The sequence below is a fragment of the Streptomyces tendae genome (assembly GCF_014650435.1).
Taxonomy (GTDB): Bacteria; Actinomycetota; Actinomycetes; order Streptomycetales; family Streptomycetaceae; genus Streptomyces; species Streptomyces tendae.
The window spans coordinates 1-57142 of sequence record NZ_BMUY01000013.1 but is presented as its reverse complement, the minus strand read 5'-3'; the positions used below and the strand labels follow the sequence as shown (position 1 = coordinate 57142).

Annotated in this window: 55 protein-coding genes (1 of these 55 cut by a window edge); 37 read left to right on the top strand and 18 right to left on the bottom strand. The window is 71.9% G+C overall.

Features of this window, described 5'->3' with window-relative positions; all coding sequences use genetic code 11:
- A protein-coding gene (locus IE258_RS30045) for a tetratricopeptide repeat protein (protein WP_159326599.1) crosses the window boundary here: on the top strand, window positions 1–372 show its 3' portion. 18 nt of this gene lie to the left of the window's left edge; only the last 372 of its 390 coding nucleotides appear in the window; its start codon lies beyond the left edge, outside the window; its stop codon occupies window positions 370–372.
- Between the two features lie 3 nt (window positions 373–375).
- Here the strand turns inward: IE258_RS30045 and IE258_RS30040 are convergent, their stop codons facing one another.
- Window positions 376–633: a DUF6343 family protein gene (locus tag IE258_RS30040; RefSeq protein WP_159326598.1), complete on the bottom strand. Its 258-nt coding sequence runs from the start codon at window positions 631–633 to the stop codon at window positions 376–378.
- 182 nt (window positions 634–815) lie between these two features.
- Here IE258_RS30040 and IE258_RS30035 point away from each other — a divergent pair, with 182 nt between their 5' ends.
- Window positions 816–1499 (top strand): class I SAM-dependent methyltransferase, encoded by a 684-nt coding sequence (locus IE258_RS30035; protein ID WP_189748783.1) that lies wholly within the window; start codon window positions 816–818, stop codon window positions 1497–1499.
- Window positions 1500–1564: 65 nt separating this feature from the next.
- On the top strand, window positions 1565–2011 hold the full coding sequence (locus tag IE258_RS30030) for a DoxX family protein (protein ID WP_189748781.1): 447 nt from the start codon (window positions 1565–1567) through the stop codon (window positions 2009–2011).
- A 16-nt stretch (window positions 2012–2027) separates the two neighbouring features.
- On the opposite strand, the gene IE258_RS30025 is transcribed toward IE258_RS30030, so the two are convergent.
- Window positions 2028–2567 carry an RNA-binding S4 domain-containing protein gene (locus tag IE258_RS30025; RefSeq protein ID WP_189748778.1) on the bottom strand — a complete coding sequence of 180 codons (540 nt, stop codon included), beginning with the start codon at window positions 2565–2567 and terminating at the stop codon, window positions 2028–2030.
- Window positions 2568–2702: 135 nt separating this feature from the next.
- Here IE258_RS30025 and IE258_RS30020 point away from each other — a divergent pair, with 135 nt between their 5' ends.
- Window positions 2703–3419, top strand: coding sequence for a uracil-DNA glycosylase (locus tag IE258_RS30020; protein WP_189748775.1), 717 nt, complete (start codon window positions 2703–2705; stop codon window positions 3417–3419).
- Window positions 3420–3460: 41 nt separating this feature from the next.
- Window positions 3461–4432: a prolyl aminopeptidase gene (gene pip, locus IE258_RS30015; protein ID WP_189748772.1), complete on the top strand. Its 972-nt coding sequence runs from the start codon at window positions 3461–3463 to the stop codon at window positions 4430–4432.
- A gap of 112 nt (window positions 4433–4544) precedes the next feature.
- Here pip and IE258_RS30010 read toward each other — a convergent pair whose 3' ends face one another.
- The gene (locus IE258_RS30010) at window positions 4545–4958 is read right to left on the bottom strand and encodes a RidA family protein (protein WP_159326592.1); all 414 of its coding nucleotides are present in this window, start codon (window positions 4956–4958) and stop codon (window positions 4545–4547) included.
- Window positions 4959–5105: 147 nt separating this feature from the next.
- On the opposite strand from IE258_RS30010, the gene IE258_RS30005 reads away from it, so the two are divergent.
- From IE258_RS30005 to IE258_RS29985, 5 genes are all read left to right on the top strand, one after another.
- A complete protein-coding gene (locus IE258_RS30005) occupies window positions 5106–5885 on the top strand; it encodes a nucleotidyltransferase domain-containing protein (protein WP_189748770.1) in 780 nt (259 codons plus the stop codon).
- A 184-nt stretch (window positions 5886–6069) separates the two neighbouring features.
- On the top strand, window positions 6070–7926 hold the full coding sequence (locus IE258_RS30000; protein ID WP_189748767.1) for an FUSC family protein: 1857 nt from the start codon (window positions 6070–6072) through the stop codon (window positions 7924–7926).
- The gene (locus tag IE258_RS29995) at window positions 7926–9332 is read left to right on the top strand and encodes an amidohydrolase (RefSeq protein ID WP_229892507.1); all 1407 of its coding nucleotides are present in this window, start codon (window positions 7926–7928) and stop codon (window positions 9330–9332) included. The genes IE258_RS30000 and IE258_RS29995 overlap by 1 nt, the downstream gene beginning before the upstream one ends.
- A 138-nt stretch (window positions 9333–9470) precedes the next feature.
- The gene (locus tag IE258_RS29990) at window positions 9471–10160 is read left to right on the top strand and encodes a DUF899 domain-containing protein (protein ID WP_159326588.1); all 690 of its coding nucleotides are present in this window, start codon (window positions 9471–9473) and stop codon (window positions 10158–10160) included.
- 155 nt (window positions 10161–10315) lie between these two features.
- Window positions 10316–10501: a DUF8839 family protein gene (locus IE258_RS29985; RefSeq protein WP_189748764.1), complete on the top strand. Its 186-nt coding sequence runs from the start codon at window positions 10316–10318 to the stop codon at window positions 10499–10501.
- A 17-nt stretch (window positions 10502–10518) separates the two neighbouring features.
- On the opposite strand, the gene IE258_RS29980 is transcribed toward IE258_RS29985, so the two are convergent.
- Together IE258_RS29980 and IE258_RS29975 are read right to left on the bottom strand one after the other, a co-directional pair.
- Window positions 10519–10953: a hypothetical protein gene (locus tag IE258_RS29980; RefSeq protein ID WP_189748762.1), complete on the bottom strand. Its 435-nt coding sequence runs from the start codon at window positions 10951–10953 to the stop codon at window positions 10519–10521.
- Entirely contained in the window at window positions 10950–11675 is a 726-nt protein-coding gene (locus IE258_RS29975) for an ATP-binding protein (protein WP_189748759.1), read from the bottom strand. Before IE258_RS29975 ends, IE258_RS29980 begins: the two co-directional genes overlap by 4 nt.
- Before the next feature lie 267 nt (window positions 11676–11942).
- On the opposite strand from IE258_RS29975, the gene IE258_RS29970 reads away from it, so the two are divergent.
- From IE258_RS29970 to IE258_RS29960, 3 genes are all read left to right on the top strand, one after another.
- Window positions 11943–12803, top strand: coding sequence for a Sco1979 family transcriptional regulator (locus IE258_RS29970; protein WP_127894135.1), 861 nt, complete (start codon window positions 11943–11945; stop codon window positions 12801–12803).
- Window positions 12804–13079, top strand: a complete 276-nt coding sequence (locus IE258_RS29965; RefSeq protein WP_087809940.1) for a DUF397 domain-containing protein — start codon at window positions 12804–12806, stop codon at window positions 13077–13079.
- A 93-nt stretch (window positions 13080–13172) separates the two neighbouring features.
- Window positions 13173–13979, top strand: a complete 807-nt coding sequence (locus IE258_RS29960; RefSeq protein WP_127894134.1) for an SAM-dependent methyltransferase — start codon at window positions 13173–13175, stop codon at window positions 13977–13979.
- Between the two features lie 136 nt (window positions 13980–14115).
- On the opposite strand, the gene IE258_RS29955 is transcribed toward IE258_RS29960, so the two are convergent.
- Both IE258_RS29955 and IE258_RS29950 read right to left on the bottom strand, forming a co-directional pair.
- Window positions 14116–15606, bottom strand: coding sequence for a glutamate synthase subunit beta (locus tag IE258_RS29955; protein ID WP_189748756.1), 1491 nt, complete (start codon window positions 15604–15606; stop codon window positions 14116–14118).
- 181 nt (window positions 15607–15787) lie between these two features.
- On the bottom strand, window positions 15788–16267 hold the full coding sequence (locus tag IE258_RS29950) for an anthrone oxygenase family protein (RefSeq protein WP_189748754.1): 480 nt from the start codon (window positions 16265–16267) through the stop codon (window positions 15788–15790).
- 228 nt (window positions 16268–16495) lie between these two features.
- On the opposite strand from IE258_RS29950, the gene IE258_RS29945 reads away from it, so the two are divergent.
- Window positions 16496–17128: a nucleoside/nucleotide kinase family protein gene (locus IE258_RS29945; protein WP_189748751.1), complete on the top strand. Its 633-nt coding sequence runs from the start codon at window positions 16496–16498 to the stop codon at window positions 17126–17128.
- A gap of 4 nt (window positions 17129–17132) precedes the next feature.
- Here the strand turns inward: IE258_RS29945 and IE258_RS29940 are convergent, their stop codons facing one another.
- Window positions 17133–18260, bottom strand: coding sequence for a magnesium and cobalt transport protein CorA (locus IE258_RS29940; RefSeq protein WP_189748748.1), 1128 nt, complete (start codon window positions 18258–18260; stop codon window positions 17133–17135).
- Between the two features lie 291 nt (window positions 18261–18551).
- On the opposite strand from IE258_RS29940, the gene IE258_RS29935 reads away from it, so the two are divergent.
- Window positions 18552–19346 (top strand): methyltransferase domain-containing protein, encoded by a 795-nt coding sequence (locus tag IE258_RS29935; RefSeq protein ID WP_189748745.1) that lies wholly within the window; start codon window positions 18552–18554, stop codon window positions 19344–19346.
- Window positions 19347–19358: 12 nt separating this feature from the next.
- Here the strand turns inward: IE258_RS29935 and IE258_RS29930 are convergent, their stop codons facing one another.
- Window positions 19359–20294, bottom strand: coding sequence for a carbohydrate kinase family protein (locus IE258_RS29930; RefSeq protein WP_189748742.1), 936 nt, complete (start codon window positions 20292–20294; stop codon window positions 19359–19361).
- Complete coding sequence (locus IE258_RS29925; RefSeq protein ID WP_189749007.1) at window positions 20291–21196, bottom strand: pseudouridine-5'-phosphate glycosidase; 906 nt, start codon at window positions 21194–21196, stop codon at window positions 20291–20293. The genes IE258_RS29930 and IE258_RS29925 overlap by 4 nt, the downstream gene beginning before the upstream one ends.
- 140 nt (window positions 21197–21336) lie before the next feature.
- On the opposite strand from IE258_RS29925, the gene IE258_RS29920 reads away from it, so the two are divergent.
- Window positions 21337–21765, top strand: a complete 429-nt coding sequence (locus IE258_RS29920) for a VOC family protein (RefSeq protein ID WP_159326577.1) — start codon at window positions 21337–21339, stop codon at window positions 21763–21765.
- Window positions 21766–21801: 36 nt separating this feature from the next.
- Here IE258_RS29920 and IE258_RS29915 read toward each other — a convergent pair whose 3' ends face one another.
- Together IE258_RS29915 and IE258_RS29910 are read right to left on the bottom strand one after the other, a co-directional pair.
- Window positions 21802–22356 carry a methylated-DNA--[protein]-cysteine S-methyltransferase gene (locus IE258_RS29915; protein WP_189748739.1) on the bottom strand — a complete coding sequence of 185 codons (555 nt, stop codon included), beginning with the start codon at window positions 22354–22356 and terminating at the stop codon, window positions 21802–21804.
- Between the two features lie 36 nt (window positions 22357–22392).
- A complete protein-coding gene (locus IE258_RS29910) occupies window positions 22393–23262 on the bottom strand; it encodes a glycerophosphodiester phosphodiesterase (RefSeq protein ID WP_189748736.1) in 870 nt (289 codons plus the stop codon).
- Between the two features lie 291 nt (window positions 23263–23553).
- Between IE258_RS29910 and IE258_RS29905 the strand changes: the two genes are divergently transcribed.
- The 7 genes from IE258_RS29905 (at window position 23554) to aroQ (ending at window position 32564) form a co-directional block, all read left to right on the top strand.
- Window positions 23554–24432, top strand: a complete 879-nt coding sequence (locus IE258_RS29905; RefSeq protein ID WP_189748733.1) for an MHYT domain-containing protein — start codon at window positions 23554–23556, stop codon at window positions 24430–24432.
- A gap of 40 nt (window positions 24433–24472) precedes the next feature.
- On the top strand, window positions 24473–26611 hold the full coding sequence (gene uvrB, locus IE258_RS29900; RefSeq protein WP_189748730.1) for an excinuclease ABC subunit UvrB: 2139 nt from the start codon (window positions 24473–24475) through the stop codon (window positions 26609–26611).
- A 141-nt stretch (window positions 26612–26752) separates the two neighbouring features.
- Window positions 26753–27331: a TerD family protein gene (locus IE258_RS29895; protein ID WP_003976854.1), complete on the top strand. Its 579-nt coding sequence runs from the start codon at window positions 26753–26755 to the stop codon at window positions 27329–27331.
- A 147-nt stretch (window positions 27332–27478) separates the two neighbouring features.
- Window positions 27479–29500: a TerD family protein gene (locus IE258_RS29890; protein ID WP_189748727.1), complete on the top strand. Its 2022-nt coding sequence runs from the start codon at window positions 27479–27481 to the stop codon at window positions 29498–29500.
- Between the two features lie 252 nt (window positions 29501–29752).
- Entirely contained in the window at window positions 29753–30754 is a 1002-nt protein-coding gene (locus IE258_RS29885) for a TerC family protein (RefSeq protein ID WP_159326571.1), read from the top strand.
- Between the two features lie 143 nt (window positions 30755–30897).
- Entirely contained in the window at window positions 30898–31998 is a 1101-nt protein-coding gene (locus tag IE258_RS29880; protein WP_189748725.1) for a calcium:cation antiporter, read from the top strand.
- 92 nt (window positions 31999–32090) lie between these two features.
- Window positions 32091–32564, top strand: coding sequence for a type II 3-dehydroquinate dehydratase (gene aroQ / locus IE258_RS29875; protein ID WP_087809957.1), 474 nt, complete (start codon window positions 32091–32093; stop codon window positions 32562–32564).
- A 210-nt stretch (window positions 32565–32774) separates the two neighbouring features.
- Here the strand turns inward: aroQ and IE258_RS29870 are convergent, their stop codons facing one another.
- Window positions 32775–33431 (bottom strand): MBL fold metallo-hydrolase, encoded by a 657-nt coding sequence (locus IE258_RS29870; protein ID WP_189748722.1) that lies wholly within the window; start codon window positions 33429–33431, stop codon window positions 32775–32777.
- 64 nt (window positions 33432–33495) lie between these two features.
- Window positions 33496–34182: a maleylpyruvate isomerase family mycothiol-dependent enzyme gene (locus IE258_RS29865; protein WP_189748719.1), complete on the bottom strand. Its 687-nt coding sequence runs from the start codon at window positions 34180–34182 to the stop codon at window positions 33496–33498.
- A 223-nt stretch (window positions 34183–34405) separates the two neighbouring features.
- On the opposite strand from IE258_RS29865, the gene uvrA reads away from it, so the two are divergent.
- Window positions 34406–37480: an excinuclease ABC subunit UvrA gene (gene uvrA / locus IE258_RS29860; protein WP_189748716.1), complete on the top strand. Its 3075-nt coding sequence runs from the start codon at window positions 34406–34408 to the stop codon at window positions 37478–37480.
- A 65-nt stretch (window positions 37481–37545) separates the two neighbouring features.
- Here the strand turns inward: uvrA and IE258_RS29855 are convergent, their stop codons facing one another.
- Window positions 37546–38106: a YceI family protein gene (locus IE258_RS29855; RefSeq protein WP_189748713.1), complete on the bottom strand. Its 561-nt coding sequence runs from the start codon at window positions 38104–38106 to the stop codon at window positions 37546–37548.
- Between the two features lie 103 nt (window positions 38107–38209).
- On the opposite strand from IE258_RS29855, the gene IE258_RS29850 reads away from it, so the two are divergent.
- Window positions 38210–39073: a helix-turn-helix domain-containing protein gene (locus IE258_RS29850; protein ID WP_189748710.1), complete on the top strand. Its 864-nt coding sequence runs from the start codon at window positions 38210–38212 to the stop codon at window positions 39071–39073.
- A 96-nt stretch (window positions 39074–39169) separates the two neighbouring features.
- Here the strand turns inward: IE258_RS29850 and IE258_RS29845 are convergent, their stop codons facing one another.
- Window positions 39170–40078, bottom strand: a complete 909-nt coding sequence (locus IE258_RS29845) for a carbohydrate kinase family protein (RefSeq protein WP_189748707.1) — start codon at window positions 40076–40078, stop codon at window positions 39170–39172.
- Window positions 40075–41160, bottom strand: coding sequence for a LacI family DNA-binding transcriptional regulator (locus tag IE258_RS29840; protein ID WP_189748704.1), 1086 nt, complete (start codon window positions 41158–41160; stop codon window positions 40075–40077). Before IE258_RS29840 ends, IE258_RS29845 begins: the two co-directional genes overlap by 4 nt.
- A 243-nt stretch (window positions 41161–41403) precedes the next feature.
- Here IE258_RS29840 and IE258_RS29835 point away from each other — a divergent pair, with 243 nt between their 5' ends.
- On the top strand, window positions 41404–41829 hold the full coding sequence (locus IE258_RS29835; RefSeq protein ID WP_189748700.1) for a Rieske (2Fe-2S) protein: 426 nt from the start codon (window positions 41404–41406) through the stop codon (window positions 41827–41829).
- 27 nt (window positions 41830–41856) lie between these two features.
- Here IE258_RS29835 and IE258_RS29830 read toward each other — a convergent pair whose 3' ends face one another.
- Window positions 41857–42807: a hypothetical protein gene (locus IE258_RS29830; protein WP_189748689.1), complete on the bottom strand. Its 951-nt coding sequence runs from the start codon at window positions 42805–42807 to the stop codon at window positions 41857–41859.
- A 351-nt stretch (window positions 42808–43158) separates the two neighbouring features.
- On the opposite strand from IE258_RS29830, the gene uvrC reads away from it, so the two are divergent.
- From uvrC to pgi, 11 genes are all read left to right on the top strand, one after another.
- On the top strand, window positions 43159–45330 hold the full coding sequence (gene uvrC, locus IE258_RS29825; protein WP_189748686.1) for an excinuclease ABC subunit UvrC: 2172 nt from the start codon (window positions 43159–43161) through the stop codon (window positions 45328–45330).
- Window positions 45327–46370 (top strand): RNase adapter RapZ, encoded by a 1044-nt coding sequence (rapZ, locus tag IE258_RS29820; RefSeq protein WP_189748683.1) that lies wholly within the window; start codon window positions 45327–45329, stop codon window positions 46368–46370. Before uvrC ends, rapZ begins: the two co-directional genes overlap by 4 nt.
- Before the next feature lie 7 nt (window positions 46371–46377).
- On the top strand, window positions 46378–47469 hold the full coding sequence (locus tag IE258_RS29815) for a gluconeogenesis factor YvcK family protein (protein ID WP_115741545.1): 1092 nt from the start codon (window positions 46378–46380) through the stop codon (window positions 47467–47469).
- Window positions 47460–48452, top strand: a complete 993-nt coding sequence (gene whiA / locus IE258_RS29810) for a DNA-binding protein WhiA (protein WP_003976869.1) — start codon at window positions 47460–47462, stop codon at window positions 48450–48452. The genes IE258_RS29815 and whiA overlap by 10 nt, the downstream gene beginning before the upstream one ends.
- Before the next feature lie 207 nt (window positions 48453–48659).
- Window positions 48660–51632 (top strand): M14 family metallopeptidase, encoded by a 2973-nt coding sequence (locus tag IE258_RS29805; protein WP_189748680.1) that lies wholly within the window; start codon window positions 48660–48662, stop codon window positions 51630–51632.
- A 227-nt stretch (window positions 51633–51859) separates the two neighbouring features.
- Window positions 51860–52870: a type I glyceraldehyde-3-phosphate dehydrogenase gene (gene gap, locus IE258_RS29800; RefSeq protein WP_102932174.1), complete on the top strand. Its 1011-nt coding sequence runs from the start codon at window positions 51860–51862 to the stop codon at window positions 52868–52870.
- 134 nt (window positions 52871–53004) lie between these two features.
- Window positions 53005–54216 carry a phosphoglycerate kinase gene (locus IE258_RS29795; protein ID WP_189748668.1) on the top strand — a complete coding sequence of 404 codons (1212 nt, stop codon included), beginning with the start codon at window positions 53005–53007 and terminating at the stop codon, window positions 54214–54216.
- A 5-nt stretch (window positions 54217–54221) separates the two neighbouring features.
- A complete protein-coding gene (tpiA, locus tag IE258_RS29790; protein ID WP_003976873.1) occupies window positions 54222–54998 on the top strand; it encodes a triose-phosphate isomerase in 777 nt (258 codons plus the stop codon).
- A 145-nt stretch (window positions 54999–55143) separates the two neighbouring features.
- Complete coding sequence (gene secG / locus IE258_RS29785; protein ID WP_016325957.1) at window positions 55144–55380, top strand: preprotein translocase subunit SecG; 237 nt, start codon at window positions 55144–55146, stop codon at window positions 55378–55380.
- 213 nt (window positions 55381–55593) lie between these two features.
- Window positions 55594–55929 carry an RNA polymerase-binding protein RbpA gene (locus IE258_RS29780; protein WP_003976875.1) on the top strand — a complete coding sequence of 112 codons (336 nt, stop codon included), beginning with the start codon at window positions 55594–55596 and terminating at the stop codon, window positions 55927–55929.
- Window positions 55930–56046: 117 nt separating this feature from the next.
- Window positions 56047–57142 (top strand): glucose-6-phosphate isomerase (pgi, locus tag IE258_RS29775; RefSeq protein WP_189748664.1); only part of this gene is annotated, 1096 nt, incomplete at its 3' end.

Genomic DNA, 57142 nt, shown 5'->3' with positions numbered 1-57142 from the left:
TCGACCGGACCGACCGGACGTACTCCGGAGACGGACGTCATCGACTTCCGTGCCGCCGAGCAACTGCTCGCGGCGCGGGACCCGCGCGGCGCGGTGAAGCTGCTCGACGGTGTCATCGGCACCCATCCCGAGAACACCGCCGCCCGGCTGCTGCGCGCGCGTGCCTTCTTCGCCGCGGCGCAACTGCGACCGGCCGAGCTGGAATTCACCATCGTCCTGGAGCGCGAGCCGGACAACGCCTTCGCGCACTTCGCCCTCGCCCGCACCTATGAACGGCGGGGCTGCCCGGACCAGGCCAGGCGCCACTTCCGGCTGGCGGCGGCGCTGGACCCGAACCCGGAGTACCTGCAGCAGGCTCGGTTCGACTCCTGACGGTCAGCGTCTCGGCGGCGGGTAGGGCGGGATGTCGCGGCCCGGCTGGTAGTGCGGGCCCTGGCGGATGTGCCGGAGGATCATCGTCAGGTCGGCCGTGACGACGAGCCACAGCACTCCGCAGGCGAGCGCCCAGCCGAACCGTCCCGTGAGCGCGAAGGCGGCCGTGCCGAAGATCGCCCAGACCAGCCCCCACAGGCTCAGCCAGAACCGCGCCCGCAGGGCACTGCGTGCGGTCGCCGGTTCACTGCCCGTACGCATCCGTTCACCACTCCTGTACTCCTGATATCGAACGTACTGCGGCAGGGCGGGAGGGCGAAAGCGGGCCGTACCGCCGGACCGGCCGCCTCCCGGAACCAGCCGCATTCACTCGGTCGGGTGAACCGACGTCGAAGGGGAACGGCTGTGCGAGCACGGGCCGTTGGACGGGCATGGAGCTGAGAATGCGAGAGGGACACCAGGGGACAGGACCCGGAGCCATCACCCCGGACGGCTGCGCGGTCGAGCTCTATGCGCGGCTGCCCGCCGGAGCCGAGCCGGACATCGTCGCCTCCGCCGTGCCCGAGGGCGCGCGGATTCTGGAGTTGGGCAGCGGGGTGGGGCGGATGACCCACCCGCTGCTGGAGCGGGGGTACAGGGTCACCGCGGTGGACGAGTCCGCCGAGATGCTGGAGCACGTGCGCGGGGCACGCACCCTGTGCAGCCCGATCGAGGACCTCGACCTCGACGAGCGCTTCGACGCGGTGATGCTGGCCTCGTTCCTCATACACACCGGGGACGTCGGGGTGCGGCGGGGGCTGCTGCGCACCTGCGTCCGGCACGTGGCGGAGGACGGCTGTGTACTGATCCAGCGAGAGGGGGCGGATTACCACACGAATCTGCCGCGTGAGCGGGTGGACCCCAGCGGCTTCACCGTCCGGATCCTGTCGGCGGACCCGGTGGGTGACGGCGTCAACTCGGTCCGCGCGGAGTACGAGTTCCCGGACGCCGTCTGGACCCAGACCTTCCGGGCCCGCCCACTGACCAGGGCGCAGTTCGAGGAGGCGCTGGGGGAGGCGGGACTGGCGGTGGACCGGTATCTCACCGACGACGGGACGTGGGTGAGGGCGGTGCCGGTCCGGCGATGAGTTCCGGGGCGGCGAGCGGTCTGTAACGCGACAGCAGCACGAACCGCCCAGCCCAGGAGACCGCCATGTCCGACACCACCGCTTCGACCGCCCCCACCCTGCCGGCCCGCGGGCGCGGCCTCCGCGTCGCCCTGCGCGTGGTGCAGGTGCTCCTCGCACTGTTCTTCGCCCTCGCGAGCGCCCTGCCCAAGCTGATCGGGCACTCCTCGGCGGCCGACACCTTCGCCGAGATGGGCTGGGGCGACGTGGGCATGTACGCGATCGGTGTGCTGGAGCTGGCGGGAGCGGTCGCCCTGGTCGTCCCGGTGCTTCAGTCGGTGGCGGCGACGGCGCTGAGCGCGCTGATGGTGGGCGCGTTCGTCGTCCAACTCACCTACTTCGACGGTGCGAACGCGGCGACGCCGCTGGTGCTGATGGTGCCGCTCCTGGTCGTCGCCCGACTCCGGCGCGGGCACAACCAGGAGCTGCGCCGGCTGGTGCGCGACCGGATCGGCGCGGCTGATCGGGCGTGAGCCGGCCGCGGGCTGCTCAGGGCCTGGTCCCGGCGTCCCTCCGGGAGCTGCTCAGGCCCTCCAGCCCGCGCAGCCGGTCCATCTCGCGGCGGTCGCGCTTGGTCGGGCGTCCGGCGCCGCGGTCGCGGATCCCGGCCGGGGCGACGGCCTCGCGGGGCGGGGGCGGCGGGGAGTTGTCCACGTAGCACTGGACGGCGACCGGGGCACCGACGCGCTTGCGGATCAGCCGCTTCACGACGACGACCCGCTCCCGGCCCTCCTGCCGCAGGCGGACCTCGTCGCCGACGCGCAGCGAGTGGGCGGGCTTGACCCGTTCTCCGTTCACCCGGACATGGCCGCCGCGGCAGGCGGTCGCGCCCAGGGAGCGGGTCTTGATCAGGCGGACGGCCCAGATCCAGCTGTCCACGCGGACGCTCTCGCCGCTCTGCGGTCCGGCCGCCTCGGCGGCGGCGATCGCCGCCGCCGTCTTCGGGTCCGGTGCCCCGGCCGCGGCTGCGGCGTCGTCCTGCGGGGCGGCCGCCCGGCCGCTCCCGCCCTCGTCATGCTCGGAAGCCATGGTTCGACCCTAACCTCCCGGCCCGGTACGGAGGACCGCAATTCCGGTGACCGGCCGACGGACCCCATGGACCTCGCAGAGCACCAGGGGGAGCGGGCGGCCCCGACCTGCCGGCCGGGGTCTTACGGTGGACGTATGGACACCGGCGGCCTTTCCGTACTCGACGAGCGCATCGCAGGGTGCCGGGCCTGCCCGAGGCTGGTCGAGTGGCGGGAGGAGGTCGCCCGCACCAAGCGGGCCGCCTTCGCCGACTGGACGTACTGGGGCAGGCCGGTGCCCGGCTTCGGTCCGCCGGACGCCCGGCTGCTGATCGTCGGCTTGGCCCCCGCGGCCCACGGCGGCAACCGCACCGGCAGGATGTTCACCGGCGACCGCTCCGGAGACGTCCTGTACCGGGCGCTGTACGACGTGGGCCTCGCCTCGCAGCCCACCGCGGTCCGCGTGGACGACGGCCTGGAGCTGTACGGCGTGCGCGTCACCTCGCCGGTGCACTGCGCCCCGCCCGAGAACAAGCCCGCCCCCGCCGAACGGGACACCTGCCGTTCCTGGCTCGTCCAGGAGCTGGGGCTGCTGCGGCCGACGCTGCGTGCGGTGGTCGTCCTCGGTGCCTTCGGCTGGCAGGCGGCGCTGCCCGCGTTCGCGGCGGCGGGCTGGACCGTGCCCAGGCCCCGGCCGGCCTTCGCACACGGCGGGCACGTGACGCTGGACGCCCCGGACGACGGGCCGGGTCTGCACCTCTTCGGCTGCTTCCACGTCAGCCAGCGCAACACCTTCACCGGCCGGCTCACCCCCGAGATGCTGCGCGAGGTGCTGCGCACGGCGGCGGACACGGCCGGGCTGCCCGGCCGGTAAAGGGGATGAGCGTGCCGGGCCGACGCGGCTACGGTGCTCCGATGGGCCTGTATCCGGAGATCGAACCGTACGACCACGGCATGCTCGACGTCGGCGACGGCAACCACGTGTACTGGGAGACCTGCGGGAACCCGCACGGCAAGCCCGCGCTGGTGCTGCACGGCGGACCCGGCAGCCGGGCGAGTCCGGGGCACCGGCGCTACTTCGACCCCGCCGCCTACCGGATCGTCCTCCTCGACCAGCGGGGCGCCGGACGTTCGCGGCCCCGGGCGAGCGCCCACGACACCGACATGAGCGTCAACACGACCGCCCACCTCATGGCGGACCTGGAGCGGCTGCGGGCCCACCTGGGCATCGAGCGCTGGCTGGTGTGGGGCGTGTCGTGGGGCTCCGCCCTGGGTCTGCGATACGCGCAGACGCACCCGGGCGTGGTGACCGAGCTGGTGCTGACCGGGGTCGCCACCGGCTCCAACGCCGAAGTGGCCCTCCTGACGCGCGGGCTGGGAAACGTCTTCCCGGAGGCGCACGAGCGGTTCCTCGCCGAGCTCCCCCCGGACGAACGCGACGGAAACCTGGCCGCCGCGTACAACCGCCTGCTGGAGTCCCCGGACGCGGCGGTGCGCGAGCGGGCCGCGCGGGCCTGGACCGACTGGGAGACGGCCATGATCCCGGCGCCGCCCGGCTCGGTCGCCCGGTTCCAGGACCCGGATTTCCGCATGGGCTTCGCCCGCACCGTCACGCACTACTGGGGCAACGACCACTTCCTCGGCGACGGCAACGACGAGGGCGTGGTCCTCAGGGACGCCCACCTGCTGAAGGGCATCCCCGGCACCCTGGTCCAGGGCAGCCTCGACTTCGGCAACCTCCTCGGCATCGTCTGGCGGCTCCACCACACCTGGCCGGAGAGCGAGCTGGTGATCGTGGACGAGGGCGGGCACGACGCCGGGGCGAGAGGCGACGAGGCCCTGCTGGCGGCGACCGACAAGTACGCGCGCGACGACACCGGCCGATGAGAACCAGGACGGGGAACCAGGACCGCCGGGGCCGCCACACGTAACGCACGTCCCCCGGCGCTGCTTGGCCGGGGCGACGAACCGGTCCCCGCCCCGGTGCCCGGCTCCCCGCTCACGGGCGGCCCGTCTCCGGCACGGCCGCGGTCGCGGTGATCTCCACCAGCTGTCCCGGGTAGCCGAGGCAGCTCACGCCGAGCAGGGTCGAGGAGTGCGGACCGGTGCTGAGTCCGGACGCCTCGACGACGTCCCAGACGGCGGACAGCGCGGCGGTGTCGGTACTCACGACGTACACGTCGGTCGACAGCACGTGCTCCAGCCCGCTCCCGACGGCGCGCAGCTGCTCGGTGAGGTTCGCGATCACCTGCTCGGCCTGCCGGACCGGATCGCCTTCGCCGACCAGCTTCCCCTCGGCGTCGAGCGGGACGGAACCGGCGAGGAACGCGAGCCTGGTCCCGGCCTCGACGACGGAGGCGTGGGAGTAGACGGGCGGCGGGAAGAGGCCGGGTACGGTGACGCGCTGGATCATGCGAACTCCTGGAAGACGGGGGCAGGGCTCCTGATCGTCCGTTCTCGGCCCGCGTCACGCACCCGAATTTCGCTCGCGGCCCGCCCTCCGGGCGCCTAGGCTCCGGAGTCGGCCGCGCCCCGCCCGCATCGTCAGGAGCCCGCACCAGTGCCCACGCCCACCCTCACGGACCAGGCATTCCTCGACACCACGGCGGACCGGCTCGCCGCCCTGCCCGCGGTCCGTGCGGTCACCCTCGGCGGGTCCCGGGCGCGGGGCACGCACGGACCGGACAGCGACTGGGACCTGGCGGTCTACTACCGGGGCGCCTTCGACCCGGCGGACCTGCGGGACGTCGGCTGGGCGGGCGAGGTCTCGGAGCTCGGCGCCTGGGGCGGCGGCGTCTTCAACGGGGGCGCCTGGCTGACGATCGACGGGCGCCGGGTCGACGTGCACTACCGCGATCTCGACACGGTCGAGCACGAGGTGAAGGAGGCGGCGGCGGGCCGCTTCGGTGTCGAGCCGCTGATGTTCCACCTGGCGGGCATCCCGACCTACCTCGTGGTGGCAGAGCTGGCGATCAACCAGGTGCTGCGCGGCGACCTGCCGCGCCCCGCCTACCCCGAGGCCCTGCGCGCCACCGCACCCGAACGCTGGTACGGCGCGGCCACCGCCACCCTCGCCTACGCCGAGGCCGGCCACGCCCCCAGAGGCGCCCTCACCCAGGTCGCCGGCGCGATCGCCCTCGCCACGACCCAGACGGCACACGCGGTACTGGCGGCTCGCGGGGAGTGGGTGACCAACGAGAAGGGAATGGTCGAGCAGGCCGGGCTGGGCGGGATCGACGCGCTGCTGGCCGGCCTGACGCCGGAGCCACGGGCCCTCGCGCAGTCGGTGACGCGGGCCGGGACACTGCTGCGCGACGCCGTGGAGGCCGCCCGCCCCTGAGCGCACCGCCGTGCGCCGTGGTGCTCGACGGCCTTCATCTTCCCGAAACAGGTCCGTTTCCGCGCCTTCGAAAACCCGTCGTACGCTTGACAGCGCGTCGCACCACGTCGCACCACCCAGCCCGGCCACCGTCGCCCGAAGGCTCACCACCGCCCTCGACCGGACGACAGGAGCCCCGCACCCCGTGTTCCGCACCGCAGCCCACGCGCTCCCGCCCTGGCTCGGCCATGCCCTCAACGCCCAGCGCGGCCCCGTGCCCTGGAACGCGGTGGCCCGGGGCGCGCTGGCCGGCGGGCCGCTGCTGATCGCGGCCCTGGCCGCCGGGCGGGCCTCCCTCGGAGTCGTCGCCGCGATCGCCGCCATGCTGGCCGGCATCAACGACCGGCCGGGCAGCCGCCGCGCCTCCGTGCGCCGGATCGGCGTACCCGCGCTCGCCGGGGCCGTCGGGCTGCTCCTCGGGACGTACGCCGGGCAGCACCTCGGAGCCGTGGCGCTGACCTTGGTGCTGACCGGTCTCGGCCTGGTCGCCGGAAGCGTCAGCGCCGTGGGGCCCGTGGCGTCGGGAACGGGGACACAGTTGTTGGTCACCGCGGCCGTGGGCGCCGGGATGCCGCTGCCCGACCCCGGGTGGCAGAGCGTGCTCGCCTTCCTCGCCGGCGCCGGCTGGCTGCTCCTGCTGCGGCTGGTCCTGCCCACGCCCACCGCTCTCGCCGGCGACCTCCGTCTCGACTTCCGCTTCGACGGGGAACGAGCCGCCGTCGCCGACGTCTACGAGGCCGTCGCCGCGCTGCTCGACGCCGTCGGCACGGAGCACGCCACGGCCCGCCGGGCCGCGCTCACCGCCGCCCTCGACCACGCGCAGGACGCGCTCGCCGGACCCCGGCTGCGGCGCCGTGCCTCCACCGCGGCCGAACGCCGGCTGCACGCCCAGTACGCCGCCGCGCTGCCCCTCGGCGAGGCCGCGACGGCGCTCGCCTGGGCGGGGCGGGCGGTGCCCGCGCGGGCCGTCGAAGGGCCCCGCAGGCTCGCGGCGGCCGTCCGCGGCAACACCCACGCCGGGCCGCTGCCCGCGCCCAGCCGGACCGAGCCCGCCCTGCGCGCCCTGGACGACGCCCTGCTGCACGCGGCGGACGCCTTCGACCGGGGCAGGGGTCCCGACCTGCACGTCCGGAGGCGGTCGCCCCGCTCCGCGGTGCGCGCCGTGCTCGGTCCGGGCGGCCGGGAGTACGGGCTGCGGGTCGGCCTGTGCTTCGGCGCCAGTGCCGCCGTCGCCCAGGCGCTGCACCACGGTCACTGGTACGGCTCCCACCAGCACTGGTACTGGCTGCCCGCCACGGCCGTCTTCCTCGTCAAGCCCGACCTCGGCCCGCTCGTGTCCCGGGTGCTGTGCCGGGCGGCCGGGACGGTGCTCGGGGCGCTGCTGTTCGCCGGGTTCGCGGCCGTGCTGCCCCGGCCGGAGGGGCTGGTCGCACTCGTCGCCGTCTGCGGTGCCCTGGTGCCGGTCGCCGCGCGGCACTTCGCCGCCCAGACCACCGTCGTCACCGTCCTCGTCCTCGCCCTGGTCATGGTCGGCGGCGAACCGCAGGCATCCGCGGGCCGCATCGGGGAGACGCTGCTGGCCTGCGCGATCGTCCTGGTGGCCGGGCACCTGCCGATGCCGGGACAGCGGGGCGCCGGCATCCGGGCCGGAATCGACGCCGCCGACGCCGCCGCGCACGCCTACCTCACCCACGTACTGGGCGAGTCGGACGACCGCGCCACCCGGTGGACGCTGCGCCGGGAGGCCTACCGCACCCTCGCCGAGGCCCGCGCCGCCGGCGCCCGGGCCGCCGCCGAACTGCCCGCCCTCGCCCGGCACTCCCGGGGCACCGACGAGGTCGCCGCGGTCCTCGAACGGCTCGTCGACACCACCACCGCGTGCGCCGTGCACCTCGACGACACCGGGCGGCTCACACCCCATCACACCGAGCGGATCGCCGCCCTGCGGGACGAACTCGCCGAGCGGCGCGGGCGCGTGGGCCGGCCCCGTACGTTGGCGTGATGACGCCTTCCTCCGCCTCGCCCCCTTCTTCCGCCGGGCCCGCCGGTCCTGCCGGGTCCGCCGAGCTCGCCGATCTCGTCATCACCGGCTGCACCGTCCTCGTACACGACGACCGCGAACGGATCGGCTTCGAGCAGGACGCGGCCGTCGTCGTACGCGACGGGGTCGTCGAGTCCGTGACGACCGCCGCCGCCGGGGCCGCGGTGCCCGCCGCCGACCGCATCGACGCACGCGGCCAGGTCGCCCTCCCCGGTCTGATCAACTGCCACACCCACGCGCCCATGGCCGCCCTGCGCGGACTCGCCGAGGATCTGCCCACCGAGGAGTGGTTCAACGACGTCGTCTGGCCCGTCGAGTCCAACCTGACGGTGCGGGACGTGACCCTGGGCGCCCGGCTGGCCTGCGCCGAGATGATCCGCGCGGGGGTCACGACCTTCGCGGACAGCTACTTCCACATGGACGCCGTGGCCGCGGTCGTGGCACAGAGCGGGATGCGGGCGCAGCTGGGACAGGCGTACTTCTCCTCGCAGGGACCCGAAGGCCGTGCGGCGTCAGTGGAGTTCGCACTGCGTCTCCGGGACGGCGCCGACGGCCGGATCACCACCGCACTGGCCCCGCACGCCCCCTACACGGTGACCGACGCCGACCTCGCCGCCACCGCGGAACTCGCCAGGGAGCACGGCCTGCCCGTGCACCTGCACGCGGCCGAGAACCGCGACCAGACCGACACGAGCCTCGCCCGGCACGGGGTCACCCCCATCGAGGTCCTGGAACGCACCGGCGTCCTCGACACCGACGTGCTCATCGCCCACGGCACCGGCATCACCGAGGGCGACCTGCCGCTCCTCGCGCGCGCGGGCGGCCGTACGGCGGTGGCGACGGCGCCCCGCGGCTACCTCAAGTTCGCCTGGCCCGGCACCACGCCTGTGCGCGCGCTGCGTGACATCGGCGTCGCCGTGGGACTCGCCACGGACGGTGCCGCGTCCAACAACTCCCTCGACGTGTGGGAGTCGATGGCGCTCACGTCCCTGATCCAGAAGTCCACCGAGGGCGACCCGCGCTGGCTGACCTCCCGCCAGGCCCTCCACCACGCCACCGTGCAGAGCGCCCACGCGGTCGGGCTCGGGGACGTCGTCGGCCGTATCGCGCCGGGGCGGCGGGCCGACCTGATCCTCGTCGACCTCACCGGACCGCACACCCAGCCCGTGCACGACCTCGCCGCCACCCTGGTGCACAGCGCGCGCTCCGCCGACGTGCGCACGACGATCGTGGACGGACGCGTCCTCATGCGGGACCGCGAACTGCTCACCGTGGACGTGCCCTCGGTGGTGCGGGAGCTGGGGGAGCGGCTGCCCGCCCTGACCGACCGCGGGCACGGTCGGCGCATCCAGGAGTACGACACCTGATACGGCCGCTGAAAGGCCAGCTCAGAGTGTCTTCATCGCCCTGCTGAAAAGAATCTTGCCGCGCAGCGATGAGTTCCGCTCCGCCCTTCGGTCACCACCCTGACGGCCCGACCGCGTCGTCGTACAGGAGGCTGGAGTATGTCGCTGCCCGAGATCGTCACCCGCGCGGACTGGCGCGCGGCGCGCGAGGCGTTACTGGCCAAGGAGAAGGCGGCCACCCGCGCGCGTGACGCCCTCAACGCCGAGCGGCGCGCACTGCCGATGGTCGAGGTCGACAAGGAGTACGTGTTCGAGGGCGGCGACGGCAAGGCCACCCTGCTCGACCTCTTCGAGGGCCGCGAACAGCTCGTCGTCTACCACTTCATGTTCGCGCCCGAGTGGGACGCCGGCTGCCGCAGCTGCTCGGCGTTCCTGGACCAGATCGGGCACCTCGCGCACCTCAGGGCCCGCGGCACGTCGTTCGCGGCCGTCTCCCGGGCGCCGTATCCGAGGATCCTGCCGTTCAAGGCGCGGATGGGCTGGACACTGCCCTGGTACTCGTCGTACGTCAGCGACTTCAACACCGACTTCGAGGTGACCCTGGAGCACGAGGGCGAGCTGGTCGAGCGGCCGGGGCTCAGCTGCTTCCTGCGGGACCGCGAACGGGTCTTCCACACCTACTCGACGTACGAGCGCGGCCTGGACGGCCTCGGCTCGACCACCAGCCTGCTCGACCTGACCGCGCTCGGCCGGCGGGAGCCGTGGGAGAAACCCGAGGGGCGCGCGTCGTCCCTCGGTGCTCCCGCGGGCAGTGGGAGGGTGCGCTATCACGACGAGTACGAGGACTGAGACGCTCGGTAGCGGAAACGGCCGAACGGCTGAGGTGCCGCTCACACTTTGCGGTGAACGGGTGTCAACTATGTCTCAGTACCATCACCACGCGAGGCGTTCGCTCCATGGTTGGCGTTTAACTCTACGAGTACAGCGCTACATGGAGGTGCGGAGTGAACGGGCGAACGGTGCTCGAACGCTTTCCCGCCGGTGGACCACGGGGATCCTGGCCGGCGGAGGAGTTCGCACAGGCGCGGCGTCTTGAGGGTCTGCCGGCCGAGGTCGTGATGGACCTCGCCACGGACATGTTCCTGGTCGTCGTGGGCGGCGGCGACGCCGCGGGTGACGCGGCGGCCTGACCCGCCGCCTCCCGGAGCTACGCGCTGACCGCCCGCGACCAGGTGGGCGTCGTGTTCGTCAGCCGGCACAGGGCCAGATACAGCGGGATGGGTGGCGTGTAGGGAACCGTGCCGTCCGAGCGGTGGAGGAGGGCGGGCAGCTCCGCGGCGCCGGGTACGACCGCACCGGTGGCGTAGCGCGCGGGCGCGGGCCATTCCAGGGCGTAGTCGGAGTCGGACGGAACGATCCACCACCAGTGCGTCTCATCGGCGTAGACGCACCCCACGCGCGGCAGCCGCGGCAGCACCTGCTGGCCGAGGCGCGCGGGTACCGCCACCGCGTCGCAGCCCAGGGGTGCCGTCATGCCGTCCGGCACGGGCAGTCTCAGAGGTGTCCCGGTGGTGTGCCGTCCACGCTGGAGGCGGACCATCGTGTCCAGACCGAGTGGTCGGACGCCGGACGCAGCCCTCATAGCCATTCGGTCCCCGTTCCGCGCAGTGTTTCCCGGTGCTCCCGGTGCTCCCGGTGCTCCCGGCTCTCTCTGGTCTCGCGTGCCCCGCGTGTCTCCGGGCCCTCCCCGTGGCGGGACTCGACCTCGCCCTCGACCTCACCCTCGTCCCCGGTGCCGTCCGTGGGGCCGGGCTTCGGGCGGGCGCCCCAGCCCAGGTCGTTGTGGGGCTCCGCGGGGTCGCGCGGTTCGTCGGCCTTGCGTGGCAGCTCGGCCCAGACCAGCAGTCCGGGGCCGTGCTCGTGGGCGCCCCAGGCGTCGCACAGGGCGTCGACGAGAAGCAGGCCCCTGCCGTGCTCGTCCTCGGGCTGCTGATCGGCCGAGGGGTGGGGCTGGCCGGGGGCGCAGCCCTCGTCGCGCACGGCTATCCGGACCAGGTCGTCGACGTCGTGCAGCTCGCACACTATGTGTCTGCTCGCCGTGTGCACGATCGCGTTGGTCACCAGTTCGGAGACCACCAGGGCCGCGGTGTCGCAAGTGTCCTCGCACACCGCCCAGCCGCTCAGCCGGGCCCGGGTCAGGCGTCTGGCCTGTGAGGGAGAGCCCGGATGGGCGGCCAGCTCGAAACGGAACCGGCGCTCGGCGGCGGAGGCTCCCGAGGAGCCGGCTCCCATGGCGGCACCGAGGCCCAGGGAGCCCGCGGTGGCGTCTGTTCCTAAGGGCGCGGACGGAATCACGCTTGCCACTATCGCCCCGCCGTGAACACTTGGCAAGTGTCACTCTGAAAAATGCAGAGTGCTGTGTGCCGTTCTGGAAGGCCGTGGCACACTGCTCGCAACAGCACGTCGAGCGGCGCCACTTCAGGTCGTCGAAGACCTCAGCGGGTTTTCGAACGGACTTTCGAATGGCGCCGCCGGGCTGTCCGCACCAGGACATACCGGGGCTCGCCGAGGCTGTCCTTACACGGGAACAGGGACGCAAGGACTCTTTCGGGACTCTTCAGGAGGTGGGCGGTGAGCGAGCCGCGGTCCGCGCCGACGGTCGGCCAGGTCGTACTCGGCCGGCGCCTGCTGGACCTGCGGGAACGTGCCGGACTCAAGCGCGAGGAAGCCGCCCGCATCCTGCGCGTCGCACCCGCCACGGTCCGCCGCATGGAGATGGCCGAGGTCGCCCTCAAGATCCCGTACCTCCAGCTCCTGCTGAAGGCATACGGCGTCAGCGACGAGGAGGCCGACGCTTTCGTCCGGCTGGCCGAGGACGCCAACAAGCCGGGGTGGTGGCAGCGCTTCCACGACATCCTCCCCGGCTGGTTCTCGCTGTACGTCAGCCTGGAGGGCGCGGCGTCCCTGATCCGCGCCTACGAGCCCCACTTCGTCCCCGGAGTGCTGCAGACCGAGGACTACGCGCGCGGCGTGCTGCGCTCGGGCGCCATCGGCCAGACCCGGCCCGACGACATCGAGCGCCATGTCGACCTGCGCATGCAACGCCAGGAACTGCTCACCCGTAAGGACGCACCCCGGCTGTGGGTCGTGATGGACGAAACCGCGCTGCGCCGCCCCGTCGGGGGGCCGGAGGTGATGCGTGCCCAGATCGACCGGCTGCTCGAGGCCACGAAGCTGCCCAACGTGACGCTGCAGGTCGCCCCGTTCTCCAGCGGGCCGCACCCCGGCACCTACGGGCCCTTCGTGCTGTTCCGATTCGCCATGCCGGAACTGCCGGACATGGTCTACAGCGAGTACCTGACCGGCGCCGTCTACCTCGACGCGCGTGCCGAGGTGGCGACCCACCTCGAGGTCATGGACCGCATGGCGGCGCAGGCCGCCACGGCACATCGCACGAAGGAGATCCTCCGGGATCTCCGCAAGGAGCTGTGAATGAACCGCATCAAACCCCAGCGTCCGCCACTGACCCGCGGCGCGCGGATCTACAACGGCATGCCCGCCCGTGAACTGGGCAGCGAGGGGTGGCACAAGCCGTGGAGCGGCGGCAACGGAGGCAACTGCCTGGAGGCGATGAAGCTCGCCGACGGGCGGATCGCGGTACGCCAGTCCACCGACCCGGACGGGCCGGCGCTCATCTACACCACGGCCGAGATGACGGCGTTCATCGAGGGAGCGAAGGCGGGGGAGGCTGACTTCCTTCTGTCCTGAAACACGCGTTGCTTGCGCATCGTTGTTTTTAAGCTTGTTTGGCACTGAGTTGATCACCCATCGCGACGAGTACTCAACACCTGGGAGTGCGTCATGACCGGGCAGCACAGCACCGCCGGGATCGACACGAGCAAGCCGCACCCCGCGCGGATGTACGACTGGTATCTCGGCGGAAAGGACAACTACCCGGTCGACGAGGCGATGGGCCGGCAGATGCTCACCCTCGACCCGAGGGTGCCGGTGATGGCGCGGGTCAACCGCGCCTTCATGCACCGTGCCACCCGATGGCTGGCGGGCCACGGCATCCGGCAGTTCCTGGACGTCGGCACCGGCATACCGACCGAGCCCAACCTGCATCAGGTCGCCCAGGAGATCGCGCCCGACGCCCGCGTCGTCTACTGCGACAACGACCCCATCGTGCTGGCCCACGCGGCAGCCCTGCTGCGTGGCACGCCCGAGGGGGAGACCGAGTACCTCCAGGCCGACGTCCGGGACCCGGACGCCGTCCTGGAGGGGGCCCGGAAGATCCTCGACTTCGACCGGCCCGTCGCGCTGTCCCTGGTCGCGCTGCTGCACTTCGTCCCGGACGAGGACGGCGCGCACGACCTGGTCCGGCGACTCCTGGACGCGCTGCCCTCCGGCAGCCATCTGGTGATGACCCACGCGACGGCCGACTTCACGCCCGAGGAGTCGCGGGCGGCCACCGAGAAGCTCCGCGCGGCCGGGGTCACCCTGGCCCTGCGCTCGCGCGAGGAGTTCACCCGGTTCTTCACCGGCCTCGACCTGGTGGAGCCCGGAATCGACGTGCCGCACCTGTGGCACCCAGAACTGGGCGATCCGGTCGCCGGTCAGGACGACGGGGTCATCCCCGGGTACGGGGCGGTGGCCCGCAAGCCGTGAAGCCATGAAGCCGTGAAGGGTCCGGTGACCTGCGCGCGTGTGGCGGGGAAGGTCTGGCCGCCGGACGGACAGGCCCCGAGACGGACAGGCCGCCGGACGGAACAGGCCCTCGGACGGAACAGGCCGTCGGACGGGATCAGACCGTCATAGGCCGGTCGTAGGGGTCGACCGGCGCCGGCAGCCGGGTGGTGCCGCCGGACAGGTGGCGGTCGACGGCCGCCGCCACCGCCCGGCCCTCCGCGATCGCCCAGACGACGAGTGACTGCCCGCGTGCCGCGTCCCCGGCGGCGAACACCCCCGGGACGCTGGTCGCGAACCCCCGGTCCCGGGCGATCGTGCCACGGCGCTCCATCTCCAGGCCAAGACCGTCGACGAGCCCGTCCCTCCGGTCGGGACCCGAGAAGCCGAGGGCGAGGAGGACCAGGTCAGCCGGGAGCGAGCGCTCGGTGCCGGGCAGTGGCCGGCGGCCGGCGTCCACCCCGACCAGGTGCAGCGCACGCACGTGCCCCCGCGCGTCACCGGTGAAGCGGAGCGTGGACGCCGCGAACAGCCGGGCGTCCGCGTCCGCCGCCGGAGCGGACCCCAGCTCACGTGCCTCCTCGTGCGCCGCCGACAGCCGGTACAGGCGCGGATACGTAGGCCATGGCTCGGCCTCCTCGTCGCGTTCCGCACCCGGCTGCGCGTAGATGTCCAGCTGCTTCACGGACGCCGCCCGTTCCCGCACCGCCGTACCGAGACAGTCCGCTCCGGTGTCGCCGCCGCCGACGATGACGACATGCCGCCCGGCGGCGCACAGCGGGGAGCACTCGAGGTCGCCCTCGCACACCCGGTTGGCCAGCGGCAGATACTCCATCGCCTGATGGATCCCGGCCAGCTCCCGGCCGGGCACGGGCAACTCGCGCCACGCGGTCGCCCCGGTGGCGATCACCACCGCGTCGTAGCGGGCACGCAGACCGGCGGCGTCCACGTCCTGCCCGACCGCGGTCGACGTGCGGAACCTCGTGCCCTCCGCCCGCATCTGTCCGATGCGCCGCTCCAGGTGCCGCTTCTCCATCTTGAACTCGGGGATCCCGTACCGCAGCAGCCCGCCGACCCGGTCGTCCCGCTCGTACACGGCGACCGTGTGCCCGGCCCGGGTCAGCTGCTGCGCCGCCGCGAGGCCGGTGGGCCCCGAGCCGATCACCGCCACCGTCCTCCCGGACAGCCGCTCCGGCGGGCGCGGCGGGACGAGGCCCTCCTCCCAGGCCACGTCGGCGATCGCGCACTCGACGTTCTTGATGGTGACGGCGGGCTGGTTGATGGCGAGCACACAGCCCGCCTCGCAGGGTGCCGGGCACAACCGGCCGGTGAACTCCGGGAAGTTGTTCGTGGCGTGCAGCCGCTCGTTCGCCGCCCGCCAGTCCGACCGGGAGACCAGGTCGTTCCACTCCGGGATCAGGTTGCCCAGGGGGCAGGCCTCGTGGCAGAAGGGGACGCCGCAGTCCATGCACCGGTCGGCCTGCCGGCCGACGATCGGCAGCAAGGCTCCCGGGACGTACACCTCGTCCCAGTCCCGGACCCGCTCCCCGGCCGCCCTGCGGGGCCACTCCTCGCGGGGTGTCGTCAGGAAACCCTTGGGATCGGCCATGACCGTCTTCCTAGCCTGCGCGGTGGTCGGCCGTGCGCCGTGGGACGGCGCTCTCGCGCTCCACGATACGACCGGCCCGCCCCGCGCGCAGAACGCCGGACGGCTGCTCGCCCACGGTGCCCCGCGCGGTGGCGGCGTGCGTCCCGGGGCTCGGGACCCGTGCCTCACCCGCTTCACGGCTTCACACGAGGGCCAGTACGTACGCCACCGCCGCGGCGGCCGAGGCGACCGCACGGACGTGGTTCCAGGCCGTCCACTCGCGCACGTACGCGGGCCAGTGGCCTGCGGCCTCCGCGGAGTCCGGGTCCAGCCGGAGCAGCGCGGCGTTGCGCGGCACGTTGGCCGCCGCGGTGACTCCGAAGGAGCCGACCAGGTACAGCCCGCTGCCCAGCAGCAGCTCCACCGCCGCCTCCTTCGGCCACAGCACCAACGTGACCACGGCCGTCACCGCGGCCAGCACCGCCGTTCCGAGGAACACGGACATGAAGGCCGGTCTCACCGCGGTCCTGTTGATCGAGTTCATCGCGGCGACTCCCTGTGCGGGCGGCAGCGCGGCGAGCCCCCGCATGACGAAGGTGGAGAACGCACAGAAGACACCGGCCGTCAGACCGGTCCCGAGCACTCCCAGCACCACCAGCACGACGTACGGTCCGTCACTCATGTCCGTCAACTCCCACCCGTCTCGGCTTCCACCCGTCGATCCCCCCAAGTCAACCTCCGCACCGACTCGGTGACCATGGCCGAGCACCGCGGATCCATGCGCGAGCGTCCACGCGCGGGCCGACGGCTACGGGGTCGACCGACGGGGCGACCGACCGGGCGACCGACGGGGCGACGGAGAGGGCGACCGTCGTGTGGACCGACGCGGGAACTGACGCATCATGGGCGGGTGCGACTGCAAGCGATCACCTGGGACCGGCTCGGCGATCGGCTCGCCGAGCGACTGCTCGATCTGGAGCCCACCGACGGCAGTGCCTGGACGCGCGTCGCCCTCGACGGCGCCCCGGCCGCCCGTCCCGGCGACCTCGCCGAACGGGTCGGTGAGGCCTTGCGCGTACGCGGCCGCCCCTCCCTCGTCGTCGGAGCGGAGGGCTTTCTGCGACCCGCCTCGCTCCGCCTGGAGTACGGACACCAGGACGCCGAGTCCTACTACAACGGCTGGTATGACACCGGCGCCCTGTGGCGCGAGGTGTTCGACCCGCTCGGCCCCGGCGGCGACGGGCGGGTCCTGCCCGACCTGTGGGACCCGGTCACCGACCGAGCCACCCGCAGCCCCTACGTCCCCCTCCCTCCCGGCGGTGTGCTGTTGCTCCACGGGCCCTTTCTGCTCCGCCACTGGTTCCCCCTCGATCTCAGCGTCCATCTCGTCCTCACCCCGGGCGCCCTGCGCCGCCGCACCCCCGAGACCGAGCAGTGGACCCTGCCCGCGTTCGAGCGCTACGACGAGGAGGCCGACCCGTCGGGCACCGCCGACGTCCTGGTGCGTGCCGACGACCCGCGGCATCCCGCTTGGAACGGCTGACTTCTCACAGCCAGCCGTTGCGCCTGAAGCCCCGGTGCAGCGCCAGGCAGCCGACGGCTATCAGGCCCAGGACCAGGCCGTAGCCGTACCGCCAGCCGAGCTCCGGCATGTGGTCGAAGTTCATGCCGTAGACCCCGCAGATCATCGTGGGCACGGCGATGATCGCGGCCCAGGCCGTGATCTTCCGCATGTCCTCGTTCTGCGCGACGGTCACCCGGGCGAGGTGCGCCTGGAGGATGGAGTTGAGGAGTTCGTCGAACGCCGCGATCTGCTCGGTGGCCCGCAGCAGGTGGTCGGCGACGTCGCGGAAGTATGCCTGTATCTCCGGGTCGACCACCCGGAACGGCCGCGTTGCCAGCTCCTCCAGCGGCCGGCCGAGTGGGACCACGGCCCGCCGCAGCTCCAGGAGTTCGCGCTTGAGCTGGTAGATGCGGCCGGGGTCGACCCGCGCGCCGTTCTCCGCGAACACCTCCGTCTCGACGTGGTCGACGTCCTCCTGGACCGACTCGATGACGCTCAGGAAGTCGTCCACCACATGGTCGGCGATCGCGTGCAGCACCGCCGACGGTCCCTTGGCGAGCTGCGCCGGATCGGACTCCAGCCCTTCCCGCAGGGGTCCCAGCGAGCCGTGCCGCCCGTGCCGCACGGTGATCACGAAGTCCTGCCCGGCGAACACCATGATCTCGCCGGTGCTCACCACCTCGCTCGTGGCCGTGAGCTCCTCGTGCTCGACGTAGCAGACCGTCTTGAACACGGCGAAGAGCGTCTCCCCGTACCGCTCCACCTTGGGTCGCTGGTGCGCCTCGATCGCATCCTCGACCGCCAGAGGGTGCAGCTCGAAGAGCTCCGCGACGCCCGCGAACTCCTGGTCCGTCGGCTCGTGCAGGCCGAGCCAGACGAACCCCGCCCCGCGCCTGCGCATCCGCGCCACGGCCTCGACCGGATCGCCACCCTCGGGCGTGCGGACACCGTCCCGGTAGGTCACGCAGTTCACCACCGAGGAGCCCAGCGGGGAACGGGCGTGGTGGCTCAGGTCCACCCGCGGACGTCGACGGGTCAGCCGTGCCACCTTCCGGAGGCCGCCGACCGTGCCCAGCCCCGTGACCTTCCGCAGATTCCCCGCCATGGTCATCCGAATCTCCTCGCGTGGGTCCCCTCGCGCCGTGCTTCCCGCGCCTTGGCACGCCAGTTTGCCAGGTCGGCGAGCCGGGCGAACGGGCCTGTGGGAACAGGAGGTTCCGCTTTGTTCCCGCCTGTGGACGGACCGTCCGGGGCCCGCACACACTCCCGTCCCGGCCCCGTCGGCCGCCCCGAGTCCGACCCCGTCGGCAGCCCCGAGCAGGCTCCGAGGAGGCCCCGAGGCTGCCCTCCTGTCGGAGCGTCGCCCCCTTCGCACAAGCCGGACAACTGGGATGATCGCAGCATGACGCGAACCGACGGATACCTCCTCGACAACGGCCGGTCCGAGGCGGCGGAGCGCTTCGACGCCTTCGCCACGCTCTTCGATCCCACGACGTTCCGGCACCTCGAGACACTCGGCGTCGGCCCCGGCTGGCGCTGCTGGGAGGTCGGGGCCGGAGGCACTTCCGTGGTGTCGTGGCTGGCCAAGCGGGTGGGACCGACCGGCAAGGTCCTCGCGACGGACATCGACACCTCACGGATCGTCCCGGCCGGCCGGCCACCGGTCGAGGTGCGCGTGCACGACGTGGGCGCGGAGGAACCGCCGGGGGAGGGCTTCGACCTGGTGCACGCGCGGCTCGTCCTCGTCCATGTCCCCGACCGGGACAGGGCGTTGCGGTCGATGATCAAGGCATTGCGCCCCGGCGGCCGCCTCCTCGTCGAGGACGCCGACCCGGCGCTCCAGCCGCTGCTCTGCCCGGACGAGCACGGACCCGAGCAGCAGCTGGCGAACAGGCTCCGGCACGGCTTCCGCCAACTGCTGTCCCAGCGTGGTGCCGACCTCTCCTACGGCCGGCGGCTGCCCCGGCTGCTCCGGGAGGCGGGGCTGCGCCGAGTGGAGGCCGACGCCTACTTCCCGGTCACCTCGGCCGCGTGCGCCGCCCTGGAATCCGCGACGGTGCGACAGATCCGCGACCAGCTGGTCGCCGCCGGGGTCGCCACCCACGACGACATCGACCGCCACCTCGCGAACGTCGCCTCCGGCGGCATGGACCTCGCGACCGCGCCGATGATCTCGGCATGGGGACGCAAGGGGTGACCCCCGGCTCCGCTACCCGTCGGCCGGTCCCCGGCGGGCCGCTCGTGGCGGTCTCCCGCCCACCCGCTCGACCGCCCGCGCACCCGCCCGGCATCCGGCGGCCGCCGCCTCCCTCGGCTCCGCGCCGGCGAGCAGCGCGGCGAGAAAGGCGCCGGTGAAGGCGTCACCCGCCCCCGTACTGTCCCGCGGCGACGCCGTGACCGCGGCGACCCGTGTGCTCACCGCGCCGGACCGGGCCACCAGAGCCCCTTGCGCCCCCTGTTTGACGATCACCAGCGGAACGTGACGGCTGAGCTTCGCGGCCGCGTCCGCCGCGTCGGGCAGGCCGGTGAGCAGACACGCCTCGTCCCGACTGGGCAGCAACACGTCCACTCCCTCGACGAGACCGAGGAAACGATCGACGCCCAGCGCGGTGAGGAACCCGGTCGACGCCGGATCCAGACTGACCGGCACCCCGCGCGCACGGGCCGCCGACAGAGCGACCGACACCAGGGTGCGGCTCGGCTCCGAGAAGAGGAGATATCCCGAGAGGTGCAGCCGGCCCACGCCGTCCAGCAGCGCGTCCGACCAGTCGCCCGGGCCGATCCGCAGCGACGCCCCGCTGTCCGTGAGGAACGTCCGCTCGGCCGAGTCGGCGGTGTCGACCAGGCAGATCACCGTCCCCGTCGGCGCCGCCGCGTCGACGACGAGGAGCGGCCGCACCCCGCACGCCGCCAGCTCCCGCTCGTGCCACGCGGACGCGTCGGTGCCCACCCGGCCCAGCAGCCGCACGTCGCCGCACCCTTCGTGCGCCGCCCAGCAGGCCACGTTGGCGCCCGCCCCGCCGGGCAGCCGCCGGACCGAGGCGACGGTGTCGGTACCGACGGCCAGCGGTCCCCGGTGCCGGGCGACGACGTCCGTGACCACGTCCCCGACGACCAGCAGCGCACCGCCCGACCCCCCGGTCACGCCCCGGTCCAGGCCGCTGCGATCCGGGCCGCCAGCCGTACGTTCCCCCGCACGGCCGCCAGGTTGGCGTTCAGGGAGGCGCCGTCGGTGAGCCGTACCAGTCGTTCGAGGAGGAACGGCGTGACCGCCTGGCCCGTGACCCCCTCCGTCTCACAGGCACGCAGCGCTTCGGCGAGCACGCGCGCGTGGAGCACGGGATCGAGCTGTTCCTCCTCGGGCACCGGGTTGGCGACCACGAGCGCGGACCGTGGCCCGTCCAGCGCGTCCTGCGCCCGCATGACCGCCGCCACCTGCTCAGGAGCATCCAGCCTCCAGTCCACCGGATGTCCCGAGTCGGACAGGTAGAAGCCGGGGAAGCGGTCCGTCCCGTACCCGGCCACCGCGACCCCCAGCGTCTCCAGGCGCTGCAGGGTCGCCGGTACGTCCAGGATGGACTTCACTCCCGCGCAGACCACCGTGATGCGGGTGCGCGCCAGCAGGCCCAGGTCGGCCGACTCGTCCTGCGTCACCGTCCACTCCCGGTGGACGCCGCCCAGCCCTCCGGTCGCGAACACCCGGACGCCCGCGAGGGCCGCCAGCAGGGCGGTCGCCGACACGGTGGTCGCCCCGCTCGCGCCGGAGGCCACCGCGAGCGGCAGGTCCCGGTGCCCCAGCTTGCGGATGCCGTCCTCGTTGGCGACTCGCTCCAGCTGCTCCTTGTCCAGGCCGACGTGCGGTCGTCCGTCGAGCACGGCGATCGTCGCCGGTATGGCGCCCTCCCGCCGCACGGCCTCCTCCAGCTCCCGCGCCACCAGCAGATTGCGCGGGCGCGGCAAGCCGTGCGCGATGATCGTGGACTCCAGCGCCACCACGGGGTGACGGGCGTCCATCGCCTCCCGTACCTCTTCCGACACCACCAGCATCACGCGCCTGCCTCCTGTCGACGGTCTCCCTCAGCTCCGGTCTCCCTCATCCCTGGCGGGCGGAGGACCGGGCCAAACCCCGCCTCGCCGCCGGAACGGATCCCTTGCGGTCCTCGGGACCGGCCAGGAGCCTGGAAGCCATGACGGACAACACGACACGTCTCGACCACGTCGTCCTCTGGGTGCGCGATCCGCTGGCCGCGGCCGCCTTCTACGAGAAGAACCTGGGCCTCGAACCGCTGCGCGTCACCGAGTACGCCGCGGGGACCGTGAGCTTCCCCTCCGTACGTCTCAACGACGAGACCATCCTCGACCTCGCACCGCACGCCATGGCGGACCGCATGCGCGTGGTGCCCGGCGCCGATGCCAGTGCCGGGCATCCCGTCAACCACATCTGCGTCTCCCTGCCCCCGCACGACTTCGACGCCCTGCGCGCCCGCCTGGAGGAGCAGTCCGTCCCGGTCTCCGACCTCTCCCACGACTCCTACGGCGCGCGCGGCATGGCCAGGCGGAGCTTCTACTTCGGCGACCCGGACGGCAACATCATCGAGGCCCGGCACTACGAATAACCACCGCGCGCGACACCGCCCGGCCGGTGCCGCCGGTCAGAACAACGGCTCGGGCAGCACGCCCTCCAGCGCGAGCAGCCGCCGCTTGGTGCCCACGCCGCCGCCGAACCCGCCGATGCCGCCGTCGCTCTCCACGACCCGGTGGCACGGCACGACGACCGGCAGCGGATTGGCCCCCATGGCCATGCCCACCGCCTGGGCGGCGCCCGGCTGTCCCACCCGGCGGGCCAGGTCGCCGTAGCCGACGACCTGGCCGAAGGGGACGCCGGACGCCAGCTCGCGCAGCACCTGCCGGTTGAAGCCCGAGATCAGCGACCAGTCCAAGGGCACGTCGAAGTCGCGCCGCTGGCCCGTGAAGTACGCCTCCACCTGGCGTATCGCCTCCGCCAGCAGCGGAGAGCCGGGCGCCTCGACGGGCTCCGTGCCCAGCCGGGCCGCGAGCCTCTCGAGCGCCCGGTCACGCGTGGCGTCGGTGGCGTGGAACACGACGTTGACCAGGCCCTCGCGGGTGGCCGCCAGCAGCAGGGGACCGATGTCGGTCCCGACGACGGTCCACACGACCTGCTGTTCGTACTGCCCGTGGCTGTCCATGCGCCCAGGGTACGGCCCGCCACTGACAACGCCGGGTCAGTCCACGGCGTTCCGCACCACGTCGGGCTTGTTGGTGATGATGCCGTCGACGTCGTACCCGGCGACCCGGCGGGCGGTGTCCGCGTCGTTCACCGTCCAGGTGAGGACCTCCAGCGGCCTGCCGTGCGGCCCGGTGAACGCGTGGACCGCGGACACGTAGCTCATGGAGAGCGAGCCGTACGACGGGTTGATCTGGTCGGCGAACTCCGCGTACGCCGGCAGCTCCGAGACGGCCGGGGTGCCGAGGAAACCGGTCTTGACGGCCGGCTTGAGGTCGTGGACCGTCCGGATGCTGTCGGCGTCGAAGCTCTGCACGACCAGCCGTCCCGCCACGTGCCGCCGGTCGAGCCAGCCCTCGTTGGCGAGGACCTTGAGGGTCTGCCGCTCGATGCCCGGGTACAGCCCGGGGCTCTTCAGCTCCAGCAGCAGCTTCTGGTGGTTTCGTTCCACACGGTCCACGTACTGCTCCAGCGTCGGCACGCGCGCGCCCGCGTACTCGGACCCGAACCAGCTGCCAGCGTCCAGCCGCGCGATCTCGGCGGACGTGAAGTCCTTCACCTTCCAGGGCGACCGGTCAGGGAAGACCTCCTCCACGTCGGTCGTGCGGGCCAGGCTCTCGTCGTGGAGGACGACGAGCTCGCCGTCCCGGGTGCGCTGGACGTCGTTCTCCACCCAGCGGATGCCCAGCTCGGCCGCCCGGTCGACGGCGGCCAGCGTGTTCTCCGGCGCGTACCCCGAAGCGCCCCGGTGGGCGACGACCGTGGGCCCGTCGTCGCCCGCCGCGTCGGTCCGGGCGTGCGAGAGGGGAGCCGTGAGGGCGACTCCAAGAAGGGCGGTGGTCGTGACGGCTACTGCGCGCACGTGCATGCGTACTCCTCGCGTCGAACGATCACGGACAGCACCACTGTGACATCAGAGAGTCAACGGGAGAGGGGTACGGAGTGGCCACAGGCTGAATGGAGTTGCTCAACTACGCTCACCGGGGCGGCACAACTGGGGCGGGACCGTGATTCTTTGCCGGAGAATCGTTCGACCATTCCGGTGGAAGTCATACTCTCTGCCTCGACCCTGATCGTTCGCGCGGTCCTGGGATGGGGGCGCACATCAGGAGAATCCGGGACATCGCCGGGGCGTAAGAAGGCGGAAGGGCAGCCGCACATGCAAAGCACGGTCCACGGATTCGGCTACGGACTCGTCACACCGCTGGCGGCCTACCTCATGGCCTGCCTCGGTGGTGCCCTCGGTCTGCGCTGCACCGCCAGAGCCATGCTGGTCACCCGTTCCTGGCGCCCCGGATGGCTCGTCCTCGGCTCGGCGGCGATCGGCTCCGGCATCTGGACCATGCACTTCGTCGCGATGATGGGCTTCACGATCGAACACACGCCGATCCGCTACGACTGGCCGATGACCTTCGCCAGCCTGGCCGTCGCCATCGTCATGGTGGGGGTCGGGATCTTCATCGTCGGCTACCGGGGCGCGCACGGGACGGCACTGTTCACCGGCGGCACCGTCACCGGCCTGGGCATCGCCTCGATGCACTACCTGGGAATGGCCGGGATGCACGTGGACGGGCAGCTCACGTACAACACGTTCACCGTCGCCGCGTCCGTCGTCATAGCCATGGCCGCCGCCACCGCCGCCCTGTGGGCGGCCGGACAGGTCCGGGGCTTCCTGTGGAGCGTGGGCGCGGCGCTGATCATGGGGCTGGCCGTCACCGGCATGCACTACACGGGGATGGCCGCCGTCGAGGTCCACGTCAGCGCCACGGCCGAACCCTCCGCCGACGGATCGCCCGCCGCACTGCTCGCCCCCATGCTGATCGGTCCCCTCGTCTTCCTCCTCCTCGCCGGTGTCGTCGTCATGCTCGACCCGCTGATGGTGACGGGGAAGCCCGCTGCCGTACCCGTCGAGCGGAAGCCGGGCGTCCCCGCCCACACGGACGGCGCGCGCACGATCCGCCGCTCGACCCACCACCCCGCGCGCCGGCCCGGTCGTCGCCTCGTGCACCGGCGCCCCCGCACCCCGCAGAACCGCTGACCGGGACCCGTTGTCAGTGCGGGGTCGTACGGTGGAACCCATGCGGCCCGTTTCCCAGATCGAACGCACGGTGGCGCCCTTCGAGGTCGTCAGCCCCTACCAGCCCAACGGCGACCAGCCGACGGCCATCGCCGACCTGGCCCGGCGCGTCCAGGCAGGCGAGAAGGACGTCGTCCTGCTCGGCGCGACCGGCACCGGCAAGTCCGCCACCACCGCGTGGATGATCGAGAAGCTCCAGCGCCCCACCCTGGTGATGGCGCCGAACAAGACTCTGGCCGCCCAGCTGGCGAACGAGTTCCGCGAGCTGCTGCCCAACAACGCCGTCGAGTACTTCGTCTCGTACTACGACTACTACCAGCCCGAGGCATACGTCCCCCAGTCGGACACCTACATCGAGAAGGACTCCTCGATCAACGAGGAGGTGGAGCGACTGCGCCACTCCGCCACCAACTCGCTGCTCACCCGCCGCGACGTCGTCGTGGTGGCCTCCGTGTCCTGCATCTACGGCCTCGGCACTCCGCAGGAGTACGTCGACCGCATGGTCCCGCTGCGGGTCGGCGAGGAGCACGACCGGGACGAGCTGCTGCGCCGCTTCGTCGACATCCAGTACACGCGCAACGACATGGCCTTCGCCCGCGGCACCTTCCGGGTGCGCGGCGACACCATCGAGATCTTCCCGGTCTACGAGGAGCTGGCCGTCCGCATCGAGATGTTCGGCGACGAGATCGAGGCCCTGTCCACGCTCCACCCGGTCACCGGCGAGATCATCAGCGACGACCAGCAGCTGTACGTGTTCCCGGCCTCTCACTACGTCGCCGGCCCCGAGCGCCTGGAGCGGGCGGTCAACGACATCGAGAAGGAGCTGGCCGAGCGCCTGACCGAGCTGGAGAAGCAGGGCAAGCTCCTGGAGGCCCAGCGGCTGCGCATGCGCACCACGTACGACATCGAGATGCTCCGCCAGATCGGCTCCTGCTCCGGCGTGGAGAACTACTCGATGCACTTCGACGGCCGCTCGCCCGGCTCCCCGCCGAACACGCTGCTGGACTACTTCCCGGACGACTTCCTGCTCGTCATCGACGAGTCGCACGTCACCGTCCCGCAGATCGGCGCCATGTACGAGGGCGACGCGTCCCGCAAGCGGACCCTGGTGGACCACGGCTTCCGGCTGCCCTCCGCGCTCGACAACCGCCCGCTGAAGTGGGAGGAGTTCCAGGAGCGCATCGGTCAGACCGTGTACCTGTCGGCCACCCCGGGCGCCTACGAGCTCTCCCGTTCGGACGGCGCCGTCGAGCAGATCATCCGCCCCACCGGCCTGGTCGACCCGGAGGTCGTCGTCAAGCCCACCGAGGGCCAGATCGACGACCTGGTGCACGAGATCCGCAAGCGGACCGAGAAGGACGAGCGCGTCCTGGTCACCACCCTCACCAAGAAGATGGCCGAGGACCTCACCGACTACTTCCTTGAGCTCGGTATCCAGGTCCGCTACCTGCACAGCGACGTCGACACGCTGCGCCGCGTCGAGCTGCTGCGCGAGCTGCGCGCCGGTGAGTACGACGTCCTGGTCGGCATCAACCTGCTGCGCGAGGGCCTCGACCTGCCCGAGGTGTCCCTGGTGGCGATCCTCGACGCCGACAAGGAGGGCTTCCTGCGCTCCGGCACCTCCCTGATCCAGACCATCGGGCGCGCGGCGCGCAACGTCTCCGGCCAGGTCCACATGTACGCGGACAAGATCACGCCGGCGATGGAGAAGGCCATCGACGAGACCAACCGCCGGCGCGAGAAGCAGGTCGCCTTCAACAAGGCGAACGGCATCGACCCGCAGCCGCTCCGCAAGAAGATCAACGACATCGTCGCGCAGATCGCCCGCGAGGACGTCGACACCGAACAGCTCCTCGGCTCGGGCTACCGCCAGTCGAAGGAGGGCAAGGGCGCCAAGGCCCCGGTGCCCGCGCTGGGCGGCCAGGCGACGAGCGGCGCCAAGGTGGCCAAGGGCAGGGCCAAGGAGACGGCGGTGACCGACCGTCCGGCGGCGGAGCTGGCCGAGCAGATCGAGGACCTCACCACCCGCATGCGGGCGGCCGCCGCCGACCTCCAGTTCGAGATCGCGGCCCGGCTGCGCGACGAAGTCTCCGAGATGAAGAAGGAACTGCGTCAGATGAGGGAGGCGGGCCTGGCCTGACGGCCCCGTCCGGCCACGCGCTGTGTTGCAAGACCGACACAAAGCGCGGACCGGGGTGGGGCACTGTCAGTGCCCCTGCGTAGGGTTCTGTCAACCGCGGGGACCGCGGCAACAGGGGACAGTTCGAGAGGGGATCAGCGCGTGACCGTCAACATGACCAAGGGTCAGGCCATCAGTCTGCAGAAGAGCGACGGCGGCAGCCTGACGTCCGTGCGCATGGGTCTCGGCTGGCAGGCGGCTCCCCGGCGCGGCCTGTTCGGTTCGCGCACCCGGGAGATCGACCTGGACGCCTCCGCGGTCCTCTTCGCGGACAAGCAGCCGGTCGATGTCGTCTTCTTCCGCCACCTGGTGAGCGACGACGGCTCGGTGCGCCACACCGGTGACAACCTGGTCGGCGGTGTCGGCCAGGGCGGCGACGACGAGGCGATCCTCGTCGACCTGCAGCGCGTCCCGGTGCACATCGACCAGATCGTCTTCACGGTGAACTCCTTCACCGGACAGACCTTCCAGGAGGTGCAGAACGCCTTCTGCCGCCTGGTCGACGAGACCAACGGCCAGGAACTGGCCCGCTACACGCTGGCCGGCGGCGGAGCCTTCACGGCCCAGATCATGGCCAAGGTGCACCGCGCGGGCCAGGGCTGGTCGATGACCGCCATCGGCACCCCGGCCAACGGCCGCACCTTCCAGGACCTGATGCCGGCGATCCTGCCGGTCCTGTAGCAGCCGGTCCGCGGCAGTCCGGCCGCAGCCGTCCGACACGAACCGGCCGCAGCCGTCCGACACGAACCGGCCGGTCCCGTTCGCGGGACCGGCCAGGCCCGCACGTCGTCTCGCGGGTCACACACGAACGACACAGGGGGAAAGGCGATGACGGCCGAGCTGACGCGGGGACAGAACCACCCGCTTCCCCGGGCTCGTCTCGAGATCCGGGTCTCGGCCGGTACGCCGGTCGTGGCCGGGGCCACGCTCGGTGACGAGAACGGCACCATCCACGGCGACGAACGGGTGGCCCACCCGGGCGCGCCCACCCTGCCGGGCCTGGAGGTCTCCCGGCAGGCCGCTGCCGACCACCGCCTCGCGGTGGACCTGGACGCCGTGTCCGACGAGGTGCACCGGGTCAGCGTGCTGCTCGCCCTGCCCGTCGGCGGGAGGGGCCCGGCCCGGTTCGGGGCCGTCGCCGCCCCCTTCGTCGCCGTCACCGGACTCGACGGCGACGAGGTCGCCAGCTACACCATCACCGGCCTGGAGGCCGAGTCCGCCGTCGTCGCCCTGGAGCTCTACCGGCGCCAGGGTGCCTGGAAGGTCCGCGCCGTCGGTCAGGGGTACGCGGGCGGCCTCGCCGAGCTCCTCGCCGACCAGAAGCTGCCCCAGGCCCACCAACTCGCGGCGAGCATCCACGAGGCGGTGGCGAGTGGGCTGGCCCGTTCGATACCGGCCCCGCCGGCTGCCGCCCCGGCGCACCGCCCGGACCACGGCACCGCACCCCAGGCCGGGCCCGGCGCTCCCGTACCGCCGGCCTCGCCGTACGACCCCCAGGGGGCGTCCGCTCCCGGCCCGCAGACGCCCGGGGCGCCGGGACGACACGGGGCGCCGCAGCCGTACCCGGGCGGGCCGGGTGAGCCCGCCGCCACCGGCCAGCCGTCCGCGTCCGCCTCCGCCGGAGGCGGCCCGATCGACTACAGCCATCCCCGCCGGCAGACCACGGCACCGCCCTCGCCCCCGCCGGCCGCGCCCCCGGCCGAACCGGGGCAGCCCGCCCGGCCCGTCGCCGGCGATGCCACCGGCTGGTCCATGGAGGAGCGCCTCTACAACCAGGTGTGGGGCATGTTCGAGGACCTGGCCCGCACCACGGCCGCCTACCGCAGCGCCGTCGACTTCGCCGACTCCCGCATGGAGAAGGAACTCGACCAGGCCCTGTCCGATCCCCGCAGCCGGATCGGCGGGCAGGGTGACGCCGCTCGCGAAGCGGCCCGCGAGCGGCACGGCCGGCTGGTGTCCCAGGCCCGGGAGGTCCTGGACCGGGACGTCGCCCAGCTCGTCGCCGAGGCAGAGGTCGTCGACCCCGCGCTGCCGACGGCCTTCGCCCGCTGGGACAACCCCGTCTGGCACGCCTACCGGGTCCCCATGGAGATCCCGATGGCCCTGCGGCTGGGCGATCTCCATCTGCCGGAGGCCGACCGCATCCGCATCCCGATGCTGATCCGGCTGCCGCTCGAGCGTGGCCTGTGGATCGACAGCGGGCGTTCCGCCTCGCTCGACGGTTCGTTCGCCGACTCCCACGAGATGCGGCGCCTGGGTTTGGAGACGGCCGTCGCGCACGCGGCCCGGCTGCTCGCCATCTACCCGGCGGGCGAGTTCACGGTGCACGTCATCGACCCGGCCGGATCCGGGGCGCAGGCACTGGCGCCGCTGGTGCAGAGCGGGGTGCTCGCCGCGCCGCCCGCCCAGGGGGCCGCGGGGACGGCCGACGTACTGGCCCGTCTCACCCAGCGCGTCGACCTGGTCCAGATGGCCTTGCGCGGAGGTGCTCCGGACGCGCTCCCGCCCGGCCTCGACACCTCGCAGCAGCTGCTGATCGTCAACGACTTCCCGCACGGCTTCGACGACCGGGCCGTCAACCAGCTGCGCTACCTCGCCGACGAGGGGCCGGCCGTCGGCGTCCACCTGATGATGGTCGCCGACCGCGAGGAGTCCGCCGGGTTCGGACCGCTGCTGGATCCGCTGTGGCGCTCGCTGCTCCGGCTGACGCCGGTGGCCGACGACCACCTCGCCGACCCGTGGGTCGGGCATGCCTGGACGTACGAGCCGTCGCTCGTGCCGCCCGGCAGCCAGGTGCTCCAGCAGGTGCTCTCCCAGGTAGCCGCCGCCCGCCGGTCATGGGGGCGATGACCACTCCCGAGCTGGGCTTTTGAGCTTTATTTGCAAATCTCTTTACCTTTCCTTGGTGATTGGGGTACTGTCGTCCGTACGGAGGGGAGTACTCCCTGTCTGTGCGGCGTACCCGTCAATACGGATCAGGCCAGATCCCGGGGCGTCGGCCCGTGGTTCAGAACGCATCGCGCGTCCCGGACCCGCGGGTGGAAGAGACCTCCGGCAGCGACGACGCTGACATCTGCCGTGTGACGTACTGCCGGAGGCGTAGTGGAAGTTTCGGTGACCCTGTGGGTCCTGACCATCGTGGGCCTTGCCGCCCTCATCGCGGTCGATTTCTTCATCGGCCGCAAGCCGCACGACGTATCGATCAAGGAAGCCGGTATCTGGACCGGCGTCTGGATCGCCCTGGCGGGCCTCTTCGGGCTCGGCCTGCTCTTCTTCGGCGGCGGTGAACCCGCCGGCGAGTTCTTCGCGGGCTTCATCACCGAGAAGTCGCTGAGCGTGGACAACCTCTTCGTCTTCGTCCTGATCATGGCGAAGTTCGCGGTGCCCTCGCAGTACCAGCAGCGGGTTCTGCTCATCGGTGTCCTCATAGCCCTGGTCCTCAGGGCCGTCTTCATCGCCGCGGGTGCCGCGATCCTCGCCAGCTTCGCCTGGGTCTTCTACATCTTCGGTGCCTTCCTCATCTACACCGCCTGGAAGCTCATCCAGGAGGCCCGGGCCGACGAGGACGACGAGGAGTTCGAGGAGAACAAGCTCCTCAAGGCCGCCGAGCGACGCTTCGGCGTCGCCGACCGGTACCACGGCACCAAGCTGTGGATCGAGGAGAACGGCAAGCGGATCATGACCCCGATGCTGGTCGTGATGCTCGCCATCGGCACCACCGACGTGCTCTTCGCCCTCGACTCCATCCCGGCGATCTTCGGTCTGACGCAGGACCCGTACATCGTGTTCACGGCCAACGCGTTCGCCCTGATGGGTCTGCGTCAGCTGTACTTCCTCATCGGCGGTCTGCTGAAGAAGCTGGTCCACCTCTCGTACGGCCTGTCCGTCATCCTGGGCTTCATCGGCGTCAAGCTGGTGCTGCACGCCCTGCACGAATCCGGCGTCCACGTCCCCGAGATCAGCATTCCGGTCTCGCTCGGCGTGATCTGCTCCGTCCTGATCGTCACCACGATCACCAGCCTCCGCGCCTCGAAGAAGCAGGCGCAGGCGGAGGCGGCGGCCGCCGGGAGCGGCGAGACGTCGAAGGACAGCGTCGAGGCCTGATCCACCCGGGCCAGGAGCGGCGATCGGCGAAAGCCGGTCGCCGCTCCCCGCGTGCTCGGGGGGCGTGTTGGGCCCGCGTGCTCGGTGGGCGGTGCCGGGAGATCCGGAATGCGACGCCCCTCGCCCTCTGCGACGATCACCGCATGGTCACCGGTCCCAGGGCGTTCCTCGCACAGTGGACGACCGTCACGCCCGTGATCGCTGTCGTACTGCTGGCCCTCACCTGGGGCCGCTCGCTGCCCGGCGCGGTCGTCGCGCTGCTCACGATCGTCCTGGCGGCCTCCGTCCTGGCCGCGGTGCACCATGCGGAGGTGGTCGCCCACCGGGTCGGCGAGCCCTTCGGCTCCCTGGTCCTGGCCATCGCGGTGACCGTCATCGAGGTCGCGCTCATCGTGACCCTGATGGCGGACGGCGGCGACAAGAGCGCGACCCTGGCCCGGGACACCGTCTTCGCGGCCGTCATGATCACCTGCAACGGCGTCGTCGGCCTCAGCCTCCTGGTCGCCTCCCTGCGCCACGGGATCGCGGTGTTCAACCCGGAGGGCACCGGCGCCGCCCTGGCGACGGTGGCGACCCTGGCCACCCTCAGCCTGGTGCTGCCCACCTTCACCACCAGCGCACCCGGCCCGGAGTTCTCCACCGTGCAGCTGACCTTCGCCGCGCTGTCCTCGCTCGTCCTCTACGGCCTGTTCATCGCGACCCTGACCGTGCGGCACCGCGACTACTTCCTGCCCATCACCCGGCAGGGCGAAGTGATCACGAGCGAGGAACACGCCCACGCACCGTCCTTGCGCACGGCTCTGATCAGCCTGGGGATGCTGGGCCTGGCACTGGTCGGAGTCGTCGGCCTCGCCAAGGGCGTATCGCCGACCATCGAGGACGGGGTGGCGGCCGCCGGACTCCACCACGCCGTCGTCGGCGTCATCATCGCGCTGCTGGTCCTGCTCCCCGAGACCATCGCCGCGGTGCGTTCCGCGCGCCGCGACCGGGTGCAGACCAGCCTGAACCTGGCGCTCGGCTCGGCCATGGCCAGCATCGGCCTGACCATTCCCGCGGTCGCCCTGGCCTCCGTGTGGCTCAGCGGACCGCTGGTGCTCGGCCTCAGCGCCATCCACATGGTGCTGCTCGCCCTGACCGTGGTGGTGGCGTCCCTGACGGTCGTGCCGGGGCGGGCCACGCCCTTGCAAGGGGGCGTCCACCTGGTGCTGTTCGCCGCGTACCTGGAACTGGCCGTCAACCCGTAGGCCCGGGGCCGTGGCGTCGGCGCACCGTGATAGACCGGGGGCCGAGCAGCGGTCGCGCAGGGACCGCCGCACCCTCACGGACCGGAGGAACCGTGCCCCGCAGCCTGGCCAACGCCCCGATCATGATCCTCAACGGCCCCAACCTGAACCTGCTCGGCCAGCGCCAGCCGGAGATCTACGGCTCCGACACCCTCGCCGACGTCGAGGCGCTGTGCGTGAAGGCGGCGGCCGCGCACGGCGGAACGGTGGACTTCAGGCAGTCCAACCATGAGGGCGAACTGGTCGACTGGATCCACGAGGCCCGGCTGAACCACTGCGGCATCGTGATCAACCCCGCCGCCTACTCGCACACGTCCGTCGCCATCCTGGACGCGCTCAACACGTGCGACGGGCTGCCGGTGGTGGAGGTCCACATCTCCAACATCCACCAGCGTGAGCCGTTCCGGCACCACTCCTACGTCTCGCAGCGCGCAGACGGAGTCGTCGCGGGGTGCGGCGTACAGGGCTACGTCTTCGGTGTGGAGCGAATCGCGGCCCTGGCCGGGGCGGGTTCGGCCAGGACCTGAGGCGCCGGGGCCGCCGGCCGGGGGCGGGGATCGGGGGGCCGGCGGCCCGTGCCGCGCAGGAGCCGTCGTTCCTGTGCGGGGCTGCCACCAGTCGACCGCGCCGTGCCGTCGCCCGGGGAGCGCGCGCGGACCGCGGGTGTGTGCGAACGCTTCACACGGGGCGCGTTCGGAGACGCGAGAGCGCGGGCCCGTACCCGGCGCGCCCGCCCGTCACCAGCCGCGCGCCCGCCATTCCGGCAGGTGCGGCCGCTCCGCGCCGAGCGTCGTGTCGTTGCCGTGGCCGGGGTAGACCCACGTCTCGTCCGGGAGGGTGTCGAAGACCTTGGTCTCCACGTCGTCGATGAGGCTCGCGAAGGCGTCCGGGTCCTTGAAGGTGTTCCCCACACCGCCCGGGAACAGGCAGTCCCCGGTGAACACGTGCGGATGCCCGTGCGGGTCGTCGTAGACCAGGACGACGGAGCCCGGTGTGTGGCCGACGATGTGGCGTGCGGTGAGCTCCACCTGGCCCACCCGGATCGTGTCGCCGTCGTCGACCAGGACGTCGGTCGGCACCGGAATGCCCTCGGCGTCGTGCCGGCCGGCGTGGGTGCGGGCGCCGGTGGCCGCGACTACCTCGGCGAGCGCCTGCCAGTGGTCGCCGTGCCGGTGCGTGGTGACGACGGACGCGATGCCGTCGTCACCGATCGTGCCGAGCAGGGTGTGTGCGTCGTTGGCGGCGTCGATCAGCAGTTGCTCGTCGGTGGCCCGGCAGCGCAGCAGATAGGCGTTGTTGTCCATCGGGCCGACCGCGACCTTGGTGATCATCAGGTCCTTGAGCTCGTGCACGTCGGCGGGTCCGCCGACCGTCACCTCTCCGCTGTACGTCATGACCGCCAGCCTAGCGCCGGGAGGTGGCCGGCAGGCTGCCTCCCGGCTGCCCACCGGGGCGGACCTACAGTGGAGGCAGCGTCGGCAGCCCGCCGCCCTCCACCGTGAGCGCGGAGCCCGCACGGCGACCGGCGAGCCAGCCGAGGAGATCGGCCGGGGGACCGGTGACGGTCACCTCGACGGCGTCCGCCTCCCGCCCCGTGCGCCACGCGCGCGTGCCGTCCGTGAGCCGGGTCGGCGACACCTCGGGGTGACCAGCGAACCGGGCCGCGAGGAAGTCGGTCTCCCGCTCGGTGAACTCCGCCGGAAGGTCCTCCAGCTCGTAGCCGATGCCCAGGTCCACGTGGTGCAGCTCGACCTCGGCCCACCGCCGGAACGGCACCCTGGAGGCCGAGTCCGTGACCCCGTTGCGCAGCTCCACCGTGCGCGACCAGTCCGCGGGTGCGGCACCGGCGTCCTGGAACCGGGCGGCGCTCTCGCGCACGTCCGCGAGCTGGGCGTCGAGCGGGCGCGGGGCGTCCCGCTCGATGTCGGCGTCCCGGACCTCGCCCGAGACGTACATGGGACGTCCTTCGAGGACGTTCACGAGGGCGTCGGCGTTGCGGGCGAGGTGGGCGAGGACGTGACCGCGACTCCAGCCGGGAAGCCGTGACGACTCCGTCACGGACGCGTTGTCCAGTTTCCCGACCGCGGTGAGCAGCCGATCGGTCGCGTCACGTACAGACGCCAGGTCATGAGCGTGATCCATCATGCTGCTGACCCTAGACCGCGCCACACCTTCGGGTGAAGGTTGTGGACGACCTCCGCAATTCGAATGCACGTGCTATAAGGTCGACTGCGGCGTCGGGCATGCTGGGAAGTCGGGGTTTGTTGACAACCGGTGAATCCGACCGGCGTTGTCAGTGGCTCCCCCTAGTCTGAGAAAGACGGGGGCCCCGCCCCTGTCACTTCTCTCAAGAAAGGTGCGGACCGGCGTGGCCGACCGTCTCATCGTCCGTGGCGCGCGCGAGCACAACCTGAAGAACGTCTCGCTCGACCTGCCTCGTGACTCGCTCATCGTCTTCACGGGCCTGTCCGGGTCGGGCAAGTCCTCCCTGGCCTTCGACACCATCTTCGCCGAGGGCCAGCGGCGCTACGTGGAGTCCCTCTCCTCCTACGCCCGGCAGTTCCTCGGCCAGATGGACAAGCCGGACGTCGACTTCATCGAGGGCCTCTCCCCGGCGGTCTCCATCGACCAGAAGTCGACCTCGCGCAACCCGCGCTCCACGGTCGGCACCATCACCGAGGTCTACGACTACCTGCGCCTGCTCTTCGCCCGCATCGGCAAGCCGCACTGTCCCGAGTGCGGCCGGCCGATCTCGCGCCAGTCGCCGCAGGCCATCGTGGACAAGGTCCTGGAGCTTCCGGAGGGCAGCCGCTTCCAGGTGCTGTCGCCGCTGGTGCGCGAGCGCAAGGGCGAGTTCGTCGACCTCTTCGCCGACCTCCAGACCAAGGGCTACTCCCGCGCGCGGGTGGACGGCGAGACCGTCCAGCTGTCCAACCCGCCCACGCTGAAGAAGCAGGAGAAGCACACCATCGAGGTGGTCGTCGACCGCCTCACCGTGAAGGACTCCGCCAAGCGGCGCCTGACCGACTCCGTGGAGACCGCGCTCGGCCTGTCCGGCGGCATGGTCGTGCTCGACTTCGTCGATCTCCCCGAGGACGACCCCGAGCGCGAGCGGATGTACTCGGAGCACCTGTACTGCCCCTACGACGACCTGTCCTTCGAGGAGCTGGAGCCCCGCTCCTTCTCCTTCAACTCGCCCTTCGGCGCCTGCCCCGACTGCTCCGGCATCGGCACGCGCATGGAGGTCGACCCGGAGCTGATCGTCCCCGACGAGGACAAGTCCCTCGACGAGGGAGCCATCCACCCCTGGTCGCACGGGCACACCAAGGACTACTTCGGCCGCCTGATCGGCGCCCTCGCCGACGCCCTCGGCTTCCGTACGGACATCCCCTTCGCGGGCCTGCCGCTGCGCGCCCGCAAGGCCCTGCTGTACGGCCACAAGACCCAGGTCGAGGTCCGCTACCGCAACCGGTACGGCCGCGAGCGCCGGTACACCACGGCCTTCGAGGGCGCGATCCCCTTCGTCAAGCGCCGGCACAGCGAGGCGGAGAGCGACGCCAGCCGCGAGCGCTTCGAGGGCTACATGCGCGAGGTGCCCTGCCCCACCTGTGAGGGCACGCGCCTGAAGCCCCTCGTCCTCGCGGTCACCGTCATGGGCAAGTCGATCGCCGAGGTCTCGGCGATGTCCATCAGCGACTGCGCGGACTTCCTGGGCGAGCTGACGCTCAACGCCCGCGACAAGAAGATCGCCGAGCGCGTGCTGAAGGAGGTCAACGAGCGACTGCGCTTCCTGGTCGACGTCGGCCTGGACTACCTCTCGCTGAACCGCGCGGCGGGCACCCTCTCCGGCGGCGAGGCCCAGCGAATCCGGCTGGCCACCCAGATCGGCTCCGGACTCGTCGGCGTGCTGTACGTCCTCGACGAGCCGTCCATCGGCCTGCACCAGCGCGACAACCACCGGCTGATCGAGACCCTCGTCCGGCTCCGGGACATGGGCAACACGCTCATCGTCGTCGAGCACGACGAGGACACCATCAAGGTCGCCGACTGGATCGTCGACATCGGCCCCGGCGCGGGCGAGCACGGCGGCAAGGTGGTGCACAGCGGCTCCGTCAAGGAGCTGCTCGACAACGCCGAGTCGCAGACCGGCCTGTACCTGTCCGGGCGCAAGGCCATCCCGCTGCCCGACATCAGGCGCCCGCAGGACCCCTCCCGGCGGCTGACCGTGCACGGCGCGCGGGAGAACAACCTCCAGGACATCGACGTGTCCTTCCCGCTGGGTGTGTTCACGGCCGTCACCGGCGTCTCGGGCTCCGGCAAGTCGACGCTGGTCAACGACATCCTGTACACCCACCTGGCCCGCGAACTGAACGGCGCGCGCAACGTCCCGGGCAGGCACACGCGCGTGGACGGCGACGACCTCGTCGACAAGGTCGTCCACGTCGACCAGTCGCCCATCGGCCGCACCCCGCGGTCGAACCCGGCGACGTACACCGGCGTCTTCGACCACATCCGCAAGCTGTTCGCGGAGACGACGGAGGCGAAGGTCCGGGGCTACCTGCCCGGCCGCTTCTCCTTCAACGTCAAGGGCGGCCGCTGCGAGAACTGCGCGGGCGACGGCACGATCAAGATCGAGATGAACTTCCTCCCGGACGTCTACGTCCCGTGCGAGGTCTGCCACGGCGCCCGGTACAACCGGGAGACCCTGGAGGTCCACTACAAGGGCAAGTCCATCGCCGACGTCCTGAACATGCCGATCGAGGAGGCGACCGACTTCTTCGAGGCGGTGCCCGCCATCTCCCGGCACATGAAGACCCTGAAGGACGTCGGCCTCGGCTACGTCCGGCTCGGTCAGTCCGCGACCACCCTGTCGGGCGGTGAGGCCCAGCGCGTCAAGCTCGCCAGCGAGCTGCAGCGCCGCTCCACCGGGCGCACGGTCTACGTCCTGGACGAGCCGACCACCGGTCTGCACTTCGAGGACATCAGCAAGCTGCTGACCGTCCTGGGCGGCCTGGTCGACAAGGGCAACACGGTCATCGTCATCGAGCACAACCTCGACGTGATCAAGACCGCCGACTGGGTCGTCGACATGGGCCCCGAGGGTGGCGCCGGAGGTGGCCTGGTGGTCGCCGAGGGCACCCCCGAGCAGGTCGCGGGCGTTCCGGCCAGCCACACCGGCAAGTTCCTGCGGGACGTGCTGGGCGCCGACCGGGTCAGCGACGCGCCCTCGGTGACCAGGCCGCGCAAGGCGGCGAAGACGGTGGCGGCCAAGGCCACCGCCAAGAAGACCGCCACGAAGACGGTCACCGGTACGGCCGCCAAGAAGGCAACGGCCAAGAAGGCGACCGCCACCAAGGCGACCGCCACCAAGACGGCCAAGACGGCGGCCAAGAAGGCCGCCAAGCCCGCCGCGAAGAAGACCACGCGGACGAGCAAGGCCTGAGTCCGGACGGCGCCGGGCCCCACGGATCATCCATGGGGCCCGGCGCCGTGCGTACGGTCCGGCACTCAGGCGCCGGCCGGCTCCACGAACTGCATGTCGAGCTGGATCTTCACGACCTCACCCAGCAGCCCCGGAGCGAAGTCCAGGCCGTACTCGCTGCGCCGGATCTCGCCCGTCGCCTCGAACCCGGCGTGCCGGCCGCCGCCCTCCATCGGGACGTCCACCAGCCCGCCGAACTCCACGGCCAGCGTCACCGGACGGGTCACGTCGCCGATCGTCAGCTCACCCTCCATGGTCCAGTCCTCGCCCGCCCCCGAGACCCGGGTCGAGCGGAAGGACATCGTCGGCCGCTTCGCCACGTCGAGCAGGTCGGAGGCCCGGACATGCGCGTCCCGGTCGGCGTTCCCGGTGTCGATGGAGGCCAGGTCGATCGTCGAGGTCACCCGGACCTCCTCGGCCGTGCGGCCGACGTGCAGCTCGGTGTCGAACCCGGTGAAACGGCCCCGGACCTTCGCGATCCCGAGGTGGCGGATGGTGAAGTTCACCGAGGAGTGGAACGGGTCGAGGGCCCACGCACCGGGAGCGATGGGCAGGGGAGCGGCGGGAGTGCGGGTGTCGTTCGTCATGCCGTCCACCGTGCGGGCCGAGCACCCCGCCGAGGGAGACCGGCCCGAGCGTGGTAGTCGCAGGGCCACCCTTTCGCGCGTGCGCGTTGGTACGTTCGAAGACGTGAGCGACAACGAGTTGGGCACGTTCCTGCGCCGGATGCGGGAGTCCGTCACCCCGGCCGAGGTGGGGCTCCCGGCCGGCACCCGCCGCCGTACCCCGGGCCTGCGCCGCGCCGAACTGGCCACCCTCGCCGGCGTCAGCGTCGAGTACCTCACCCGGCTGGAACAGGGGCGCGACCGCAACCCGTCCGTCCAGGTGCTCGGCGCCCTCGCGGACGCGCTGGGGCTGTCCCTCCGGGAGCGGATGATGCTGCGCCGCCTGACCAAGGAGGCCGACGGCGGCGACCCGCTGCTGTGCGCCGCGGCCCCGGCGCGCGGCAGCGGCGTGCGCCCCACCGTGCGGGCCGTCCTGGACCGGATGGAACCCGCCCCCGCCGTGGTGCTCGACTGGGTCGGTGACGTCCTCGCCCACACCGGCGGCTACGCCCGGCTGACCGGGCCCATCGGACTGCTGGACGGCGAGCGGCCCAACCTGCTGCGGTACCTGTTCACCGACGCGCGTGCCCGGGTCGCCTACCCCGACTGGGACCGGGTGGCCGACGACCTGGTGGCCCAGCTCCGGCAAGAGGCTCCGCTGCGGGACCCGTACGTGAACGACCTGGCCGACGAGCTGACGCTGACCGCGGGGGCGGCCTTCACCGACCGGTTCTCCGACCTCGGCGCGGCGGCCCGGCGGGTCGGCACCCAGCTCATGGAGCATCCCGAGGCCGGACCGCTGCGGCTGCTGCACGAGACGCTGACGGTGCCGGAGGAGGGCCAGCGGATCGTCGTGCACCTGCCCGCGGACGACGCCACGGCCGCCGCCCTGGACCGCCTGAACGGCCGCCGTCCCGGTGCCCTGCGGGCCGTACGCCGGGCGGTCTGAGCACGGCCCACCGGACCGGGCCCGGCTCCGGGCCCGCAGTCGGTGCTGGAGCCGGTGCCGGACTCGCGGCCGGTGCCGCCACCCGTCGCGACGCCGTCAGACGGCGACTTCGTGCGCGTACGGCGGTTCCGCGCCCGCACGGGAACAGGTGACCGCCGCCGCGCGGGCGGCGAAGCCCAGCAGCCCCGCCCAGCCGTCAGGTCCCAGCGCGGCCACGGCCGCGTCGTCGAGGGCGTCCCGGGCCGCGAGCCCGTGCAGGAGCGCCGCGTTCACCGTGTCGCCCGCTCCGATGGTGTCCACCACCTCGACGCGCTCGCCCGGCACCGTGTACTCGCCCCCGTCACGGGTGAAGGCCGTCAGCCCGTCGCCGCCCCGGGTGACCACGACCGCGGACGGCCCCGCCGCGAGCCACTCCCGGGGCGTGCCGCCGAGCCACTCGGCGTCCTCGGCGGACAGCTTCAGCAGCGACACCGACGGCAGCCAGCTCTTGAACCGGGCCCGGTAGGCGTCCGGGTCCGGGATCAGCCCGGCCCGGATGTTGGGGTCCAGCGCGGTGAACACGCCCCGCGCGGCCGTCTCGCGCAGCAGTTCCTCGTACGCGCTCGCGCCCGGCTCCAGCACCAGCGAACAGGTCCCGAAGGAGACGGCCCGGGTGCCCGCCGGCAGATCGGCGGGCAGCCGGAACAGCCGGTCCGCCGTGCCGTCCACGTAGAAGGAGTACGCGGCGGATCCGTCCGCGTCGAGCGAGGCCACGGCGAGGGTCGTCGGCTCGGTCCCGCGCTGCACCGGGGACACGTCGACGCCGGTCTCGCGCAACCGGTCAAGCAACGCCTCGCCGAAGGCGTCGTACGACACCCGGGAGCAGAACGCGGCGGGTGAGCCGAGGCGGCCCAGCGCGACGGCGGTGTTGTACGGGCCGCCGCCGAGCGCGGGCCGCAGCGCGGCGAGGGCGCCCGTGCCCTGCGGTACCAGGTCGATCAGTGCCTCACCGGCGACGACGATCACGGGAGGGTCCTTTCGTGGGCCTTGGCATGGGCTTCCCCGGACTGCCCGGAGAGCGGTGCGGGCCGCTCGGCGCAGCCGCAGGAGTCGCGGTGGACGAAGGTGCAGGGCAGCCGCAGGGTCCGCGCGGGCCGGTCCGGTGCGGCGAGGCGGTCGAGGAGCAGCCGGACGGCCTCCGCCCCGATGTCCCTGCTGGGCTGGGCGATGGCGGTGAGCCGGGGGGAGAAGAGGTCCGCCCAGGCGAAGTCGTCGAAGCAGCCCAGGGCGAGGTCACCGGGCACGGACAGCCCCCGGTCCCGGAGGGCGCGCAGGGCGCCGATGGTCATCGCGTTGTTGGCGGTGACCAGCGCGGTGGGCGGCACCGCCAGGGACAGCAGCTCCGCCGTGGCCCGCTCGCCGCCGGCCGCCTCGGAGTCGCCGTGGACCAGCAGCCGCTCGTCGAACGGCAGCCCGGCGACGGCGAGGCCGTGCCGGTACCCGGTGATCCGCTCGCGGGTGGTGCTGAGCCCCGGCCGGCCCGCGACCAGGCCGATCCGGCGATGGCCCAGTCCGGCGAGATGGCCCACCAGCCCGGTCGTCGGCTCGGCGCTCTCGGCGCAGACCTGGTCGAAGCGCGGGGCGTCCCCGTCCTTGGGCACGTCGACGACCCGGTCGAGGAAGACGGCCGGCACCCGGTGGCGCGTGAGGTAGGCGAGGAGGTCCCGGGGCTCGGCGGAGGGCGCGACGATCATGCCGTCCACCCGCCGCTCGTGCAGCAGCCGGACCACCTCGCACTCGTGCGCGGGATCGTCGTGCGGATCGGCGATGAGCAGGCTGTAACCGTGCTCCAGGGCACTGGCCTCGACACCCTGGAGGATCTCCGTGAAGTACGGGTTGCTGATCGCCGACACCGCGAGCCCGATGGAGCGGGTGCGGGCGGTCACCAGGGAACGGGCCAGGGTGTTCGTCGTGTAGCCCAGCTCCTCGACGGCGTCCAGCACCGCCTGACGCGTGTGCGGCAGCACCGGGCGGGTGTCGTTGAGCACGTGCGAGACGGTCGCCACGGAGACCCCGGCGCTCCGTGCGACATCGGCCATGGTCGCCACCGGCGTACCCCCTTCGCGTGCGGTCGCGCCGTGGCGGGACCGTACCCCATGCCCCGGCGTCGCGTAAACGCTTGCGCAAGCGTTTACGCGGTCTCCGGCGAAGGCATCGCCGGAGCACCTCGTCCCGGGCCACCCGGCCCGCGGGACCGCCCGGCCCGCCGGATATCGTCGCCCTGCACCCGCACACCCCGGCGCACCCCCGCCCCACCCGTCCCGACACCCGCTCCGACCAGTGGAGATCGCATGCCCGGCCGTCCCGCCCCGAGCCGCCGTACCGTCCTGCGTTCGGCCGCCGCCACGCCCGTCGCCGGGCTCGGCCTGGCCGCCTGCTCCCCGGGCGACGACGGAGCCGCGCCGGCCAGGCCGACCGCACCCGTGGACCTCGGCGCCGACGGCGAGGTCGCCAAGGGCGCGACCAAGCTCTTCCCGGACGGCAACGTGGTGGTCAGCCGGGCCGCGGACGGCTCCCTGAAGGCATTCAGCACGGTGTGCACGCACGCGGGGTGCCCCATCAAGAAGCTGGCGGGGACCAAGCTCGTCTGCGACTGCCACGGCAGCGAGTTCGACGCCCGTACCGGCGAGGTGCTGCACGCCCCGGCGACCGTGCCGCTCGTCGAACTGCCCGTCGAGGTGAAGCAGGGCCGGATCGTCGCGAGCCCGGGGACCTGACCGGCTGGAGGCCGACGGGCCGGTGCCCTACTCCCAGTCCCAGCCGATCCCCAGCATCCCCGACCTGACCCGCGGCTCCACGAGGTGCACCGAGCGGTGCCGCCCGCTGAGCACCAGCTCCTGCCGCCCGCCGCGCGGTGCCGCAGGGGAGTGCTGCGTGAACCGATAACAGCGCACCGGGAGGGCCGCGGCGTCGAAACGCACCTGGAGCGCGTACTGCCCGCCCGCCGTGCCGAACCCCCGGACGTACTCGCGCGACACACCGGCCGTGCCGTCCTCGACGCCGTAGCGGAACAGGTGGGTGTCGCCCGCCCGCAGCCGCGTGTCGAAGAGCAGCTCCGTCACGAGGACACCGGTCTCCTGGTGGCTGCGTACACGTCCCGTGCGGCAGTTCTCCAGCGCGTGGACGCTCATCCGCGCGGGGACGCACCCCGGATCGCCGTAGTGGACGGCGACGAAGCGGTCGACGCCGTCGCGGTGGGCGCGCACGATGAGGTGCGACTCGCGCCCGGCCAGTTCCCGGCCGGGCCCGATCCGGATCCGTTCGTGGTGCCCGAGGGTGTGCACCCCGCCGTCCGGCGCCGGGTACCCCAGTTCGGCCAGCAGCCCGTCCAGGACGCCCGATGCCGCCAGGTGGGCGCGGTAGGAGCGCCCCGCGGGCGGTCGCTCCGAGGTCTCCGCGTCGGCCTCGGAGAGCAGGCGTATCAGCGACTCCTCGGGCAACTGGAGTATCTCCTCCAGGGCACGCACGGCCCGCAGGGACTCCGGACGCTGCGGACGCCGGGCGCCCTGCTGCCAGTAGCTCAGACTCGTGACGCCCACCTTCACCCCGTGCCGCGACAGATGGTGCTGCACACGCTGCAGCGGCAGTCCGCGGGCGGCGATCGCCGCCCGCAGGGCGACGTGGAAGGGGCCGCCGCGCAGGGCAGAGTCGAGTTGCGCGGTGGCGACGTCCGCGTGCTGTGTGGCGTGCGGCATGCAGGGGCCCTTCTGTGAAGTTCACGACGGCTGGTCAGACCGTCGACACGGATCGGCCGGGGCCACCCGCCCCCGTCGCGGCGCAGAGGTCTTCACATCCGTACGCCGCGCTTCAGGGCCCCGAGTCCCTCCGCATTGAAGCGTGTTGACCTAGTCCGGACAACACTTGGCGCCCGACCGCCGTGCGCTCCTGGCCGAGAACGCACGGGCCCCGGCACAAGGGCCCACCCGGCGTGACCGACCGGTCCCGCACCGTCGTCCCCCGGCCTTCCCCGCCCGCTGTCCGCAGAGGCCCGGCCCGTCGTCCACAGCCCCGTCGAAGTGTCGGCCCGCGCCAGTAGGGTGTGAGTCATGGCCGACCCCTCCAGCTACCGCCCCAGGCCGGGAGAGATCCCGGACTCCCCGGGGGTGTACAGGTTCCGTGACGAGCACCGCCGGGTGATCTACGTCGGAAAGGCGAAGAGCCTGCGCCAGCGCCTGGCGAACTACTTCCAGGACCTGGCGAACCTGCACCCGCGCACCCGCACCATGGTCACGACCGCCGCGTCCGTGGAATGGACGGTGGTGTCCACGGAGGTCGAGGCGCTGCAGCTGGAGTACTCCTGGATCAAGGAGTACGACCCCCGGTTCAACGTCAAGTACCGCGACGACAAGAGCTACCCGTACCTCGCGGTGACGATGAACGAGGAATTCCCCCGCGTCCAGGTGATGCGCGGCCAGAAGAAGAAGGGCGTGCGCTACTTCGGGCCGTACGGGCACGCCTGGGCGATCCGCGACACGGTCGACCTCCTGCTGCGCGTCTTCCCGGTGCGCACCTGCTCCGCGGGCGTCTTCAAGAACGCCGCCCGCACCGGCCGCCCCTGCCTGCTCGGCTACATCGGCAAGTGCTCGGCGCCCTGCGTCGGCCGCATCACGCCCGACGACCACTGGGACCTGGCCGACGAGTTCTGCGACTTCATGGCCGGCCGCACCGGTACCTACCTGCGCCGCCTGGAGCGGCAGATGGCCGAGGCGGCCGAGGAGATGGAGTACGAGCGGGCGGCCCGCCTGCGGGACGACATCGGGGCGCTCAAGAAGGCCATGGAGAAGAGCGCGGTCGTGCTCGCCGACGCCACCGACGCCGACCTGATCGCCGTCGCCGAGGACGAGCTGGAGGCGGCCGTCCAGATCTTCCACGTGCGCGGCGGCCGTGTGCGGGGCCAGCGCGGCTGGGTCACCGACAAGGTGGAGGAGATCACCACCGGCGCCCTCGTCGAGCACGCCCTCCAGCAGTTGTACGGCGAGGAGAGCGGGGACGCCGTGCCCAAGGAGGTCCTGGTTCCCGCCCTGCCCGACCCGGTGGAGCCCGTCCAGCAGTGGCTGACCGAGCGCCGCGGATCGGGCGTGTCGCTGCGCATCCCGCAGCGCGGCGACAAGAAGGCGCTGATGGAGACCGTCCAGCGCAACGCCCAGCAGGCCCTCGTCCTGCACAAGACCAAGCGCGCCTCCGACCTGACGACGCGCTCGCGCGCGCTGGAGGAGATCGCCGAGGCCCTCGACCTGGACAGTGCCCCGCTGCGGATCGAGTGCTACGACATCTCGCACCTCCAGGGCGACGACGTCGTGGCCTCCATGGTCGTCTTCGAGGACGGACTGGCCCGGAAGAGCGAATACCGGCGGTTCCAGATCAAGGGCTTCGAGGGACAGGACGACGTCCGTTCCATGCACGAGGTCATCACCCGCCGCTTCCGCCGCTATCTCGCCGAGAAGGAGAAGACCGGCGAGTGGGCGGACGGCGAGGACCTGACCGACGGCGACCGGCCCACGACCGGCGCGGACGCCACGGAGAACGGTGCGGCGCCCACGGAGAACGGCGCGGCGCCCACGCACGGGCCCGCACTCGCGGACGAGCCCGCGCTCACGGACGGCCCGGCGCTCAAGGACGACGACGGCCGGCCCAAGCGCTTCGCGTACCCGCCCCAGCTCGTCGTCGTCGACGGCGGGCAGCCCCAGGTCGCCGCCGCCCAGCGGGCGCTGGACGACCTGGGCATCGACGACATCGCGGTGTGCGGGCTCGCCAAGCGCCTGGAGGAGGTCTGGCTGCCCCGCGAGGACGACCCGGTCGTCCTGCCCCGCACCAGCGAGGGCCTCTACCTGCTGCAGCGGGTCCGCGACGAGGCCCACCGCTTCGCGATCACCTACCAGCGCGCCAAGCGCGCCAAGCGCTTCCGCTCCAGTCCGCTGGACGACGTGCCCGGCCTGGGGGAGACCCGGAAACAGGCGCTGATCAAGCACTTCGGTTCGGTGAAGAAGCTGCGGTCGGCGACGATCGACCAGATCTGCGAGGTGCCCGGCATAGGCCGCAAGACGGCCGAGACCGTCGCCGTGGCCCTCGCCGGGGCCACCCCGGCCGCGCCCGCCGTGAACACGGCGACCGGAGAGATCATGGATGACGACGACGGGGCACCCGAGACGACGGCGGATGCCCCGGGGGAGCCCGTGTCCGCGGGCACCCCGGACGAACGACGGGGGCAGGAGAGATGACCGAGCACGAGGCACGGCCCGCAGCGGAACGAGAACAGGCACGGCCCGCAGCCGGGCGAGAACAGGCGCAGCCCCCGACGGGACAGGAAAAGCCCCGGGGCGCAGCCGAACGGGAACAGACCCGCGACGACGGAGCACAGGTGAGTACGGGCAAGGAAACGGCCGGGGCGCACGAGGCGGCCATCCCCGAGCTGGTGATCATCTCCGGCATGTCCGGGGCCGGCCGCTCGACGGCCGCCAAGTGTCTGGAGGACCTCGGCTGGTTCGTCGTCGACAACCTGCCGCCCGCGCTGATCCCCACCATGGTCGAGCTCGGCGCCCGCTCCCAGGGCAACGTGGCCCGCATCGCGGTGGTCGTCGACGTCCGCGGCCGGCGCTTCTTCGACAATCTGCGCGAGTCCCTCGCGGACCTCGACGCCCGCGGCGTCACCCGCCGCATCGTCTTCCTCGAGTCCTCCGACGACGCCCTGGTGCGCCGCTTCGAGTCGGTGCGCCGCCCGCACCCCCTCCAGGGCGACGGCCGGATCGTCGACGGCATCGCCGCCGAGCGCGCGCTCCTGCGCGAGCTGCGGGGCGACGCGGACCTGGTGATCGACACCTCCAGCCTCAACGTGCACGAGCTGCGCGCCAAGATGGACGCCCAGTTCGCCGGCGACCAGGAGCCCGAGCTGCGGGCCACGGTGATGTCCTTCGGCTTCAAGTACGGCCTCCCGGTCGACGCCGACCTCGTCGTCGACATGCGCTTCCTGCCCAACCCGCACTGGGTCCCGGAGCTGCGCCCCTTCACCGGCCTCAACGAGGAGGTGTCGAGCTACGTCCTCAACCAGCCCGGGGCCAAGGAGTTCCTCGACCGCTATGCCGAGCTGCTCCAGCTGATCGCCGCGGGCTACCGTCGGGAGGGCAAGCGCTATGTGACCGTCGCCGTCGGCTGCACCGGCGGCAAGCACCGGTCCGTGGCCATGTCGGAGAAGCTCGCCGCCCGGCTCGCCGCCGAGGGCGTGGAGACGGTGGTCGTCCACCGGGACATGGGACGGGAATGACAGGGGAATGACAGGACGCACTCCGCGGCTGAGCCGGCTGCGCCGGGTGGTGCCCGAGGGACGCGGCGGCAGACCCGCCGACGCCCGCGCCGCCCGGCCCGAACAGGCGCGCGGCGGCAAGCCGCGCCGCCGGGGCGCCCAGCCCAAGGTCGTCGCCCTCGGCGGCGGCATGGGCCTGTCCGCCTCGCTCGCCGCACTGCGCCGGATCACCGGCGACCTCACCGCCGTCGTCACCGTCGCCGACGACGGAGGCTCCAGCGGGCGCCTGCGCGACGAGCTGGGCGTCCTGCCGCCCGGCGACCTGCGCAAGGCGCTGGCCGCGCTGTGCGGCGACGACGACTGGGGCCAGACCTGGGCCCGCGTCATCCAGCACCGCTTCCAGTCCCAAGGCGACCTGCACGAACACGCGGTCGGCAATCTGCTGATCGTGGCCCTGTGGGAGCAGCTCGGCGACCACGTCCAGGCGCTGGACCTGGTGGGCAAGCTGCTCGGCGCGCACGGCCGGGTGCTGCCCATGTCCGCCGTGCCGCTGGAGCTCCAGGCCCTGGTCAGGGGCCACGACCCGGAGCGGCCCGACGAGGTGGACACCGTACGGGGGCAGGCGACCGTGGCTCTCACGCCCGGCGAGGTGCAGTCCGTGCACCTGGTGCCCAGCGACCCGCCCGCCGTCCCCGAGGCGGTCGACGCCGTCCTGGACGCCGACTGGGTGGTGCTCGGTCCCGGTTCCTGGTTCTCCTCGGTCATCCCGCACCTGCTCGTGCCTGATCTGCTGGACGCGCTGGTCGAGACGAAGGCGCGCCGGGTGCTCTCGCTGAACCTCGCCCCCCAGCCCGGAGAAACTGAGGGCTTCTCCCCGCAGCGTCATTTGGAGGTTTTGGGACGACACGCCCCTAAACTCGCCCTGGACGTGGTGCTGGCCGACGAGGCCGCCGTGCCCGACCGTGACTCGCTCACCGACGCCGCGAAACGGTTCGGCGCCGCGGTCGAGCTGGCTCCGGTCGCCCGGACCGACGGGACCCCGAGGCACGACCCGGAGCTGCTGGCCGCCGCGTACGACCGTATTTTTCGGATGCATGGAAGGATCGGCCCATGGCGATGACGGCAGCGGTGAAGAGCGAGATCTCCCAGCTCCCCGTCACCCGGACCTGCTGCAGAAAGGCGGAGGTCTCCGCCGTCCTGCGGTTCGCCGGCGGCCTCCACCTGGTGAGCGGACGCATCGTGATCGAGGCGGAGCTGGACACCGGGAACGCGGCCCGTCGGCTCAAGCGGGACATCCTGGAGATCTTCGGGCACAGCTCGGAGCTGATCGTGATGGCGCCGGGCGGGCTGCGCCGCGGTTCGCGTTTCGTGGTCCGGGTGGTCGCGGGCGGTGACCAGCTGGCCCGGCAGACCGGCCTGGTGGACGGCCGGGGCCGCCCGATCCGGGGCCTGCCGCCGCAGGTGGTCTCGGGGGCCACCTGCGACGCCGAGGCCGCCTGGCGCGGGGCCTTCCTGGCGCACGGCTCGCTCACCGAGCCCGGCCGCTCCTCCTCCCTGGAGGTGACCTGCCCGGGACCCGAGGCGGCGCTCGCCCTGGTCGGCGCCGCCCGTCGGCTGTCGATCCCGGCCAAGGCCCGCGAGGTGCGCGGCGTGGACCGGGTCGTGGTCCGCGACGGCGACGCGATCGGCGCCCTGCTCACCCGGCTCGGCGCCCACGACTCGGTGCTGGCCTGGGAGGAGCGCAGGCTGCGGCGCGAGGTCCGCGCCACCGCCAACCGGCTCGCCAACTTCGACGACGCCAACCTGCGCCGCTCCGCCCGCGCGGCCGTCGCTGCCGGTGCCCGGGTGCAGCGGGCCCTGGAGATCCTCGCCGACGACGTGCCCGAGCACCTCGCCGCGGCGGGGCGCCTGCGCATGGAGCACAAGCAGGCGTCCCTGGAGGAGCTGGGCGCCCTCGCCGACCCGCCGCTGACCAAGGACGCCGTCGCGGGCCGCATCCGCCGCCTGCTGGCCATGGCCGACAAGCGGGCCTCGGACCTCGGCATCGCCGGTACGGACGCCAACCTCGGTGAGGAGGAGCTGGCCGACAACCTCGTCGGCTGACCGGACGCCTCCGTACGCCGTGCCTCCGGGCCGGCCGCGCGGAACGAGGACAACGTGCCGGTGCCGGCGCCCACTTGGGTGACCGGCACCGGCTTTCGCGTGTCCTTGCCGCACTCTTGACTCGATCATGAGCTGTCATGAGCCTGGCATCTGTTCGCCGCTGTGGCGGACGCAGGCCTGTCGGACAGGCCCCATCTAGGGGGGTTCATGAGACGAAGAGCGAGATCGATCCTCGCTGTCGGCGCGCTCCTGATCGGCGGAGCGAGCTTCGCGCCCATCGCCCAGGCACAACCCGCGGACCCGGGAACCCCGGACGCGAACGAAGTGAAGGTCTTCCGCGCCGACGTCACCAAGGAGCAGGTACCCCTGCTACTGGCGACCGGCCAGGACGGCCACGAACTCGGCGAGCAGGTACCCGACCGGGGGACCGCCGCCGTCGAGCTGTACCTCACCGAGAAGCAGGCCGGCACGCTGGAGGAACAGGGCGTCGACCTCACCGAGCACACCCTGTCCACCCAGGCCGAGAAGCGCGTCGAGAGCGCCGCCGACGGCGTCTTCCGCCCGTACAGCGGCAGCGGCGGCCTGCGCGAGGAGATTCTGCGGACCGCCCAGGAGAACCCCGGCCTCACCAAGGTCGTCTCCATCGGCAAGACGGTCAACGGCCAGGACATCCTGGCGCTCAAGCTCACCAAGCACGCGAAGAAGTCCAAGGACGGCTCCAAGCCCTCCGTCCTCTACATGTCCAACCAGCACGCGCGCGAGTGGATCACCCCGGAGATGACCCGGCGGCTGATGCACCACTACCTGGACAACTACAAGAAGGACCGGCGGATCAGGGAGATCGTCGACTCCACCGAGCTGTGGTTCGTCCTGTCGGCCAACCCCGACGGCTACGACTACACCTTCGAGAGCACCGACAACCGCCTCTGGCGCAAGAACCTGCGCGACGTCAACGGCGACGGCACCATCAGCACCGGCGACGGCGTCGACCTCAACCGGAACTTCGCCTACAAGTGGGGTTACGACGACGAGGGCTCGTCCCCCAACCCCACCAGCGAGACCTACCGCGGCGCGAGCCCCGGCTCCGAGCCCGAGACCAAGGCGCTGGACGCCTTCCAGAAGCGCATCGGCTTCACGTACGGCATCAACTACCACTCCGCGGCCGAACTCCTCCTCTACGGCGTCGGCTGGCAGGTGGCCACCAACACCCCGGACGACGTCCTCTACAAGGCGCTGGCCGGCACCCCCGACAACTCGGCGATCCCCGGCTACCACCCGCAGGTCTCCTCGGAGCTGTACACCACCAACGGCGAGGCCGACGGGCACGCGGCCAACGTCAACGGCATGGCGATGTTCACCCCGGAGATGTCGACCTGCAAGACGGCCTCCGACGTGGACCCCGACGACCAGTGGAACGCGCGCGACTGCCAGTCCGGGTTCAACTTCCCCGACGACGAGAAGCTGATCCAGCAGGAGTTCGCCAAGAACGTCCCGTTCGCGCTCTCCGTCGCCGAGACCGCCGCCCACCCCGACCGGCCGTCCTCCTCGGTCGGCCTGGACGCAGCCGACTTCACCCCGGCCCCCTTCACCACCTCCTACGCGCGCGGCGCCGACCAGGAGGTCTCCGTCGTCGTCCGCAAGTCCGTGCGCGACAAGGAGCTGAAGTACCGCGTCAACGGCGGACGCACCCACGACACGGCGCTGCGGCCCTGGCGGGGCGGCGAGACGTACGGCGGCGAGGACAACCTCTACTTCGACGAGTACCGGGCCAAGGTCAGGGGCGCCGACCCCGGCGACCGCGTCGAGGTCTGGTTCACCGGAGAAAAGCCGCGAGGCAGCCACGACCGGCACGGCAAGCGCACCGAGAGCGAGCACTTCACCTACACGGTCGCCGAGCGGCCCCGCGCCGACGTCCTCGTCGTCGCCGAGGAGGGCGCGAAGGCCACGCAGACACAGACGTACCTGGACGCGCTCAAGGCCAACGGCCAACGCGCCGCCGTCTGGGACGTCGCCACGCAGGGCGCCCCCGACGCGCTCGGCGTCCTCGGCCACTTCGACACGGTCGTCCACTACACGGGCGCCGCGGTGCCCGGCAACGCCACTCAGCTCCAGCTGCGGGCCTTCCTCAACGAGGGCGGCAAGCTGATCGAGGCCGGCGAGCAGGCGGGCGGCGACGTCGACCTCGGCGGCGGCACCCTCTCCGACGACTTCAGCCAGTACTACCTGGGCGCCTACACCCGCACCGCCACCTCCGGCGCCACCGGGTTCACCGGCTCCGGCAAGCTCGACAAGGCCGACGGCACCCTCGGCGACGCCCCCGGCAACCCGCTGGACGCCGCCGGAACCTACAGCGTGACCTCCGACGAGCTGGACCCCGGCACCTACCCGCAGTTCGCGAGCGAGGGCGCCGGGAAGTTCGCCGGGACGGTCAACCCGTACGGTCCCTACGCGGGGGAGTGGATGGCCGCCGCCGTCCACACCGACGACGCCTACAAGCGCCTCACCCGCACCGTCGACCTCACCGGAGTCACCGCCTCCGAGCGCCCCACGCTCCGCACCCAGCTGCTGTGGGACACCGAGCGCGGCTACGACCACGCCCTGGTCGAGGCGCACACCACCGGCGCCGACGACTGGACCACCCTGCCCGAGGCGAACGGCGCCACCGGCACCGCCGTACCCGCCGAGTGCGCGGCCGGGTTCTACATGGGCGAGCACCCCTGGCTCGGGCACTACCTGACCCTCTCCGACGAGGGCTGCACCGCGACCGGCACCACCGGCCAGTGGAACAGCCTCACCGGCTCCTCCGGCGGCTGGAAGCAGGTCGAGTTCGACCTGAGCGCCTACGCCGGGAAGTCCGTGGAGCTGTCGATCGCCTACGTCACCGACCCCGGCAGCGGCGGCCGCGGCGTCCTCGCCGACGAGGCATCCCTGGTCGTCGGGGGCACGGCGACGCAGACCGAGGGCTTCGAGACCTCGCTGGGCGCCTGGCAGGTCTCCGGGCCCCCGGCGGGCAGCCCGGCCGTCCTGAAGGACTGGACCCGCACCGGAACCCTGTTCCAGACCTACGGCGCCGTCACCACGGACGACACCGTGCTGCTCGGCTTCGGCCTGGAGCACCTCGCCGAACCGGCCGCCCGCGCGGCACTGGTCCGGCAGGCGCTGCGTGCCCTGGACGAGTGAATCCCGGTGTGCGGGGGACTGACCCGGTGTAACCAAATCGGGTGATCGGTCCCCGTAGCCCAGGGCGGTCCGTACCCCTACTGGCGGGTACGGACCGCCCTGCCGGGTATGGGGCGTCTCGATGTCACCCCCGACGCCGTAGGGAGGTAGGGTCGGAGGTGGTCGGGGACATCCCAAATACAGCTCGCCGGCACATCGGGCCGGCGTACCAACGAGGAGATCGGTTCGTGACGATCCGCGTAGGCATCAACGGCTTTGGCCGCATCGGTCGTAACTACTTCCGCGCGCTGCTGGAGCAGGGTGCGGACATCGAGATCGTGGCTGTCAACGACCTGGGTGACACCGCGACCACCGCCCACCTGCTGAAGTACGACACCATCCTCGGCCGCCTCAAGGCGGAGGTCTCGCACACCGAGGACACCATCACCGTCGACGGCAAGACCATCAAGGTCCTGTCCGAGCGCAACCCGGCCGAGATCCCCTGGGGCGAGCTGGGCGTCGACATCGTGATCGAGTCGACCGGCATCTTCACGAAGAAGGCGGACGCCGAGAAGCACATCGCCGGTGGCGCGAAGAAGGTCCTCATCTCGGCCCCGGCCAAGGACGAGGACATCACCATCGTGATGGGCGTCAACCAGGACAAGTACGACCCGGCGAACCACCACGTCATCTCCAACGCCTCCTGCACCACCAACTGTGTGGCGCCGATGGCCAAGGTCCTCGACGAGAACTTCGGCATCGTCAAGGGCCTGATGACGACCGTCCACGCGTACACGAACGACCAGCGCATCCTGGACTTCCCGCACAAGGACCTGCGCCGCGCCCGTGCCGCCGCGGAGAACATCATCCCGACCACCACCGGTGCCGCCAAGGCCACCGCGCTGGTCCTGCCGCAGCTCAAGGGCAAGCTCGACGGCATCGCGATGCGCGTCCCGGTCCCGACCGGCTCGGCCACCGACCTGGTCGTGGAGCTCCAGCGCGAGGTCACCAAGGACGAGGTCAACGCCGCGTTCAAGAAGGCCGCCGACGACGGCGACCTCAAGGGCATCCTGTTCTACACCGAGGACGCGATCGTCTCCTCGGACATCGTCGGCGACCCGGCGTCCTGCACCTTCGACTCCTCCCTGACCATGGTCCAGGAGGGCAAGTCGGTGAAGATCCTCGGCTGGTACGACAACGAGTGGGGCTACTCGAACCGCCTCGTCGACCTCACGGTCTTCGTCGGCAACCAGCTCTGATCGACTTCAGCAAGGCACCTCGATGCGGTAGCAGGGCTCGGACAGCGCAAGGTCGCGCTGCCCGGGCCCTGCGTCGCGTCCGCCGCCACCAGCCCTCGTAGGATCACGAGCGATCCGAGAACCCAGGAGCCCTCTTGAAGACGATCGACGAACTGCTCTCCGAAGGCGTCGCGGGCAAGCGCGTCTTCGTCCGCGCCGACCTGAACGTCCCGCTGGACGGCACCACCATCACCGACGACGGCCGCATCCGCGCGGTAGTGCCCACCGTCAAGGCGCTGGCCGACGCGGGCGCCCGCGTGATCGTCGCCTCGCACCTGGGCCGCCCCAAGGGCGCCCCGGACCCCGCCTTCTCCCTCGCCCCGGCCGCCGCCCGCCTCGGTGAGCTGCTCGGCGCCGACGTCGCCTTCGCCGAGGACACGGTCGGCACCTCCGCCGAGGCCGCCGTCGCCGGCCTCGCCGACGGCGGCGTCGCCGTCATCGAGAACCTGCGCTTCAACGCCGGCGAGACCAGCAAGGACGACGCCGAGCGCGCCGCCTTCGCCGACAGGCTGGCCGGCCTCGCGGACGTCTACGTCGGTGACGGCTTCGGCGCGGTGCACCGGAAGCACGCGTCCGTCTTCGACCTGCCGAAGCGGCTCCCGCACTACGCCGGGTACCTCATCGCCACCGAGGTCGGCGTCCTCAAGAAGCTCACCGACGACGTGAAGCGCCCCTACGTCGTCGCGCTCGGCGGCGCCAAGGTCTCCGACAAGCTCGCCGTCATCGACCAGCTGCTCGGCAAGGCCGACCGGCTCCTCATCGGCGGCGGCATGGCGTACACCTTCCTCAAGGCCAAGGGGTACGAGGTCGGCATCTCGCTGCTCCAGGAGGACCAGATCCCGGCGGTCCAGGAGTACATCGAGCGCGCCGAGAAGAACGGCGTCGAGCTGGTGCTGCCCGTCGACGTCCTGGTCGCTCCCGAGTTCCCCGACCTCAAGACGAAGGCCCCGGCCAACCCCACCACCGTCGCCGCGGACGCCATCCCGGCCGACCAGGAGGGTCTGGACATCGGTCCCGAGACCCGCAAGCTGTACGCATCGAAGCTCGCCGACGCCGGCACCGTCTTCTGGAACGGTCCCATGGGCGTCTTCGAGCACCCCGACTACGCCGAGGGCACCAAAGCGGTCGCCCAGGCCCTCGTCGACGCCCCGGGCTTCACCGTGGTCGGCGGCGGCGACTCCGCCGCGGCCGTGCGCACGCTCGGCTTCGACGAGAACGCATTCGGCCACATCTCGACCGGCGGCGGCGCCTCCCTCGAATACCTCGAGGGCAAGACGCTCCCCGGCCTCGCCGCACTGGAGGACTGACCCCGATGACCACCCGCACGCCGCTGATGGCGGGCAACTGGAAGATGAACCTCAACCACCTGGAGGCCATCGCCCACGTCCAGAAGCTCGCCTTCGCCCTCGCGGACAAGGACTACGACGCCGTCGAGGTCGCCGTCCTCGCCCCCTTCACCGACCTGCGCTCCGTGCAGACCCTGGTCGACGGGGACAAGCTCAAGATCAAGTACGGTGCCCAGGACATCTCCGCGCACGACGGCGGCGCCTACACCGGCGAGATCTCGGGCCCCATGCTGGCCAAGCTGAAGTGCACGTACGTGGCCGTCGGCCACTCCGAGCGCCGGCAGTACCACGCCGAGACCGACGAGATCGTGAACGCCAAGGTCAAGGCCGCCTACAAGCACGGCCTGACCCCGATCCTGTGCGTCGGCGAGGAGCTGGACGTCCGCGAGGCGGGCAACCACGTCGAGCACACCCTCGCCCAGGTCGAGGGCGGTCTGAAGGACCTCGCGGCGGAGCAGGCCGAGTCCGTCGTGATCGCCTACGAGCCCGTGTGGGCCATCGGCACCGGCAAGGTCTGCGGCGCCGACGACGCCCAGGAGGTCTGCGCGGCGATCCGCGGCAAGCTCGCCGAGCTGTACTCCCAGGAGCTGGCCGACAAGGTCCGCATCCAGTACGGCGGCTCCGTCAAGTCCGGCAACGTCGCCGAGATCATGGCGAAGCCCGACATCGACGGCGCCCTGGTCGGCGGCGCCTCGCTGGACTCGGACGAGTTCGTCAAGATCGTCCGCTTCCGCGACCAGTAGCCGGCGCCCGGTCGAGAGGCAGATCGACCAGTGAGTATGCGCTAGCGGCGATACGTCGTACCCTTGCGGGGGCATGGTGGCCTGCTGTCACCGTGCCCCCGTCGTTCACCGTCGTTCATCCGAATCCGAGGAAGTTGGTCCAGCCGTGGTTTTGGGGTTCTCGATCGCCCTGATCGTCTTCAGCCTGCTGCTGATGCTGCTGGTGCTGATGCACAAGGGGAAGGGCGGCGGCCTCTCCGACATGTTCGGTGGCGGCATGCAGTCGTCCGTCGGCGGCTCCTCGGTCGCCGAGCGCAACCTCGACCGGATCACCGTCGTGGTCGGTCTGGCCTGGTTCGCCTGCATCATGGTGCTCGGCCTGCTCATGAAGGCCAACAACTGAGGGGTCCCGTCACCCCGTCACACACTTGTGCACGTAAAGCCCCATGTCCGGTACGCGCCTCGGCGCGCCGCCTATCATGGGGCTTGCGTCTGTGCAGCGGAGCTTGTAACTCCAAATACTGGACGCGCGTTGGGCCTTACGTAGACTGAGGCGCTCGCAGCGAAGCGAAACGCCGACTCGCTTTGCGGCACCATCACGCAGGGAGTTACGACCGTGGCAAGTGGCAACGCGATCCGGGGAAGCCGGGTCGGGGCGGGGCCGATGGGCGAGGCCGAGCGCGGCGAGTCCGCGCCGCGTCTGCGCATCTCCTTCTGGTGCTCCAACGGACACGAGACACAGCCGAGCTTCGCGAGCGACGCCCAGGTCCCGGAGACCTGGGACTGCCCGCGCTGCGGCTTCCCCGCCGGACAGGACCGGGACAATCCTCCGGACCCGCCGCGTACCGAGCCCTACAAGACCCACCTCGCGTACGTGCGCGAGCGCCGCAGCGATGCGGACGGCGAGGCGATCCTCGCCGAGGCACTCGCCAAACTGCGCGGCGAGATCTAGCTCCGTACACCGTCGGTTTCCGTCTCCGTCGGTAGCCTTCACTCCTGATCACTTAGGTTGGAACAGCTGTACAGCCGGGACAGCTGGGACACCCAAGGAAGAAGGCTGACGTCCGACATGAACGCAGACGGCCGTACCAGGCTCCACCAGACGCCCGAATGGGCCGCGCTGGCCAAGCACCGCGAGCAGCTCGGCGAGGTGCGGTTGCGCGAGCTGTTCGCCGCGGCCCCGGAGCGCGGCACCGGCTGGACGCTCCGTGTGGGCGACCTGCACGTCGACTACTCGAAGCACCTGGTCACCGACGAGACGCTGGCCCTGCTCCAGGAACTGGCCACCGCCACCGACGTGTTCGGGCTGCGCGACGCCATGTTCCGCGGTGAGCGCATCAACATCACCGAGGACCGGGCGGTCCTGCACACCGCGCTGCGGGCGCCGCGGGACGCGGTGATCGAGGTCGACGGCGAGAACGTCGTCTCCAAGGTGCACGCCGTGCTGGACAAGATGGCCGGCTTCGCCGACCGGGTCCGCTCCGGCGAGTGGACCGGCCACACCGGCCGGCGCATCAGGAACGTCGTCAACATCGGCATCGGCGGCTCCGACCTCGGTCCGGCCATGGCCTACGAGGCGCTGCGGGCCTTCACCGACCGCTCGCTCACCCTCCGCTTCGTGTCCAACGTGGACGGCGCCGACCTGCACGAGGCGGTGCGGGACCTGGACCCGGCGGAGACGCTGTTCATCATCGCCTCCAAGACCTTCACCACCATCGAGACGATCACGAACGCCACCTCGGCCCGCTCCTGGCTGCTGGGCGGCCTCGGGGGTGACGAGAAGGCGGTCGCGAAGCACTTCGTGGCGCTGTCGACGAACGCCGGGAAGGTCTCCGGCTTCGGCATCGACACGGCCAACATGTTCGAGTTCTGGGACTGGGTCGGCGGCCGGTACTCCTTCGACTCGGCCATCGGGCTGTCGCTGATGATCGCCATCGGCCCGGACCGGTTCCGGGAGATGCTCGACGGCTTCCACCTGGTCGACGAGCACTTCCGCACCGCCCCCGCCGATTCCAACGTGCCGCTGCTGATGGGGCTGTTGGGCGTCTGGTACGGCAGCTTCCTGGGTGCGCAGTCGCATGCGGTGCTGCCGTACTCGCACTACCTGTCGAAGTTCACCGCGTACCTCCAGCAGCTGGACATGGAGTCCAACGGCAAGTCCGTGG

Coding starts and splice junctions, on each gene's coding strand:
- IE258_RS30040 (WP_159326598.1), bottom strand. CDS start 633: ATGCGTACGGGCAGTGAACCGGCGACCGCACGCAGTGCCCTGCGGGCG.
- IE258_RS30035 (WP_189748783.1), top strand. CDS start 816: ATGCGAGAGGGACACCAGGGGACAGGACCCGGAGCCATCACCCCGGAC.
- IE258_RS30030 (WP_189748781.1), top strand. CDS start 1,565: ATGTCCGACACCACCGCTTCGACCGCCCCCACCCTGCCGGCCCGCGGG.
- IE258_RS30025 (WP_189748778.1), bottom strand. CDS start 2,567: ATGGCTTCCGAGCATGACGAGGGCGGGAGCGGCCGGGCGGCCGCCCCG.
- IE258_RS30020 (WP_189748775.1), top strand. CDS start 2,703: ATGGACACCGGCGGCCTTTCCGTACTCGACGAGCGCATCGCAGGGTGC.
- pip (WP_189748772.1), top strand. CDS start 3,461: ATGGGCCTGTATCCGGAGATCGAACCGTACGACCACGGCATGCTCGAC.
- IE258_RS30010 (WP_159326592.1), bottom strand. CDS start 4,958: ATGATCCAGCGCGTCACCGTACCCGGCCTCTTCCCGCCGCCCGTCTAC.
- IE258_RS29995 (WP_229892507.1), top strand. CDS start 7,926: ATGACGCCTTCCTCCGCCTCGCCCCCTTCTTCCGCCGGGCCCGCCGGT.
- IE258_RS29990 (WP_159326588.1), top strand. CDS start 9,471: ATGTCGCTGCCCGAGATCGTCACCCGCGCGGACTGGCGCGCGGCGCGC.
- IE258_RS29980 (WP_189748762.1), bottom strand. CDS start 10,953: ATGAGGGCTGCGTCCGGCGTCCGACCACTCGGTCTGGACACGATGGTC.
- IE258_RS29965 (WP_087809940.1), top strand. CDS start 12,804: ATGAACCGCATCAAACCCCAGCGTCCGCCACTGACCCGCGGCGCGCGG.
- IE258_RS29960 (WP_127894134.1), top strand. CDS start 13,173: ATGACCGGGCAGCACAGCACCGCCGGGATCGACACGAGCAAGCCGCAC.
- IE258_RS29955 (WP_189748756.1), bottom strand. CDS start 15,606: ATGGCCGATCCCAAGGGTTTCCTGACGACACCCCGCGAGGAGTGGCCC.
- IE258_RS29950 (WP_189748754.1), bottom strand. CDS start 16,267: ATGAGTGACGGACCGTACGTCGTGCTGGTGGTGCTGGGAGTGCTCGGG.
- IE258_RS29940 (WP_189748748.1), bottom strand. CDS start 18,260: ATGACCATGGCGGGGAATCTGCGGAAGGTCACGGGGCTGGGCACGGTC.
- IE258_RS29935 (WP_189748745.1), top strand. CDS start 18,552: ATGACGCGAACCGACGGATACCTCCTCGACAACGGCCGGTCCGAGGCG.
- IE258_RS29925 (WP_189749007.1), bottom strand. CDS start 21,196: ATGCTGGTGGTGTCGGAAGAGGTACGGGAGGCGATGGACGCCCGTCAC.
- IE258_RS29920 (WP_159326577.1), top strand. CDS start 21,337: ATGACGGACAACACGACACGTCTCGACCACGTCGTCCTCTGGGTGCGC.
- IE258_RS29915 (WP_189748739.1), bottom strand. CDS start 22,356: ATGGACAGCCACGGGCAGTACGAACAGCAGGTCGTGTGGACCGTCGTC.
- IE258_RS29910 (WP_189748736.1), bottom strand. CDS start 23,262: ATGCACGTGCGCGCAGTAGCCGTCACGACCACCGCCCTTCTTGGAGTC.
- IE258_RS29905 (WP_189748733.1), top strand. CDS start 23,554: ATGCAAAGCACGGTCCACGGATTCGGCTACGGACTCGTCACACCGCTG.
- uvrB (WP_189748730.1), top strand. CDS start 24,473: ATGCGGCCCGTTTCCCAGATCGAACGCACGGTGGCGCCCTTCGAGGTC.
- IE258_RS29890 (WP_189748727.1), top strand. CDS start 27,479: ATGACGGCCGAGCTGACGCGGGGACAGAACCACCCGCTTCCCCGGGCT.
- IE258_RS29880 (WP_189748725.1), top strand. CDS start 30,898: ATGGTCACCGGTCCCAGGGCGTTCCTCGCACAGTGGACGACCGTCACG.
- IE258_RS29870 (WP_189748722.1), bottom strand. CDS start 33,431: ATGACGTACAGCGGAGAGGTGACGGTCGGCGGACCCGCCGACGTGCAC.
- IE258_RS29865 (WP_189748719.1), bottom strand. CDS start 34,182: ATGATGGATCACGCTCATGACCTGGCGTCTGTACGTGACGCGACCGAT.
- IE258_RS29855 (WP_189748713.1), bottom strand. CDS start 38,106: ATGACGAACGACACCCGCACTCCCGCCGCTCCCCTGCCCATCGCTCCC.
- IE258_RS29835 (WP_189748700.1), top strand. CDS start 41,404: ATGCCCGGCCGTCCCGCCCCGAGCCGCCGTACCGTCCTGCGTTCGGCC.
- IE258_RS29830 (WP_189748689.1), bottom strand. CDS start 42,807: ATGCCGCACGCCACACAGCACGCGGACGTCGCCACCGCGCAACTCGAC.
- uvrC (WP_189748686.1), top strand. CDS start 43,159: ATGGCCGACCCCTCCAGCTACCGCCCCAGGCCGGGAGAGATCCCGGAC.
- rapZ (WP_189748683.1), top strand. CDS start 45,327: ATGACCGAGCACGAGGCACGGCCCGCAGCGGAACGAGAACAGGCACGG.
- IE258_RS29815 (WP_115741545.1), top strand. CDS start 46,378: ATGACAGGACGCACTCCGCGGCTGAGCCGGCTGCGCCGGGTGGTGCCC.
- whiA (WP_003976869.1), top strand. CDS start 47,460: ATGGCGATGACGGCAGCGGTGAAGAGCGAGATCTCCCAGCTCCCCGTC.
- IE258_RS29805 (WP_189748680.1), top strand. CDS start 48,660: ATGAGACGAAGAGCGAGATCGATCCTCGCTGTCGGCGCGCTCCTGATC.
- tpiA (WP_003976873.1), top strand. CDS start 54,222: ATGACCACCCGCACGCCGCTGATGGCGGGCAACTGGAAGATGAACCTC.